The organism is Micromonospora sp. WMMA1923 (genome assembly GCF_049179195.1).
Classification (GTDB): domain Bacteria; phylum Actinomycetota; class Actinomycetes; order Mycobacteriales; family Micromonosporaceae; genus Micromonospora; species Micromonospora yangpuensis.
Window position 1 is genome coordinate 1,368,738 of record NZ_JBMHLZ010000001.1, and the last position, 57,501, is coordinate 1,426,238.

Genomic DNA, 57,501 nt, shown 5'->3' on the forward strand with positions numbered 1-57,501 from the left:
TTGCGCAGCGCCACCGGCCGCTCGCGGGTGGAGGCCGGGCGGGAGATCGACGAGATCGTCTCCAACGTGCCCGAGCTGCGTGCCGACCACCTGCCGCTGAACGAGGCGTACCGGGTGAGCGTGCACGACCTGGCCGCCCTCTACTACCAGGGGGTCAACTTCCGGGAGCGGCTGCCCGCCACCGGTCTGCCCTGGTCGATGACGCTGCTCGGCCGGGAGAGCCTGGTCAGCAGCTTCCAGGCGCTGCCCTTCCTGCCCGAGCGGGCGGTCAGCACGCTGCGGATCCTGGCGCTCTGTCAGGGCACCCGCGTCGACGAGTTCCGGGGTGAGCAGCCGGGCCGGATCGTGCAGGAGAGCCGGTACGGCGAGTCGGCGGCCTTCAACGACGCCCCGGACGCGGCCGACTTCTCCGCCGCCGACACCACCGCGCTCTTTCTCGTCCTGCTCGACGAGTACGAACGCTGGACCGGCGACCGGGACCTGGTCTGCCGGTACGAGATCGAGGCCCGCGCCGCGCTCACCTGGATGGACGAGTACGCCGACCCGGTCGGGGCCGGCTACGTCTGGTCCTCGCGCCGGCAGACCAGGACCGGCCCGATCAACGAGAGTTGGCGCGGCTCGCCGCAGGCGATCTGTTTCCACGACGGTCGACTGCCGACCTTCCCGCAGGCCATCTGCGAGATCCAGGGCTACACCTACGACGCCAAGCTGCGGGCCGCCCGACTGGCCCGGCGATGCTGGGGCGACCCGGCGTTGGCCGAACGGTTGGAACGGGAGGCCGCCGACCTGCGGGTCCGGTTCAACCGGGACTTCTGGCTGCCCGACCGGGGCTACTACGCGCTGGCGTTGCAGGCCGACGGGACGCCCGTCGACGCCCTCGCCTCGAACATCGGGCACCTGCTCTTCAGCGGCATCGTCGAGCCGGAGCGCGCCGGCAGCCTGGTCGACCACCTGCTCGGGCCGGCCCTCTTCTCCGGCTGGGGGGTGCGCACCCTGGCCAGCACGGAGGGGCGGTTCAGCCCGCTGGGCCACCACAACGGCGCGATCTGGCCGGCGGACAACTCCCTCATCGCCTGGGGACTGCGCCGCTACGGCTTCAAACGGGAGGCCGCCCGGATCGCCTGGGGTCTGCTGGAGGCGAGCCGGTACTTCGGCGGACGGCTGCCCGGCTTCTTCGCCGGCTACGACCGGGACCGGACCCGGGTACCGGTGCCGTACCGCTTCACCGACAGCCCGTACGCCCCCTCGGCCGGGGCGACGCTGCTGCTGCTGCGGGCCCTGCTCGGGCTGGAGCCGTACGGCAACCACCTGGCGGTCGACGCCGGGCTCCCCGAGGGAACCGGTGAGATCGAGTTGCTCGACCTCCGGGGCCCCTGGGGGTACGCCGACGCACTCGGCCGGGGCCGCCCCTTCCGCGACCGGCCGGTCGCCCGGTAGGCGCCCGGCCTGCTCAGCGCCGGAGGCGCTATACAACCTGCTCAGCGCCAAAGGCGCCACCAGGCCTGCTCAGCGCCGAGGGCGCTGCCGGGTCTTCGGGTGCGGTCGGCCGCGCCCGGCCGCGCCCGACCGCTTCGGACCGCCACCGGGGGCCGCCGTCCGGCGGGCCGCCGGGGCGGGACGGGCCGGGGTCGCGCCGGTACGACGCCGGGCGGCGACGACGACGATCGCCGCGACCACCGCGACCACGATCCCGGGCACGAGCCAGGGGCTGAGGCCACCCTCCGGTGTCTCGTTGCCGGCCGGCGCCGGCGGGTAGGCGGCCTGGGTCTGCGCGGGGTCGGGGTTGCTCCGGGACGGGTCGGAGTGCCCCTTCTCCAGCAGGGCGAGCAGGTCCGGTGCGGCCTGCGAGGTGGGGGCGACCCAACCGGCGGGCGCCGCGCCGGTGGGCCCCTGGTAGTCGAAGGTGAGCGAGCCGCGGACCTCGTCACCGTCGGAGGCGATGGAGAGGTAGCTGGCGGTGTAGCGGCCGGTGACGGGCCAGTGCGAGACGGCGAGCAGCGTGGGGAAGCCGGTGTGGTACAGCTTCGGCTCCAGTTTGCCCTCGACGAGGTAGTACTCCTGGACCGGCTTGTCGAGCCGGATCGGCTCGCCGCTGGAGCGGGCGCCCTCCACCCGCAGCCCGGAGGGCGCGGTGAGGGTGAAGTGGGCCTGCGGGTGGGGTTGCTCGGTGAAGACGAGGGTCAACTGGTCCAACGCCTTGGTGACCACGGTGTCGGCCAGCGGGGTGGAGGTGGCGAGCTGGCCGTGGGCGGCGGCCGGGGTGGCGGGCAACAGCGCCGTCGACACCGCGACGAGCGCCGCCGTCGCCAGTGTCGCCGCACGTCGCAGAGGGGTGAGGGCTGCTCGCATTTGTTCATGATGGCCATTCCCCTGGTACGAGACAAGACGTAAAGTTCACAGCCCTGACCTCGGCCCGACACAGCAAAGGCGAGCATGGGCACCTACCCGGAGCTGTTGGCGCACGGCGTCGGCGGGCGGCAGGATCTGCCGCTTCCGCTGCCCTACCTCGTCGTCGCCGTCGCGTTGACCCTGCTGGCCACCTTCGTCGCGCTCGGCGCGCTCTGGCGGGTACCCCGGCTGGACCGCACCGGGACGGCCGGGCAACCCGTACCGGGATGGCTGGGTGGCCTCGTCGACGCCCCCGCCTCCCGGTGGACGCTGCGGGGCGCGGGCCTGCTCGCCGGCGGGTACTTCTGCGTCGGTCTGCTCGCCGGGCCGGACAGTCCGGAGAACCCCACCGCCGGTGTGCTCTACGTGCTGCTCTGGGTCGGGCTGGTCCCGGTGTCACTGCTGTTCGGGCCGGTCTGGCGGGCGGTGAACCCGCTTCGTGGGCTCTACCTGCTGGTCGCGACGGCCGCCGGGCGGGACCCGGACCGGGGGCTGCGCCCGTTGCCGGGCGGCCTGGGGCTCTGGCCGGCCGCCGTGGGGCTGTTCGCGTTCGTCTGGTTGGAGCTGGTCGCACCGGGGCGGGCCACCCTTCCGGTGATCAACGCCTGGTTGGCCGGCTACGCCCTGGTCATGCTGGTCGGCGCGGTCCGTTACGGGGTCGGCTGGTTCGACCGGGCCGATCCGTTCGAGGTCTACAGCGCGCTGGTCGGCCGGCTCGCGGTCATCGGCCGGCGCGCCGACGGCGTCCTGGTCTGGCGCAACCCGATGGACGGCATCGCCGGGCTCCGGCCGGAGCCGGGACTGGTCGCGGTGGTCACCGTCCTGCTCGGCTCGACCATGTACGACAGCCTCTCCACCGCTCCCGCCTGGCTCCGGTTCGGCCAGGAGAGCGGCCTGCCCCCGGTGGTCACCGGCACCGTCGGGATCACCGGGGTGATCGCCCTGGTGGCGCTGGCCCTGCTCGCCGTCACCCGGGTCGCCGCCGTCGTCGGACGCCGGGCCGACGCCGCCGGTGGCGAGCCGGTCCCGGCCGGTCGGGTCGCCGGTGAACTGGCCCACTCGATCGTGCCCGTCGCGGTGGGCTACCTGCTGGCCCACTACTACGCGCTGCTGGTCCTGGAAGGGCAGCGCACCATCGCCCTGCTCGCCGACCCGCGTGGCACCGGGGCCGACTGGCTGGGCACCGCGGACTGGTCGATCAACACCGCCCTGATCACACCCGACCAGGTGGCGGCCCTGCAGGTCACCGTCATCGTCCTCGGTCACCTGCTCGGCACCCTGCTCGCCCACGACCGCGCGCTGTACCTGTTCCCCCGGGCCCGGGCGGTGACCGGTCAGCTGCCGATGCTGGTGCTGATGGTCGCCTACACCGTCGTCGGTCTGCTGCTGCTCTACGCCGGCTGATCCGCCCGGCTGCGGGTGCCCTTGCCCTTCATCACGTGGTGCAGCAACGCGATCAGCACCTCCTTGCTGGAGTCGCGCCGCCGGGCGTCACAGAGCACGACCGGCACCTCGGGATCGAGGTCCAGGGCCAGCCGTACGTCGTCGAGGTCGTAACGGCGGGCCCCGTCGAAGCAGTTCACCGCGACGATGAACGGCACCTGGTGGCGCTCGAAGTAGTCGATGGAGGGGAAGGAGTCGGCCAGCCGGCGGGTGTCGGCCAGCACGACCGCGCCGAGCGCGCCCAGGGCCAACTCGTCCCAGACGAACCAGAACCGGTCCTGCCCCGGGGTGCCGAACAGGTACAGCACCAGGTCGTCACCGAAGCTGATCCGGCCGAAGTCCATCGCGACGGTGGTGGTGGTCTTGGCCTCCACGCCGGAGAGGTCGTCGACCCCGACCCCACGTTCGGACAGGACCTCCTCGGTTCGCAACGGCTGGGTCTCGCTGACGGCGCTGACCAGCGTCGTCTTGCCCACGCCGAAACCACCAGCGACGAGGATCTTGATGGCGGTCGGGATGGTCACCCCGGGTACGCCGTCAGAGTTTCCGTAGTCCATTGATCAGCGCCTCGAATACCTGGTTGTCCGGCAGAGTGGCGGGCGGCCGGGGCTCGGAGACCCGGACGAGCCCGCGGGCGAGCAGATCGTCGAGGAGGACGCGCACGGTTCCCAGCGGGAGCCGGAGATGCGCGGCGACCTCGGCGAGGGCGAGTGGCCGTTGGCAGAGGTTGACGATGTGTTGGTGTTCCGGGCTCAGCCCGAGCTCCAACGGTGGTGCCTGCCCGGTGGCGAGGACCAGCGAGATGACGTTGAAGCCGTTCTTGGGACGGGCCCGCCCGCCGGTCATCGCGTACGGCCGGACCAGGGGCCCCGCCTCGTCGTCTATCCACATCGGCTCCGCACCGGGCATGTCAATAGACCTGCTTACCCGGCCGGGCCGGCGCCACCAGGAACCGGCCGGCACGTCCGACCACCATGGCCATCTCGTAGGCGATCAGACCGACGTCGGCGTCCTCGGCGGCGAGCACGGCCAGGCAGGCACCGTGCCCCGCCGCGGTGACGAACAGGAAGCGGGTCTCCATCTCGATGACCGTCTGTCGTACCGGGCCACCGTCGAAGCGCTTGCCGGCGCCCTTGGCGAGGCTCTGGATACCCGAGGCGACCGCCGCCAGGTGCTCGGCGTCCTCCCGGCTCATCCCCGTGGAGGCCGCCATCAGCAGGCCGTCGACGGAGAGCACGATGGCGTGTTCGGCCTGCTTGACGCGACCGACCAGATCGTCGAGCAACCAGGCCAGGTCACCTGCAGACTTCTGCTGCTGCACCACTCGTTCCTCTTTCTACCGATCGGTGTCGACGGCGGGCGGTTCCTCCGCGTCGGGGCGGGGGACGTCGCTGTCGGTGTCCTTGATCCGTTCGGCGTCGGCACGTCCACGCCGGGTGCCGTGCTGGTACGAACTCATCGTCCGGCGAACCTGGTCGGGTGACATCACGACAGCGGCGTCGTCGGTGATCTCGCCGGTGTCGGCGCTCTCCCGCAGCTGTGGGGCGATGCTGGCCTGACGGACCCGGACCGGTAGACCGGCCGGGGTGCGGGAACTATCCGCCGACGCCTCGTCGGCCGGTCCGGCCGGCCGGACCGGCGGCTCGGCACGCCGGGGCGGTGTGGACGGCTGGGCGGAACGCGCCGGCGTGATCATCGGCAGCTCCTGGGTGGCCGGGGCGGAGTCGGAGAGCGGGGACCGGCGCCCGGGACGTCCGGTCGCGGTCCGGGCGGTGTCGGCCGGCGGGGTCTCCCGGCCTCCGGTGGTGGGTCGTGCAGGTCGCTCGGCGAGCGCGACGCCACCGGTGGTCTCGGTGGTGGGCTCGGCGGTGGACAGCCGCGGCCGACCGCCCGGTGCGGGGCCGTCCGAGGTCGGTGCCGAGGTGCCCGCGTCGCGGCCGGTGGTCAGGGTCTCCGCCCCGGTCACCAGTTCCATCGGGATCAGCACGACGGCGGTGGTGCCGCCGTACGCGGAGGCCTTCAGCTGTACGCCGATGCCGTGCCGGGCGGCGAGCTGGCTCACCACGAACAGCCCCAGCTGGTTGGCGTTGGAGAGGGTGAAGTCGCGGGGGTTGCTGATCTGCTCGTTGGCGGCGGCGAGGTCCTCGACGCTCATGCCGAGCCCGCGGTCCTCGATCTCCACCGCGAAGCCCCTGGCCACCAGGTGCCCCTTGACCTCGACCTGGGTCTGCGGCGGCGAGAAGGTGAGGGCGTTCTCGATCAGCTCGGCGAGCAGGTGGATCACGTCGCTGACGGCCCGTCCGGCCAGCCCGACCGAACCGAGGGGGAGTACCTGTACCCGGGTGTAGTCCTCGACCTCCTGGGTCGCGGCGCGGGCCACGTCGAGCATCGGCACGTTGCGCCGCCAGGCCCGACCGGGGGCCGCGCCGGAGAGGACGATCAGGTTCTCCGCGTTGCGCCGCATCCGGGTGGCCAGGTGGTCGATCCGGAACAGGTCCTCCAGCTTGTCCGGGGACTCCTCCTGCCGTTCCATCGCGTCCAGCAGGGTGACCTGCCGGTGGACGAGACCCTGGGTACGCCGGGCGAGGCTGAGGAAGACGTCCCGGACGGCCCGGCGCAGCTCCGCCTGCTCGACCGCGGTACGCACGGCGGTCTCCTGCACCCGGTTGAAGGCCTGGCCGACCTGGCCGATCTCGTCGTCGCCGAAGTCCAGCGGTGGCGCCTCGGCGTCGACGTCGACCTTGTCGCCCCGGCCGAGGCGTTCCACCACCGTCGGCAGCTGCTCGTCGGCCAGGTGCCGGGCCGCCTCCCGCAGCCGCTTCAACTGCGCCATCAACGACCGGGCGGTGGTCACCGAGACGATCACCGAGGCGATGACGGCGATCAGACCCAGACCGGCGGCGAGCACCAGCCGGACGATGACCATGACGGCCACCGGCGCGGCCCGCTCGACCACCGCGTCACCGCTTTCGAGCACGGCCTCCTGCAGGCTGGACAGCGCGGCACCGGCGGCCGGATCCCAGTCCTCGGCGGTGATCGCCGGCCGGACCGTGTCCCGGTCGCTGAGCACGACCCGGTCCTCGAGACCGCGCAGCCGGTCGAAGTCGGCACCGGAGAGGATGCCGGTGATGTTCTCCCGGTCCTCCGGACGCAGCTGCGTGACGATCCGGTCGGTGAGGAACCGCTGCGCGGCGACGAGCTGGCTGAACCGGGTGTGCTCGTCGGGCGTGATCCGCCCGGCGGCGAGCACGCCGGCCAGCAGGCCGTCCTGCCGGGACAGCAGCTCCCGGATGCGGTACAGGTCGATCAGGTTGCGGGTGTCGGCCTGGATCTCGATGTCGTCGATGCCGCCGACGACGTCGTAGACCTGGAACAGGCTCTCGATGGCCCGGGTGTAGGCGGCCTCGGTGCTGCTGCGGTCGGCGCTGCGGTCGTCGGTGGCGGCCCGGACCGTGGCGAGCGCGTCGATCTCGGCGATCGCCGTCTCGGTCCGTTGCTGGGCCCGGTTGTTGCTGGCCAGCTTCGCCTGCCAGCTGCGGGCCGAGGTCTTGAATGTCGCGGCCAGGCCGTCGACCTTGCGGCGACTATCCTCCAGGGCCTCTCGGCCGCTCTGGTCACCGGCGCCGAGGTGGGCGACGGCGAGACGACGCTCGTCCTGCAGGGCGAGCAGCAGCGGCTCACTGGGGGCGACGACCTGACTGTCGATCGTCTGGACGCCGAGCAGCGAGACACCGTCACGCAGTGTCACCCAGGCCGCGAAGGACCAGAGGGCAACCAGCGACAGCAGGAGAGCAATGACCTTCGTACGCAGATTGGTGCTGCGATACCGCATCAAACCGTCCCAGGCGGACATCGGTAACCCGGCCGGCAGTCCCGGCCGGGCGAGCTATCGGAGTAGGCAGACCGGGAGACGCTAGCAGCTTGCGGACTCTCCACTCAAGAGCACCCAGATCGCACGACATCGACGGTCCGGTCCATACGCAGGGTAGTGCCGCCCGGTGCTGGTCGGGCGGGTGGGCAGGAGGCCCGCCGAACATTTCCACTTCGGACGGTGATCGAGGCATCACGGCAGGTCACCGACGGGAATGTCAATGCCTGTAAGGTGAAGCCGATCACGCCCCGCATCGGTGGTCGTACTCACAGGACATCGTTAACGTCTCCTCAGTGACCGAAACGTGACGGCTTCGGCATCCGACGCCAGTGAGGGAGTATCCGCTGTGGACAGTGCCGAGGCCACCCCGGCGGTCGCCGCGCGGGTCGTACCGGCCCGCCGGGTGGTGCCCGCGATGATCCGTGACGCCCACGCCGCGCTTGTCGACGCCGGCCGGTGGTCCGACGGTGAGGTGGTCCGGCTCGGGCTCGGCGTGGCCCGGCCCTACCTGGTCACCAACCCCACCCACGTGCAGCAGGTGCTGCAGGAACGGGCGGCCAACTACCCCCGGGGCGACGACACCGCGCTCTGGCGATCGGTGCGCCGGCTGGTCGGCGACGGCATCCTCGCCGAGGGCGACTCCTGGGCGGCCAGCCGCCGGGTGCTGGCACCGCTGTTCCGGCCGGCCCGGATCACCGCGATGGTCGCGCCGATGGCCGACGCCGTGGCCGAGGCGGTCGCCGAGCTCGACGGTCCCGCGGCCGCCGCCACCCCGGTCGACATCGGCGCCGAGCTGTCCCGCATCGTCTGCGCCGCCATCATGCGGGCCTTCTTCGCCGACCGGATCTCGGTGGCCGAGGCGATGCGGATCACCGACGCCCAGGAGACGATCGTCACCTCGATGGCCCCCCGCATCCTCGCGCCGTTCGTGCCGTGGTGGGTCCGGATGCCCGGGGACCGCCGCTTCCACGCCGCCGTGCGGTCCATCGACGACATCCTGCTGCCGGTGCTGCGCCGGGCCCGGCAGCACCCCTGCGACGGCGACGACGTGCTCTCCGTGCTGGTCCGGGCCCGCACCCCGGACGGCGCCCCGCTCAGCGACCAGCGGATGCGCGACGATCTGGTGTCCATGATGGCGGTCACCACCGAGACCAGTCAGACGGTGCTGACCTGGCTGTTTCCCGTGTTGGCCAACAATCCCGAGGTGGCCGCGCGGCTGCTCGACGAGATCGACCAGGTGGTCGGCACCGGTCCGGTCCGGGCCGAGCAGCTACCGGAGCTGCGCTACACCCGCATGGTGATGGACGAGCTGATCCGGCTCTACCCGGCGGGTTGGATCGTGCCCCGTCGGGCGGCGGCCGACGACGTGCTGGGTGGGGTACGCATCGAGCGGGGGGCGACCATGCTCGTCTCGCCGTACGCCACCGGGCGGATGCCGCTGTTCTGGGGGCCCCGGGCGGAGGTCTTCGACCCGGACCGGTTCGCTCCCGGCCGGGCCGCCGCCGAGGGGCGGCACCGCAACGCGCACTACCCGTTCGGGCTCGGCATGCACCGCTGCCTCGGTGAGCACCTGTTCCACCTGGAGGCCGCGCTGATCGTCGCGACCCTGTTGAGCCGGTTCAGCTTCACCCCGACCGACCCGACCATCCCCGGCACCCGGGTCGCCGCCTCACTGCGTCCCAGCCGACCCGTGCTGCTGCGGCTGAGCCGTCGGCAGCGTACCCAGGAGGTTGTCTGATGCCCGCGACCGTGGACGCCGAGCTCGACTCGGCCGCGGAGCACGGCCGGATCTGTGCCCTGGCCTCCCGTGGGCAGCGCGACCTGCAGCAGGTCGTCGCCGCCCACCCCGGCCTCTTCCCGGACCCGCCGGTCGACCCGGCGATGCTCGGCGCGTTGGCCATGTCGACGGCGTTCATCGCGCCCTGGTGCACCGCCGAGCAGCTCCGTACGGCCAACCACACCTCCCTGTGGGTGACCGCCGAGGACTGGCGGATCGACCGGCTGGCCAGCTCCGCCACCGAGGTCGCCGGGATCGTCGCCGACTGTGTGGCGGTCGCCGAGGGCGGTACGCCCCGCGCCGACGACCTGCTCGGCGGCTTCCTGGCCCGCATCCGCGACGACCTGGCCCGCACCGGCACCTTCGCCGAGCTGCGCCCACGCTGGCGCGACGAGGTGCACCGGATGCTCACCGCCGACGCCCGGGAGTGGCGGTGGCGGCTCGACCCGGACACCCCGCCGCCCACCGCCGAGGAGTACCTCGCCAACGCCGACAACTACGGCGCGACCTTCGTCAACGTGTCGCACTGGCTGGCCACCGGCGACGCCGACACGCTCGCCCACCTGGACGAGCTGACCGCCGCCAGCCGGCAGGTCCAGGAGATCATCCGGCTGGTCAACGACCTGGCCAGCTACGACCGGGACGTCAAGGCCGGCGACCTCAACATCCTCACGCTCGGTCTCGACCGCGACGAGGTACGCCGGTGGACCGGCGACCGGTTGGCGCGCTGCCGGAACACCCTGGCGGAGGTGGCGCGGAGCTGCCCGCAGCAGGCCGCCTACCTCTCCCGGGAGATCGGCTTCACCACGGGGTTCTACCGGATGACGGACTTCTGGGGTGACGTTGACCAGCACTGAGTACCCGAGCGCACTGGCCACCGCGACCGACCCCGGCACTGAGGCACTGGCCCACCCCGCGCGCGGTGGCTCCGTCGACGGGGCGTCCGAGCTGGTCGCGCAGCTGTTGGCGCGGCCGGCCGGCCAGGTCTCGGCGTCGACCTACGAGACCGCCCGGCTGGTCAGCCTGGCACCGTGGTTGGCCGGGCACGCCCAGCGGGTGCGCTGGCTGCTCGACTGCCAACACGCCGACGGCGGCTGGGGCCCCGGGGACGGGTACCAGCTGGTGCCCACCCTGAGTGCCACCGAGGCGCTGCTCGCGGTGCTGCGTACCCGGACGGTGTCCGGCCTGGACGAGGTGGCCCGCGCGGCCGGACGGGGCCTGACCGCCCTGTCCGGGTGGCTCGGCGCGGCCACCCCGCTGCCGGACACCCCGGCGTTGGACCTGATCGTGCCGGCGTTGGTCGAGGCGGTCAACGAGCACCTCGACCGGCACGGTCACCCACCGACCGGCCGGTCCGCCGGCCGGCTCGGGCTGCCGGTCGGCATGACCGGGGCGCGGCTGGCCGCCGTCCGGCACCAGGCGGTGGCGGGTCGGTCGCTGGACGTCAAGCTGCACCACGCCCTGGAGGTGCTGGGGCCGCTGGCCCGCGCCGCGCGGGGAGTCACACCGCAGCCCAACGGCGCGGTCGGCGCCTCCCCCGCGGCGACCGCCGCCTGGCTCGGCGGGCCCGACCGGCCCGACGGGCAGCCGGCTCCGGTGTCCTATCTGGAACGGGTGGTCGCCGGCGGTGACCGGCTGGCACCCTGCACCACCCCGATCACGGTCTTCGAGCGGTCCTGGGTGGTCAGCACGCTGGCCCGCGCGGGGATGCCGGTGGCGGCGTCGCCCGACCTGGTGGGCAGCCTCACCGCCGACCTGACCGAGGCCGGCACGGCGACCAGTCCGGGGCTGCCGCCCGACGCGGACACCACGTCGGTCACCCTCTACGCGCTGCTGCGGCTCGGCGTGCCGGTGGACCCGGACTGCCTGTGGCGGTACGACATCGGCACGGGCTTCTGCACCTGGCCGGGGGAGGACGGGATCTCCGTCACCACCAACGCGCACGTGCTCGACGTGTTGGGCGAGTACCTGGCCGGCGGCGCGGCCGTGCCCGGGCCGGCCGCCGACCGGTACCGGTCGGCGGTCCACCGGCTGGAGGGGCTCCTGCTCGACCAGCAGCACGACGACGGCACCTGGCACGACCGGTGGCACGCCTCGCCGTACTACGCGACGCTCTGCTGCGCGCTGGCGCTGGCCGGGTACGGCCGCACCCCGGCGGTGGCCCCGGCGCTCGCCCGGGCCGCCCGGTGGGTGCTGGCCACCCAGCGCCCGGACGGCTCCTGGGGCCGGTGGCACGGCACCCCGGAGGAGACCGCGTACGCGCTGCACCTGCTCGCCGTGGCCGGCGGAGAGCCGGCCCGGGCGGCGCTCGGCCGTGGCCGCGCCCACCTGCTGCGGGTGGCCGACCAGCCGGGCGACGCGCAGCTCTGGCACGACAAGGACCTCTACCAGCCGACCATGATCGTCCGTTCGGCCGTGCTGGCCGCCGACCACCTCACCGCCGGCGACACCGCCCTGACCCGCCGCTGACGGCCTACCGCCTGACCCGCCGCTGACGGACTCCGGCCCGTGACCGCGGGTGCGGTCACGGGCCGGAGGGTCAGGCGGATACCGCTAGAGGTTGGCGCACTGCTGTCGGGCCGGGCCCTGGACCGTGTTGGGCCGGCCCTCGTCGACCGGTGCCGGGTCGTTGCCCTGGCACCGCAGCGGGCCCTGGACGGTGCTGGCCGCGATGACCACCGGCTTGCCGCCGACGTTGTCGTACAGGTTGACCGGGGCGTCGACCGTGGCCCCGTCGACGCGTACCCCGGCGGTGTTGCGGGAGATGGAGACCGGGCCGGTCACCGTGGACCGCAGCACGCTCACCGCCCCGGTCGCGCCGAAGACCGTCAACGGGCCCTCCACCCTGGCCCCGGTCACGCTGAACGAGGCCGGGGAGTTGGCCACCAGCGCACCCTGCAGGGTGCCGCCCACGACGATCAGGGAGGCGCCCTTGCGGACCGTGGTGTCGCCGACGATGGTGGCGTCGTCCAGACAGGTCACCCGGCCGACCCGGACCACCAGCGGCTTGTCGTACCGACCGGTGATCGTCTCGTCGCAGGTCGGTCCGGCGGTGCCCACCGTCGAGCGGGGCGTGGTGTCCGGGGCGACCGGCGAGTTGGCCGCCAGGTACGCGGTCAGCATGGTCAGGTCGTTGTCACCGGTGGTCACCCGGTCGGTTCCCTGCCCGAGGGTGGTGAAGTTGTCCCCACCGGCGGCGAGGAACGAGTTCACCGTGACCCGGTACGTGCCGGACGGATCCAGCGCCGTGCCGTTCAGGCTGATCGACACGATCCGGGAGCCCTTCGGCGCCTGCGGGTCGTAGACGTAGCTGAACCCCTTGGAGACGCCCAGCCAGAGCACCGGCCGGGAGGCCCCCTCCGGCTGCCACTGCTCCTCCAGCACCTGCTTGATCTGGGCGCCGGTGTAGCTCTTGGTGACCACGTCGTTGGCGAACGGCTGCACGGCGAAGGCCCCCGCGTAGGTGACCGTGCCGTCGGTGCCGTAGCGCAGGTCGGCCCGGAGCCCGCCCGGGTTCATGAAGGCGATCTGCGCCCCGCCCCGACCGGGCTCCCGGGTGCCGGCGAGCTGGACGTCGGCGATCAGGTTGCCCAACGCCGACTCCTTGCCCCGGTCCTCGTTGCCACCGGTGTAGGCCCGGGTGATGTCCGCGGTGATCTTGCCCAGCGGCTCCTTGCCCAGCTCCTCGGCGCGGGCCTTCGCGGCGGCCACGATCTCGGCCACCGCCGGGTCCTGCGGCGCGCCGACCACGTCGACCAGGCTGGCGTCGGCGGCGGTCACCGACTTCGTCGCCGGGTCGAAGGTGAGCGTGACCTTGCCCAGCCGCTTGCCGTAGTCCTCGGCCTGCACCACCGGACGCAACTTGTCCGAGCCGGGGACCGGCACCTCGAAGGCGTACGGCTGGTGGGTGTGGCCGCTGAAGATGGCGTCGATGTTCGCGTCGACCCGGGTGAACTTCCCGAAGACCGGGTCGGCGGCGAGTTCCGCGGCGGAGTCGATGTTCTCCGTCGAGGCCCCCTCGTGTGCCAGCAGCACCACCACGTCGGCCTCGCCGTTGGCCGGGTCGCCGTCGGAGAGCTGGCCGGCGACCAGGTTGGCCTCGGCCACCGGGTCGCGGAAGGTCAACCCGGCGATGCCGTCCGGGCTGACCAGCGAGGCGGTCTGCTCGGTGACCACACCGACGAAGCCGACCCGGACCCCACCGACGACACTCACCGAGTACGCCGGCAGCACCCGCTCGGTGCCCCGGTACACGTTCGCCCCGAGGTACGGGAAGTCGGCCCGGTCGGTGACCCGGCCGGTCAGGTCGGCCAGGCCCTTGTCGAACTCGTGGTTGCCGACCGCCGAGGCGACCAGCCCGCTGCTGTTCAACGCGTCGATTGTCGGGTTGTCGTCGTCGATCGCCGAGATGAAGGTCGACGCGCCGATGTTGTCCCCGGCGGAGACGAACGCGGTGTTCGGGTTCTGCTGACGCAGCTGCTTCACCAGACCGGCCACCTGGGCGGCCCCGCCGACCGGCTGACCGTTGACGGTGGCCGGTGACTCCAGCCGGCCGTGGAAGTCGTTGACGCTGAGCAGTTGCAGCTCCACCGGTGCGGTGCCGGTGCTGATCCCGACCACCAGCGGGTTGTGGTCGCTGGCCCGGTACGCGTCCGGCGCGTAGAAGGCGGGCAGGCCGTCGTACTGGAAGGCGTACGACTCGACCGCGTTGATCTGCCAGACGTCGACGCCGGTGACCCGGGTGGCCAGCGACGGCGAGGCCAGGGCGTGGTCCAGCGAGCCGGACTCGCCGCCGAAGACGTAGCTGGTCTTCGACGTGTCGTTGAGGTTGCGGTACCGCTGGTCGTAGAGGACCCGCATCGGGTCCTCCTGGGTGTAGGCGTTGAAGTCGCCGAGCAGCAGCACGTCGTCGGTGCCGAGGGAGTCGACGAAGGCGGCCAGCGCCCGCGCCTGGCGGACCCGGTCGCCGTTGAAGGCACCCTGACCGTCACCGGCGTCGGCGTTGTCCCCGGTGCCGGTGCCGCTCTTGGACTTGAAGTGGTTGACCACCACGGTGAAGGTGACCGACCCGGCGGTGAAGGTCTGCGCGATCGGCTCCCGGGCGTTGAACCAGACCGTCTCGTCGTTCACCGACCGGGACGCGCCCTTCGGGGTGACCGCCGCCGGCTTGAAGATGATCGCCGTGGTGATGACGTCCTGCTGCGCCGGGGCCGGCAGGTCCGCCGGGGTACGCACGTAGTCCCAGGTGCCCGCCCCGTCGGCGGTGTTCAGCGCGCCGACCAGCCGCTTGAGCGCCTGCTGGGAGTCGGTGGAGAAGCGTACCGAGTTCTCGATCTCCTCCAGCGCCACCACGTCGGCGTCCAGCGCGCTGATCGCCGAGACGATCTTCGCCTCCTGCTTGGCCAGGGCCGCCTCGTCGGCCGCCCCGCGGGCCTCGCCACCGAAGTGGACGAAGTAGTTCAACACGTTGAAGCTGGCCACCCGGATGTCACCGCCGACGTCCACCGGGGCGGCGGTACGCGGGTTGGTGTCCTTGAAGGTGGTCCGGGCGGCGGCCGGGGTGTCGGCGTCGACCGGGGTGGTCGGCTGCAACCGCCACTCGGCGAACCCGTACGACAGCACCGTCGGGCCGAACGCGTCCACCTGGTCGCCCACGCGCAGCGGGTCGGCCTTCGACAGGTACGGCGGGGCCAGCCCGGCGGTGGCCAGGTTGGTGGTGCGACCGTCGTCGAGCAGCACCCGGGCCAGCCGGTTGGCGGTGGCGATCTGCGTCGCCTCGGCCGAGCCGGGCCGGGCCAGGTCGGTGGGGGTACGGGCCGGCTGCTCGCCGGCGGTGAGCACGACCTCGCCGTACCGGTTGGTGTTGTAGACCTCGGCGACGGCGTACCGGCCGACCGGGGCGACCAGCATGGACTCGACCGACTCGCGGGCGGCCTCGTCCAGCGGGAAGGTGACCGGCACCGGGGCCGGCAGCGGCACGCCCCGCTCGCAGACCTGCACGTCGCTGCGGGCGGTGATGCCGAGCTGGGTGAGCCCGTTGAACTCGGTGGCGGTGCCGCTGACCCGCACCCGGTCACCGACGGCCACCGCCGGGTGGTTGGCGGTGTTGGTGGTCAGGTAGACGAAGATGCCGTCGGAGGCGGTGCCGCCGGCGACCGGCCGCTCGCCGCCACTGCCGGCGGTCTGCAGGTACACCCCGTTGTAGCCGCCGGTGCGGTGGTCGGCGGTGACCACGCCCTCGACGGTGACCCGGGTGCCGGACAGCGGCGTCGCGTCCCCGGTGCCCTGCACCTCGGCGATGCTGCGGTCCACGGTGACGTCACAGCCGGTGCCCGGCTCGGGCTCCGGGTCCGGGTCACCGCCGCCGCCGTTGCGTACCCCGAAGGTGTGCGGCGCGGGCGCCCGCCAGCTGCCGTCGATCTTCTGCAGCGAGTGCCCGACCGGGGTGGAGCTGGTCTCCTGGACGCCGATGTCGGTGCTGGCCCGGCCGCCCGCCGGACCACCGACGGCGGTGAAGGTCCCCTCGTAGCTGAGGAACTCGGCCACCTCGCCGGTGGGGGAGACCAGCGCGACGCCGTCGGGGGAGCCGTTCTGGATGCCGTCGGTCGGCCAGGTCTGCACGACCACCCCGGCCGCCGGCACCGCACCGGTAAGCGTCCTGGTGTGGTACGGCGCGCCGCCGGTGCCGTTGTAGAGGACGATCTGCCATCCGGTGAGGTCGAACCCGGACGGGGCCTCGATCTCGATGGCCTCGCCGGTGTCGGTGCCGGCGTTGTCATAGTGGATCTCACTGACCGTGGGCGTCGTCGCCGTCGCCGCCGGTTGGGCGTGGGCGGAAATGCCGGTCGTTGCGATGAGCGCACCACTGGTGAGGAGTACGCCCAACACGTTGCGTGTCCGTCTACCGCTGTTCCGGTCCATAAACTCCGAGCCTCCGAGAGGGAACTGGCTGCTGGAGGATAGACGCAACGGGTTACCGAGAAGTAGACCCGCGGGGACCGATCTGGGTCACCGGCTAGGCGAGACGGATGGTGTCCCCGTCGACCGCGACGTTCGCCGCCGGCAGCGGGGCCCGCGCCGGACCGCCGCGCACCGAACCGTCGGCGATGTCGAAGACGCTGTTGTGGCAGGCGCAGACGATGGTGCCGTCGGTGACCTCGGTGACCGTGCAGCCCTGGTGGGTGCAGGTGGCCGAGAACGCCTTGACGGTCTCCGCCGTCGGCCGGGTCACCACCACCTTCTCGTCGGCGAAGATCTTCCCGCCGCCGACCGGGATGTCGGCGAGCGCGGCCAGGGCCGGCGCCGGCGCGCCGTCGGGCGCGGCGGTGCCGCCCGATCCGTCCGGAGCCGGGGCGGGCCCGCCGGGCGCGGCGACCGGTGCGGTGCCGTAGGTCTGGCAGCCGGCCAGCGCCGCGGTGACCCCCACCGCGCAGGCGCCGGCCAGCAGGGCCCGCCGGGGCGGGCAGGACCGCCCGGGTACGTCGTTCGACACGGTGCCTCTTCTCGTCTCTCCGCCGGGGCTCACAGGTGCACCCCGAACGTGGTGAAGTACCAGACCGACGAGGTCAACCAGACCCCGACGAGGGCGGTGAAGACCACCCCGCCGACCACCGGCAGCACCCAGCCGGCCAGGCCCTTCTTCGGCAGGGTGAGCATCTTGGTGGTGAAGACGCCGAAGAAGAAGCAACCCAGCACCGAGTGGACCAGCGACCGCAGGTCGTAGTCGGCGAAGCCGATCGCGTACAGGCAGTGCACGGCCACCGGGATGGCGGCCAGGAAGGCCAACCGGCCGCACCAGCGGTGCGCGGCGGCGGCCCAGGACGGCGAGAAGCCGCCGAGCCGGCCCCACATCGCCAGCGCGGAGAGCAGTTGCAGCACCGCGAAGCCGGCCGCCACGCTGCCCAGCCACACCTTCACCGTCTGCGGCCCGGAGAAACCGGCCACGTTGACCGCGATGCCGGTGGGCGTGTGCAACCGCCCGTAGACGCCCAGCGCCACCGCGACCGCCGCGCCGGCCAGCAGCGGGACGAACAACGAGGCCCGCCGGCCGGCCCCGGGGCCGGCCGGCGGATCCGGCGGCCCCGCGTCCGGGTCGGGCAGCACCCGCAGGTCGAGGTCACCGACGTCCGGGAAGTCCTCCGTGGAGAACCGGCGGCGGGCCTCCATCACGAACCGGCGCCGGCGCTCGGAATCACCGGTACGGCGGTGATGCTCACCCCGTTGACGATCGTGGTGCCGAAGGCGGGGTCCAGCGGCGGCGCCGGAACCGGGGAGCCGTTCCAGGTGACCACCCCGATCTGGCCGCCGGTGGGCAGCATGATCCAGCCACCGTCGATGCCGGCGTTGCGGACCTGCTCGCTGGCGCGGTACAGCACCGGGGTCTTCGACCCGTTCGCCTGGGCGGTGAACGTCGACGTCCGCCCCTCGGCCACCAGCTCCCCGGTGGCCTTACCGTCGGTGACGGTACCGGTGAGCCGGGCACCGTCCTTGCCGTCCAGCGCCAGCTGACCGTCCTTGTCGGCGGTGCCCTGGAGCCAGATCTCCAGGCTCTTGCCGTCGCAGACGTACGCGGTGGCGTTTCCGCCGGTGACCGTGATGGCGATGGTGGCCCCGGCGTTGCCGACCTGACCGGTGTAGGTGACGTCGACCTTGGCCGGTGAGTTCGCGGCCGGCGCTTCCGTGGCCGACGGGGTCGGCGCGGGCGTCGGCGAGGCCGGCGCGGGCTCCGGAGGTGGCGTGCCGGGACGCTGCACGGACGGCTCCGGGACGGCCGGTGGGGCCGAGGCGGCCACCGGTGGTGCCGAGGCGCCGGCAGGGGGTGGGGCCTCCGGTGCCGACCGCGCGGTCGGCGGTGCCGCCTGCGCACTCATCGTGAACAGCACAGCCGCCAGTCCGGTTCCGGTCAGCAGCGTGAGCAACGGCGTCAAGCGCTTCATGAGCAGCTCCCTTCTCCTGTTCGTACGGCAGGGACGCGCCGGACGTTCAACCGCAGGAGAAGAACCTGGCCGGGTCGGGCCGTGGACCCGAAGATCCGCGGCCCGACCCCGGCAGCTCAGGCGTTGGTGGTGGCCGGCTTCTCGGCCTGCTCGGCGGGCCGCTCGGCGTGCCGGGGGGCGGGACGTTCGGCACCCGGCCGGCCGACCATCGGGTACTCGGCGGTCTCGCCACCGCCGGCGGCGGCCGCCATGACGGCCGCGGCGGCCAGGTCGGCGACCCGCTTCGCCTCGCGCTGCACCCGGCTGCGGACCTCCTTGGCGTGCCGCTCGACGGACTCCGAGGCCTGCCGGGCCTTCTCCAGCCGCTCGACCTCGACGCCGATCTCCTGCCGGAGCTCACCGAGCCGCTGCTGCGACTGGGTGATCTCGCGTTCGGCGGTGGCCTGCTCAGCGCGGACCCGGGCGAGCTGCTGCTGGGCGGCGTCCAACTCGGTCTGCAACTGGGTGAGCGCCTGCCGACGCTCCCGGATGCCCTGCTGGACGAGGGTCAGTTGCTGCTGGCCGGTGGCGGCCTGCTCGTCGGCGTGCTGGCGGACCTTGGCCGCGTACTGCTGGGCCTCGGTGATCAGGGTGCCGATCTCCTGCTCGGCGGCGGCGCGCTGGGCCGCCACCTCCCGCTCGGCCGCCGCGTGCTGCTCGGTGATGTCCTGCTCGGCGGTGGCCCGCCGCTCGTTGGTCTCCCGTTCGACGCCGGCCTGCCACTGGGCCAGCTCCTGCTGGGCCTGGGTGCGGGCGGCCTGCATCTCCTGCTGGATCTGGTTGCGGGCCGCGGTGGTGAACGCCTCGGCCTCGGCCCGGACCTGCTCGACGTGCTGGGCGGTCTGCTCCTCGATCCGCTTCGCCTCCTGCTGGGCACGCTCGTGCGCGGCCTGGCTCTCCGAGAGTAACCGGTCGCCGGTCTTGCGGATCTCGGTCAGCTCGGCCTGCGCGGCCTTGCGGCGTTCCTCGTGGGCCCGGTCGTGCTCCTCGCGTCGCGCGGTGGCCTGCTCGGTCAGCTCCCGCAGGGTGGACTCGGCCCGCTCGCGGGCCTCGACCAGGGTCTTCTCCGCCTCGGTGCGCAGCTCGTCGGCGCGCCGGCTGGCGGTGTCGGTGATCGCCGCGGCCTGCTTCTCGGCCAGGGCCAGGATCTGGTCGACCATCGGACCCAGGTCACGGAAGGTCGCCCGGTCCACCTGGACCGGTCGTTGGTGCAGCTCGGTCAGCTGCGAGTGCACCTGGTTCAGCTCGACGGTCAGCTCGCGCAGCTTGCCGTGGGCCCGATCCCGGTCGGCGGTCAGGGTGGACAGTTGACTGGTGAGCTGTTCGACGTGGCGATCGACCTGTCGTTTGTCGTAGCCGCGCAGACCGGTGTCGAAGGTCGGCCGCGAGGTCGTGTCCGGGCGTGCTGCGAAGGTGTCTTCGCCGTGGGACATGCGTCATCCTCCGGGTACGTCACGAGCGCCACGAGGTGACGGACGACCGCCCCACGGCCGTGGCGTTGCGCCACGCTACCGCCCGTACCCGGGTCGGTCACAGCGGCACCCGTCGTTTCCCGCCGGCGGTGGCGCCCAGCAGCGGCTTGTCTGGGACTGTCAGACTCGCTGCCATGCAGCCTGGTGTTTCGTCGCTCGACCTGTCGGTCGGCTTCCAACGCAGCCGCACCGGACGGGTGATCTCCCTGACGGTGGCCGGCTTCCTGCTGGTGGTGCTCTGCGGCTGCCTCGGGGCCATTCTGGGGCAGTTCGTGACGATGGGCCGCAACGCACAGCTCTCGGCCGTCCTCGCCCTGGCCTCGGGCGCGCTGGCGGCGCTGGCCGACGCGCTCGGGTGGGCGCACTGTCCGGGTGCCCGGGAGGCGGCCGGCTGGTTGCGCGCGATGGCCGCCGACCCCCGCACCATGCTGCTCTGACAACGGGGCTGCTCCGACCATCGGGCTGCTCCGACCATCGGGCTGCTCCGACCATCGGGCTGCTCGGACCATCGGGCTGCTCCGACCATCGGGGTGCTGTGACGGGAGACCTGCGGCACTCTGATTCCCTGCGCCGATCCTTCTCACACCTGCCTGGCGATGGTGACCCTGCTCGCCGAACCGACCTTGGCGACCGGGGTTTTCCGGAGCCGCCTGGCGGGCATCGCTGCCTACCTCCGACGGTTCTCGGCCGCTGCCGAGGCACCGCACGGAGCTTCAGGTGCGGCGGAGGAGGCGGTGTGGGTGCGCGAGAATCCCGTGGACCGACAGCACCTCGACGGTGCCCCCGACGGCGTGGCGGAGCTGGACGCGGCGGTGCCGGCCGGCTGGTTCCGGGCGCTGTACGAGACCCCGCTGCTGCTCTGCGTCATCCTGGACCGGCAGGGGCGGGTGCTCGACGGCAACCACCCGGCCATCGAGGGGGCTGGCCTGGCCCGGGCCGACGTGCTCGGCCGGGAATTCGCCGACGGCGGCTGGTGGGCGCGTGACCCGCACGTCTGCGGCAACGTCCGGACCTGGTGCCGCACCGCGCTGCGCACCGGCACGCCGGTGCGCACCACCACCCGGTACTACCTGGGCGACGGCGAGCCCCGGATGGCCGACCTGGCCCTGCACCCGGTCCGCGACGACCACGGGTCGGTCAGCCACCTGGTGGTGACCGGACTGGACATCACCGCCGTGCTGACCGCCGAGCGGGAACGTGACGAGCGGGTGGGCGCGCAGGCCGCGGCGGTGCGCCAGGTCGCCGAGGCGCGGGAACGGGAGTTCGAGTCCGCGCGGCGGGCCGAACGCCGGGCCGACGAACGGCTCAACCGGCTGGCCGTGGTGGCGTTGGAGCTACTCAGCGCCGAAACCCTGGACGACCTGACCCGGATCGTGGTGGACAGCGCCATGCCGGTGCTCGGCGGTGACGGCGGCGCGCTGATCGTCGCCGACGGCGAGCGACTGCGGCTGGCGGTCAGCGAGCGGCTCGGCGAGCAGGTCGCGGTGACCTACGACGACCTGCCGTTCGACAGCCCGCTGCCCGGGGCGTACACCGCGCGCACCGGGTTGCCGCTGCTGCTGCCCGACCGCACCGCCGGGCTGGAGTTCACCCCGGCGATGGCCGAGGTGTACGACCTGACCGGGCGGGACGCCTGGGCGTTCCTGCCGTTGCGGGTCGGTACCCGGCTGCTCGGCGCGTTGGCGGTCTCCTGGCCGGACGAGCGGGTCTTCGCCCCGGACGAGATCACCATGCTGGAGGCGGTCGCCGCGCAGTGCGCCCAGGCACTGGACCGGATCCAGCACCTGCGTGCCCAGCGGGAGAGCGCGCTGGCCCGGCAACGGCTCTCCGAGGCGTTGCAACGCAGCCTGCTCACCCAACCGCCGACCAGCGGTCTGTTGGACATCGCGGTGCGCTACCAGCCCGCCGCCCACGAGGCCCACGTCGGCGGCGACTGGTACGACGCCTTCGAGACGGCCAACGGGGCCACCGTCCTGGTCGTCGGGGACGTCACCGGGCACGACCGGGTGGCCGTGGCCGCGATGGGGCAGTTGCGCAACCTGCTGCGCGGGCTCGCCCACGACAGCGACGACCACCCGGCGACCCTGCTCACCCGCCTCGATCGGGCGATGAAGGGGCTCCAGGTCGGAGCCCTGGCGACCGCGGTGCTGGTCCGGCTGGAAGCCGGCCGACCCGGTACCCCGACCCAGCTGCTGTACTGGTCCAACGCCGGGCACCCACCGCCGCTGCTGCGCCACCCCGACGGCACGGTGCAGGTGCTCCACTCGCATGACCTGCTGCTCGGGGTCAACCCGGCGGCTCCCCGGCACGACAGCAGCCTGGAGTTGCACGCCGGAAGCACGCTGGTGCTCTACAGCGACGGGTTGATCGAGCGGCGCACCGGGGTCCTCGACGAGGGCATCACCGAGTTGTCCGAGGTGCTCCGCCAGGTCGGGGACACCTCCGCCGAGAAGGTCTGCGACCTGCTGCTCGGCGTGGCCCCGGCCGACCACTCCGATGACATCGCCCTGCTGGTGATGCGTTGTGGCTGACCGGTCCGGCCGCCGGCTCAGGGCACGATGACCGCGCGGCCCTCCAGGGTGCCCTCGCTCAACTGCTGGTAGGCCCGCGGCGCGTCGGCCAGGTCGAACGTGGTGATCTTCGGCTTGACCAGGCCACGGGCCCCGAGGTCGAGCACCTCGATCAGCTCGGGCCGACTGCCCCAGTAGGTGGTCTGGATGCTCAGCTCGTAGGGGACGCCGAAGAACGACACCGGCAGGGTGCCACCGCCCAACCCGACGATGGTCAGGTCACCGACGGTGCGGGCCACCGCCGCGCCCAGCCGTACGGTCGGGTCCGCGCCGACGAAGTCCAGCACCACGTCGGCCCCGCGCCCACCGGTGATCCTGCGGATCTCGTCGGCGGTGCCGTCCGAGCTGACCATGACCTCGTCCGCGCCGTACTCCTGGGCCAGCCGCAGCGTGTCCGGGCGGGTGTCCACCGCGATCACCCGCGCCGCGGTGGTCGCCTTGAGGATCTGCACCCCCAAGTGCCCCAGGCCGCCCACTCCGATCACCACGGCGAAGCTGCCAGGTGGCAGCTTCGGCCAGGACCGACGGATCGCGTGGTACGGGGTGAGGCCGGCGTCGGTCAACGGCGCGGCGTGCACCGGGTCGAGCCCGTCCGGCAACGGCACCAGGTGCCGGGCGTCCGGCACCAGCTCGTACTCGGCCATGCCGCCGTCGAGGCCCAGCCCACCACCGCCACCGGGCACCGGCGCGCCGGCCGGGTTCTCGCAGTACGGGTCGATGCCGAGCCGGCACCGGGGGCAGGTGCCGCAACCCCACGGGCCGTAGACCGCGACCGGCTGCCCCACCTCCAGCCCGGTCACCCCGGCACCGAGGGTGTGCACCCAACCGGCGTTCTCGTGCCCGAGGGTGAACGGCGGGTTCCAGGGCACCGCGCCGGCGGTGAAGTCGTGCATCAGGTGCAGATCGGAGTGGCAAGCCCCGGCCGCACCCACCTTGACGACCACCTCGCCGGGGCCGGGACTCGGCTCGTCGACCTCGGTCAGCTCGGGCTCGGACTTCCAGTTCAGCAGCCGTAGTGCGCGCATCGCACCAATCTCCCGTCCTCGTCGGTCGCTGCTGGCTGCCCGGTTTGCCGCCCGACAAACCGGGCGCGGGTCTCGTCCGGGCGCGGGTCTTGTCGGCCGCAGCTCGCGTGACGCCCACCCACGCCACCGGGAAGCGCCGTCACAGATGTGGCGCAACAACCAGGATGTCGTCCTCGCCTGCCCCGCCCGGCTCTACTACAACCAGGATGTTGTGTCCCGCCTGTTCCGGTCGGGGCACTACGACCGGGATGTTGCCCGCCTGCCGGCTTTTCGTTGGCGGTGTCAAGGCCCGCGACTTCCACGCCACCTGACCCCCCGCCCGAGGGTGTGCTGGCGTTGATCGACTCGGTTGCGCTGAAATGGCGGGGTCCGGGGCCCTTCGACACAGCCATTTCGGCCCAACCGAGTCGATCATGCCCCGCCCCGCCCCGCCCCGCCCCGCCTCGCCTCGCCTTGCCTCGCCTCGCCGGTCAGGTCGACCGGAGCCAGCCCGGCTAGCCGTACCAGGGTGGGCGTCGGCGGGGGACGACGTTCAGGTGCGGGTCGTCGGTCAGGGCGGTGATGTCCGTCTGCCCACCAGGCGGGCGGGCAGGCATCGGGCTTGGTTTGCCGGGGCACTGGGAAGATCCACCGGGATTCCTATACTTGCCGCGCCGGGCCGCCCCGTGTCCCGGTGTGCCACGGGGAAGGCCGTCACCGTTGACCGTCGTCATCGCGCTGCTCGTCGCCGTCGTGCCGGGGGCGCTGCTCGGCTTCGTCCTGCCGCCCGGGCGGTACCGCTGGGTCGCCTGGGCGGCGGCGCCGACGCTCACCCTCGGTCTGATCGCGCTCGCCATGGCCTGGCTGCCGCTGCTGGGGCTGCCCGACAGCGCGGGCGCGGTCCTGATCGCCGAGCTGGTGCTGGCCGGCGCGGTGGTCGCAGCGGCCCGCTGGTTCGGCCGGGGCCGGCCGCTCGCCCCGGCCTGCTGGTTCGGCCGTGGTCGGCCGTTCGCCCCGGCCTGCTGGTTCGGCCGGGGCCGGCCGTCCGCCCTGGCGCGCTGGTTCGGCCGGGGTCGGCCGTCTGCTTCGGCGGAGGTCCCGGGCGGGCGGTCGCGCCGGTGGCTGCCGACGGTCCGGCCGTCGTGGGCGGACCTGCTCGGGGTGGCTGTGCCCGCGACGGTCGCGGTCGGCTACGGCTGGCTGATCCTCGGCCGGCTGGTCGCGCCGCCCGGGTGGGACCTGATGAACCACGGCTACCTGACCCGCCGGATCCTGGACAGCGGCAGCACCGTGATCGGCGAGGTCTGCAGCTCCGGCTCCACCGAGACGATCGCCTCCTGCGGGTTCTACCCGCTGGCCGGCAACGTCGCCTGGGCGCAGGCGACCCAGCTCTCCGGTGGCCGGCTGAGCACGGTCATGGCGACCTGGGCGATCGTCGTCGCGCCGGTGGCCCTGGTGGCGGGGATCTACGCCTGCGTCCGGGTGCTCGGCGGTCGGCCCGCGGTGGCGGCGGCCGCCGCCACCGCGCCGGTCTTCCTCGGCCCGCTGTGGACGTCGATGCTCACCGGACGGCTCAACGAGCAGGCCGCGCCCTGCCTGGCCGGCGGTGCCGCGCTGCTGATCGGTCTGGCCCTGCGGGGCCACCATCCGGTCCGGACCGGGCTGCTGGGGGGTCTCGCCGGGGCCGGCATCCTGCTGACCCACAGCTACGACGTGCTCTTCGTCGGGGTGCTCGCGCTCGGTGTCGCGTGGGCCCTGGGGCGGGACCGGTCCTGGCGGCGTACCGGCGTCGGTGTGGGGGCGCTGGTGGTGGGCGGGCTGGTGCCGATCGTGCCGCTGCTGGGCGCGATCTTCGGTGCCGGCGGTGAACGCCGCAGCGAACCCCCCAGCCTGCTCGGGCGGTGGGGTGAGGCGGTCGGGTTCTGGGTCACCGACCCGCAGCGTTACGTGCTGCTGGGCTACCCGGCGCCCGGCGGGGCGGACTTCCAGCTGGGGGTGCCGAGCATCCAGGTCGCGCTCGGAATCACCGTCGCCTGCCTGCTCGCCGCGCCGTTGGCGCTGGTGCTGCGGCCGCTGCGGTGGGCCCGGCCGTGGTTGCTGGCCGGGGTGGTGTTCACCCTGGTCGGCATCGCGACGGTGAGTTCCGACGCCGGCGTGGTGCAGGCCGTGGCCGGTCTCTGGTACGGCATCCGGGAACGCCCCCGGACCATGATCTTCCCGGTGTACGGCGTGGCCACCGTGGCCGGCGCGGTGGTACTCGGCACCGGTCTGCGCTGGCTGCTCGACCGCCTCGCCCGCCGGGCCACCCCGACCCGCGAGGGTGCCCGCGACGGTGGGCGGCCGGCGGCGTTCACGGCGGTGGCGGTGGTGGCCGGTCTGGCGGTGCTCGCCGCGCTGCCGGCCACCTGGCGACCGTTGCGCGCCGAGGTGGAACGGCAGGCGCCGGTCGGCCCCTCCTACCGGGCGGCGTTCGCCTGGGTGGCCGAGCGCGTACCGCCCGGCGGGGTGGTCGCCTACGAGCGGCACCTGCACTTCATGTCCTGGCTGCACGCCGACTACGGGGTGCCCACCCTGTTCGGCATCCCGCCGCTGTCGCCCAGCGATCCGACCGACTATCCGGCCCGCTTCGCGGCCTGGGACTGGTTGGCCGAGGTCCCCGACGCGGCCGCGGACGGGTGCACGGTCCGCCGGTTCGGCATCGAGTACGTCATGGTGGGCGACCGGCAGGTGCCCGGCTGGGCGGCCCGCTACCGACCGGAGCGACTGCCCGCCAGCGAGCGGGTACGGCTGGTCCACCAGGTCGGCGGGATCCAGGTCTACCAGGTGACCGAGGCGGGACGGGCCTGCCCGACCGGCTGACCGGCGGCTTCACCTTCGACGTCAAGGCGTGCAGCCTGTTCACCGGCCACCCGACGCCGGTCACGGCGCTGCCGAGGGACCTGCGACCGGCCGGGGACCGGCGCCGGGTGCACCGTCGGGACCTGCCAGTCGGGGCGTACGACGAGGTGTGGAGCCGGTTCCGCGCCGCCGCCGGATCGGGCCGGAGCCGTCGGTCCGACCGGAACCGGCCGGACCGGTGGACTCCTGGCTGACGGTGCCGGTCAGCGCAGCGACATCGCCGACCGGCGCCTGGCGGCGGCACCCCGCGCGGCGAGCATGCTGACGCCGGTGGCGCCCCGCGCCAGTCCGCCGGCACCGGTCATCATGCCGCCGGCGCGCCCCAGCATCCCCCGCAGCACCTGGCCGGGCTTCTGCTGCTCACCCATGTACGCGGTGACCACGATCAGCGCCCCGGTGAGCGCCGGGATCGCCCACTGCAGCATCTTCATCTGTCGTTGGCAGGCGGCCACCTGCTGGGGTGTGTCGGGGTTGGGTTCGGTGGTGCCCCCCACCGAGGGTGCGCCGGCCCGTTCCAGCCGCATCCCGAGCAGCCGGCTGTAGCCGGTCACGGCGAGCGCGCTGACGGTGAGGGCGGTCTTCACCGCACTCATCCGCCCGACCCCGGACTGGGCGACCATCCGGGGGCTCTCGGTGACCAGTTCGCCTGCCGCGCCGGCCAGGTGCGCGCCGATCGCCGCCGCGTTGACCGGGGTCCACCGGGCCCAGCCGGCCGCGGCCACCGGTAGCCGTTGGGTCGAGTCGTTGATCTGGGTCGCCGCCCCGTTGACCCCGAGCGCTCCCATCAGGGAGCCGCCGAACCAGGCCGCCAGGCCCAGGTCGTGCATCGAGCGCAGGGTGGTGTGAGTGTCGGACATCTGATCCCCTTCCGCCGTATCGGGCGGTGCGGCATACCCCGCACCCGCCGGACCATTCACCCGTACGGGGATCTCGCTCGCTATGGGCCAGGGGATGGACAGGTCGGAGAAACCCGAAGATCATCTGTGGCATGTGTCACCGGAGCGGCCGGCCGGCTCGCCCCGGCTAACATCTATGCAACAAGCGGCACTCGCTGTGTCTGGATGCTGGCGTAAGGTAGTTTTTCGTGAACGATTGCCGAAAGACAAACTCCTGTTTTCTGGATTTGAAAGGGAATTCTGCGTTCATGTTTGGCTGATTAGGCTCCGACGTCCTGTTCTTACCGGAACGTAATAGTCTGGTTTTGCGGCCCGTTGTCCAGGTCAAGGGGCTGCTGATTCAACGGTGCGTCAGTGTGCAAACACTACTTACTTGGTTACAGTTGCGCTGTGAAGGTAAACCGGGCGACAGATATGGCGTTGCGAATTGCCATGATGACGGCGACATTGCAGTCCCGGGCCACGGTGGACGAGTTGGCGATGGCGCTGGTGCTGCCCCGCAGCCACGTTGCCAAGGTGGTGCAGCGGCTCAGTAGACTCGGCGTCCTGGTCACCATCCGGGGGCGCTCCGGTGGAGTGGTGATCGCCGAGGGGGCCGGCGAGATGACCGTCGGTGAGATCGTCCGGGCCTTCGAGGGTGACGACGAGGTGGTGGAGTGTCATCGGCCACCGTGCCCGCTGCTCTCCAGTTGTCAGCTCCGGGTCGAGTTGCGCCGGGCCCACGAGGCCTTCATCGACGTGCTGGACGGCGTACGGATCAGCGACCTGATCACCGGGGCACCCGGTGCCCTGCTGCGCACCCTGGCCGCGACGCCGGCGATGGGCCCGGTGCTGGTCGGTCAGCCGACGGTCGGCCCGCCCGGCCCGGTGGGCCGGCCGGGCCTGCCGCAGGCGGCGGACCTGCCCGTGGTCGGCTGATCAGCCGAGGGTGACCGTACCGTCGGGGGAGCGGACGCAGGTCACCGCACGGTCGGTGGCGGTGGCCGCACCGGTCAGACACTGCCCGAGCACCCGGTGTCCGGCCGCGTTCGGGTGCCAGGACTCCTGGCAGGTCTGGAAGTAGGAGACACAGGTGTTGGCGATCCGCTGGATGGCGATCTTGTCCTTGCCGGCGAGGCTGGTCACCACGGTGCCGTCCGGGCCGTCCTGCAACCGGATCGGGGTGGCCAGCGTCCCGTCCGGGCTGCCCGCCGACTCGCAGAGCCGGGCCGCGTCGAAGGCCTGCTGCACGTTGAGGTACACCAGATCGGCGGCGGGGAACTCGGCGGCCAGGGTGCTGCGCACCGCCCCCACCATCGTGCCCAGCCCCTGGGAGAAGCGGTGACCGGGCAGCAGGCTGGCCCGGTGGATCGGGCAGCCGGCGGCGTACCGCTCGGCGCCGAGGTCGCGGAACTTGTCCCGGGTGTCGTCCCGGCTGTCCTCGGAGTGGTAGGTCGGTGCGAGGTCGAACGGCAGCGGGTTGGTGTAGTCCTGCAGCACCACCCGGTGCTGCCCGTCGGTGTCGATCTCGGCCAGGGTGGTGAGGATCTGCCGTACCGCGTCGGTCGTCTCGGTCGTCGCGGCGTTGAGCTGGGCCGCGGTGGCCAGGTCGGCGTCGGCGCAGGGCTTCTGCTCCACCGGCCCGCCCAGGTACGCCCAGAACTCCCACCAGCCGGTCCAGGCGTCGGCGATGAACCGGTTGGCGCACTTCTCCGCGACGTTGCCGAAGGTGAAGGAGCTGTTGTTGGAGCCCAGCCCGACCAGGACCAGGTCGATGTCGTGACTCGCCCCGACCGCCCGCAGCTGGTCGAGCTGCGCGGCCACCTGGCGGCCCTTGGCCCGATTGGCGCTGGGGTTGGCGATGTCCTGCGGCTGGCCACCGGAGCAGGCCAGGTTGAACCGCGCGCTGATGCCCGGCAGGCTGGCCTGGTGCAGCGAGGCGTTGGCCGAGCGGTGACAGAAGAAGGCGTTGCTGTTCGGCGCGGTCCAGCCGGGGAAGGGTTGGGCCACCCCGGTCACGTCGACCACCGGGGTGTACGCCCCGGCGCCCTCGCCGCTGACGAAGCTGTCGCCCAGGGCCACCGCGGCGGTGGGTGGGGCCGCCGCCGCCGGGCGCGGCCGGGCGAGGTCCGTCGACAGAACGACGGCGGTCGACAGTGCCACCGTGGCGACGCTGAGGGCCGCCACGAGGGCGGTACGCCGGATCCGGGCCATGGCCACCCCATCCATCCATGGAAATGTGAAAGTTTCTACGGATGGCCGATCACATCACGGCAGTGTGACGTACGTCAACGTCCGGACGCCTGGGGCCGTGCGCATTCGCGCGGGGCATCGTCAGCATGTCGGGGTGTCGGGCTAGGCTCGCTGCGGCGCGCCGCAAAGGATCTTGCCGGAAGTCGGCCGCCCGCGCCGCCGAGACCGGGAGTACGACCAGTTGACCGCAGAGCCTGAGACCCTGTACGGGGCAGACGACCTGACCCACCTGGAGGGCCTGGACGCCGTCCGCAAGCGCCCCGGGATGTACATCGGCTCGACCGACAGTCGTGGCGTGGGTCACCTCGTCAACGAGATCCTGGACAACTCCACCGACGAGGGGGTGGCCGGGCACGCCAGGACGGTCGAGGTGATCCTGCACGCCGACGGTTCGGTGCAGGTCGACGACGACGGCCGGGGCATCCCGACCGACGTGCACGCCCGCTCCGGCATCTCCGGCGTGGAGCTGGTGCTGACCCGGCTGCACGCCGGTGGCAAGTTCGGCGGCGCCGGCTACAAGACCTCCGGCGGGCTGCACGGGGTGGGCGCCTCGGCGGTCAACGCGCTGGCCCGACGGTTCGACGTCACCGTCCGCCGAGGCGGCAAGATCCACACGATGTCGTTCCGGCACGGCGTACCCGGGGTCTTCGACGGCGACGGCCCGGACGCGCCCTTCACCCCCGGGCCCGGCCTGCAGGTGGCCGGCGCGATGAAGCGGGGCCAGTCCACCGGCACCTCGATCCGGTACTGGCACGACGCCCGCTACTTCGAGACCGGCGCCACCCTGGACGTGGCCGCGGTCCGGATGAAACTGCGCAACACCGCCTTCCTGGTGCCCGGGGTCGACTACCGGCTGCGCGACCACACCGGCGAGGAGCCCACCGAGGAGCGCTTCCACTACCCCAATGGGCTCACCGACATGGTCGAGTTCCTCGCCCCGGCCGGCGACCGGCCGGTCTCCGGCATCCTGCTGGTCACCGGCGAGGGCGGCTACCGGGAGAACGCCGCCGACGCCAACGGCGTGATGCAGTCAAACGTGCAGCGACGCGCCGAGGTCGAGGTGGCCCTGCGCTGGGGCACCGGCTACGACCGCACCGTGGAGTGCTTCACCAACACCATCCGCAACGCTCACGGCGGCACCCACCGCAAGGGCTTCGAGCGGGCCCTGGTGCGCACCCTCGGCGACGCCGTGCGCAACACCCGTGGTCTGCTGCGGGCCAAGGAGGAGCCACCCACCCTGGACGACGTCCTGGAGGGGATGACCGCGGTGGTGCACGTGCGGCTGCCCGAGCCGCAGTTCACCTCGCAGACCAAGGACGAGCTCTCCACCGCCGGCATCACCAAGGTCATCCAGACGCTTGTAGACCAGCACCTGCGGGCCTGGCTGGAGGACAAGCGCAGCAAGGCCGAGGCGCGAACCGTCCTGCAGAAGATCGTCGACGCGGCCCGGGTCCGGCTGACCCAGAAGCAGCAGAAGGACGCCGCCCGGCGCAAGACCGCCCTGGAGGGCGCGTCCATGCCGCCGAAGCTGGTCGACTGCCGCTCCACCGGCGTCGAGCGCAGCGAGCTGTTCATCGTCGAGGGTGACAGCGCCCTGGGTTCCAGCCGGATGGCCCGGGTCGCCGAATACCAGGCCCTGCTGCCGATCCGAGGCAAGATCCTCAATGTCCAGAAGGCCAACCTCCAGCAGGTGCTGGACAACGCCGAGTGCGCCGCGATCGTGCAGGTGCTGGGGGCGGGCTCGGGGCGTACCTTCGACCTCTCGGCGATGCGCTACGGCCGAGTGCTGATCATGGCGGACGCCGACGTGGACGGCGCGCACATCCGGACCCTGCTGATCACCCTCTTCGCCAGGTACATGCGACCGCTGGTCGAGGCGGGCCGGCTCTACGCCGCGATGCCGCCGCTGCACAAGATCACCACGAAGGGGCGCAGCCCGCAGACCGTCTACACCTACACCCAGGCCGAGATGGAGGCGACGATCCGCAAGCTGGAGAAGGCCGGCAAACAGATCGTCACCCCGGTGCCCCGGTTCAAGGGCCTCGGCGAGATGGACGCCGACGAGCTGTGGGAGACCACGATGAACCCGGCGACCAGGGCGGTCCGCCGGATCACCCTGGACGACGTCGAGGCCGCCGAGCGGATCCTCGAACTGCTGATGGGGGAGAAGGTCGAGCCGCGCCGCAACTGGCTGATCGACTCCGCCGACCGCGTCGACCGCGAGGCGATCGACGCGTGAGCGCCCTGGACGCCACCCCCGCCCGCCGAGAAGAGAGCTGACCGATGGCACGCCGCAAGGACACCAGCGCGAAGGCGGACCTCGCCGCGTTCGACCAGGCCGGCGCGCGGGTCTTCGACAACCCGCTGGTCACCGAGGTCTCCGACTCCTACCTGGAGTACGCCTTCTCGGTGATCCACTCCCGGGCGCTGCCCGACGCCCGCGACGGGCTCAAGCCGGTGCACCGGCGCATCCTCTACTCGATGCACGAGTCCGGGTTCCGCCCGGACCGCCCGTACGTCAAGTCCGCCCGGGTGGTCGGCGACGTGATGGGCCGCTACCACCCGCACGGCGACACGGCCATCTACGACGCCATGGTCCGGCTGGCCCAGGACTTCTCCCTGAACACCCCACTCATCGACGGGCATGGAAATTTTGGGAGCCCAGACGATGGACCGGCAGCTGCCCGTTACACAGAGTCACGGATGTCGCGGGAGGCGATGCTGCTCGTCGGCGAGCTGGGGGAGGAGACCGTCGACGTCGAGCCGAACTACGACGGCTCACTGACCCAGCCGACCGTGCTGCCGGCCGCCTTCCCCAACCTGCTGGTCAACGGGGCGTCCGGGATCGCGGTCGGGATGGCCACCAACATGATCCCGCACAACCTCGGCGAGGTGGTGGCCGCCGCGCGGTGGCTGATCCGGCACCCGGATGCCACCCTGGACAAGCTGATGGAGTTCGTGCCCGGCCCGGACCTGCCCACCGGAGGCACCCTGCTCGGCCTTGACGAGGTGCGCCGGGCCTACGAGACCGGCCGGGGCGTGGTCCGGATGCGGGGCAAGGTGCGCATCGGGCCGGTCGAGGGCAGCCGGGGCCGGCAGGCGATCACCGTGGTGGAGTTGCCCTACGGCGTCGGCGCGGAGAAGGTCATCACCGCGATCACCAACGAGGTCAACAAGACCAAGCGGCTGACCGGCATCGCCGACGTCAAGGACCTCACCGACCGGGAGAACGGCACCCGGCTGGTCGTCGAGTGCAAGGTCGGGGTCAACCCGCAGGCGCTGCTGGCCGACCTCTACCGGCTCACCCCGCTGGAGCAGTCCTTCGGCGTCAACAACCTCGTCCTGGTCGACGGGCAGCCGCGTACCCTCGGGTTGAAGTCGCTGCTGGAGGTCTTCCTGGCCCACCGCTACGAGGTGGTCACCCGGCGCACCGCGCACCGCCGCCGCAAGCGCGAGGAGCGGCTGCACCTGGTCGACGGGCTGCTGATCGCCCTGCTCGACATCGACAAGGTGGTCAAGCTGATCCGGGCCGCCGACGACGCGCAGGCGGCCAAGGACGGATTGATGCAGAAGTTCCGGCTCTCCGACATCCAGGCCAGCTACATCCTGGACACCCCGCTGCGCCGGCTCACCAAGTTCGACCGGCTGGAGCTGGAGGCCGAGCAGGAGAAGCTGCGCCGCGAGATCGCCGAGCTCTCCGCGATCCTCGACGACGAGAAGGTGCTGCGCAAGCTGGTCTCCGACGAGCTGGCGGCGGTGGCCAAGCAGTTCGCCGCGCCCCGGCGGACCACCCTTGTCGACGGTGACCTCAAGGAGGTGCTCGCCGCCTCGGCCCCCGCCGGCCCGCTGGAGGTGGCCGACGACCCGTGCCAGGTGATCCTCTCCGCCACCGGCCTGGTCGCCCGGACCGCCGCCGAGTCGGAGGAGGCCGTCGAGGGTCGCCGCAGCAGCGGCCGGGACAAGCACGACACGGTACGCGCCGTGGTGCACTCCACCGCCCGGGGTCGGGTCCTGCTGGTCACCAGCGCCGGCCGGGCCTTCAAGGTCGACGTGCTGCCGCTGCCGGTGCTGCCGCAGCAGGCCGGCACGGTGTCGCTGCGCGGTGGGATGGCCGCCGCCGAGCTGGTGCCGCTGGCGGCCGGGGAGACCGTGGTCGGGCTGGCACCGGTCGGGCCGTCGGCCGATGGCTCACCGGGCCTGGCCCTGGGCACCCGGCAGGGCGTGGTGAAGGTCTGCGCCCCCGACTGGCCGGTCCGCTCCGACGAGTTCGAGGTGATCGGGCTGCGCGACGGCGACGAGGTGGTCGGGGCGACCTGGCTCACCGACGGCTCGGAGAGCCTCACCTTCGTCACCAGCGAGGCGTCCCTGCTGCGGTTCGCCGCCACCCTGGTCCGGCCGCAGGGGCTCAAGGGTGGCGGCATGGCCGGGGTGAACCTGCCCGGTGACGCCCGGGTGGTCTTCTTCGGCGCGGTCCGCACCGACGACCCCAGCCACGGCGAGCCGATGGTGGTCACCTCCACCGGCGCCACGGTCAAGGTCACCCCGTTCGCGGCGTACCCGGCCAAGGGGCGGGCGACCGGCGGGGTGCGCGCCCAGCGGCTGCTCAAGGGCGAGGTGGACCTGACCGCCGCCTGGGTCGGCCCCCGCCCGGCTGGCGCCACCGCGATCGGCGACCCGGTGGAGCTGCCGCCGGCCGACCCGCGCCGCGACGGCTCCGGCTTCGCCGTCATGCTCGGCCCCACCCTGATCGGCCACCACCTGGAACGCCCGTAACCGGCCGGGTGGTCGGGTCAGGCGGTGGGGGGTGAGGTGGTGCCGCGCAGCCGGGCCACCAGGCGCATGCCGTGGTAGATCAGCAGGGCGGCGGCGGTGCCGAGGGCGATGCCGTTGAAGGAGAGGTCACCGGCGGTCAGCGTGTAGTTGGCCGCGCCGACGATCACCGCCACGGCGGCGGTCATCAGGTTCACCGGATCGTGGAAGTCGACCCGGCTCTCGATCCAGATCCGGGCACCGAGGATGGCGATCAACCCGTACAGGGCGGTGGTCGCCCCGCCCAGCACCCCGGCCGGCACGGTGAGGATCAGCGCGCCGAACTTCGGGCTCAACCCGAGCAGCACGGCGGTCAACCCGGCCACCCAGTACGCGGCGGTGGAGTAGACCCGGGTCGCCGCCATCACCCCGATGTTCTCCGCGTACGTGGTGGTGCCGGAGCCGCCCCCGGAGCCGGCGAGCACGGTGGCCAGCCCGTCGCCGAGGAAGGCCCGCCCCAGCTGTTTGTCCAGGCTGCGCCCGGTCATCGCGGCGACCGCCTTGACGTGGCCGGCGTTCTCCGCGATCAACACCAGGATCACCGGGATCACCAGTACCGTCGCGCGCAAGCTGAAACTGGGGGCGTGGAACTCCGGCAGCCCCACCCAGGCGGCGTCGCGCAGCCCGGTCAACGCGGCGTCGTCGAGCCCGCCGACGGCGGCGGCGAAGAGCCAGCCGACCACCACCCCCAGCAGAATGCTGAGCCGGGCGGCGAAGCCCCGGAAGGCGACCGTGGCGAGCAGGATCGCGGCCAGCGTGACCACCGCGATCAGCGGCTGGGCCTTGACCCCGGTGCCGCTGCCGTCACCGTCCCAGGCCACCGGGGCCAGGTTCAGCCCGATCAGCGCGACGATCGCCCCGGTGACCACCGGCGGCATCAACACCTCGATCCACCGGGTGCCGACCACCTGCACCAGCACCCCGACCAGGGCCAGCGCCGCCCCGGCCACCACGATCCCACCGAGCGCCGGCCCGATGTCGCCGCCGGCCTTCGCCGCCAGCACCGGAGCGATGAAGGCGAAGGACGAGCCCAGGTACGACGGCAGCCGGTTCCCGGTGATCAGCAGGAACAGCAGGGTGCCCAGCCCGGAGAAGAAGAGCGTGGTGGCCGGCGGGAATCCGGTGATCAGCGGCACCGTGAAGGTCGCCCCGAACATCGCCACCACGTGCTGCACGCCGATGCCGACCGTACGCGGCCAGGAGAGCCGTTCGCCGGGGTGCACCACGTCGCCGGGGCGTACGGTCCGGCCGTCGCCGTGCACGGTCCACGCGGCCCAGCGGGAGCGCGGCTCGGTGGGGGTGTCGGTCATGGGCCGTCCTTCGCCTCGCAGGTGACGGGGCGTGATCGACCCCGGACGTTTCTAGCAGAACCCCGATTCGTCGATGTTTCGGCCGGACTCGTCGGCCATGATCCGGGCGGTCGCTACAGTGACCGCTATGGAGACCGTTCCCATCACGGACGCCAAGGCTCGGATCGCCGAACTCGACAGTCAAACCCTCGCCGACCTGCGGCAGTCGCAGGAGGAGTTCGCGGCCGGTGACACGTTCTCGGCCGACGAGGTCCGCGCCGAACTGGAACGGCGTCGCAGCCGGGTCGCTTGACGCCTGCGGAGGGCAGGTGGCCCGAGGAAGGTGCCAACGAGCCCTCACGTGGTGCTCTTCTCCCGCTAGGCAAGGGCGGTTGGCGGCGTGCCGGGACGGGGGCACCAACAAGGCCTGCCTGCCCATGGTCAGCTCGGCTGGGAGAGCGACTCGTACTCGTACAGCGCTGTCACTCCGTTCCCTCGATCGAGGGTGGAGAGGGTCAGGCGCGCGACGGGAACGATGACGCGCTGTCCTGTTGAACCGCTACCGGCATCGAACCACACCTCTACGGTGTCTGCCTTCGGTAGCTCTCGAGGGCCGACCACGAGGATCGTCGAGAGGCGCATCTTCGGGTAGGGCTGGGGTGTGTCGGGGATACCTTTCATCGTTTTCGGGCCTCCGTGTCCGATTAAGGCCCGGCTCGGCGTGTCCGCGCCGACCGGAGCCGCCTTCTCTGAGGACTAGTCGAACTGTACCGCCTCTCGCCTAGGTTGCCTAGGGTGCCCTAGGTGCCGTTATTGCCGTGGGTGCTCGTACTCGCCCTGATGATGAAGGAATGACCGCAGAGATCGATCCGATGTCCCCGGTACCGCGATACCGGCAACTCGCGGCGATCCTCCGTGAGGCAGTCGAGGCGGGTCAGTACCCGCCCGGAAGTCGCCTCCCGTCCGAGAAGACCCTGACCCAGACTCACGGCGTGGCACGAGAGACCGCCTCGAAGGCGATGGACGCACTGGCCGCCGAAGGGCTGGCCGTGATGGTGCCCGGCGTGGGCTGGCACGTCCCGTCGGAGGGCGCCACGAGCCCTGAGACGGTGTAACGATCATGAGCATCCCGCGCCCGGTGCGGCGGATCAGGCGACCCCGGTCGGGCGGAACTGGACGCTGACCCGGGGGCCGACCGGGCGGGTGGTCTTCGGGACGGCGTGCTCCCAGGTGCGTTGGCAGGAGCCGCCCATCACCACCAGGTCACCGTGGCCGAGGGGGAAGCGCAGGGTGTCCCCGCCGCCGGCGCGGGGCCGCAGCAGCAGCGGCCGGGGTGAGCCGAAGGAGACGATGGCGACCATGGTGTCGACGTGCGCGGAGCGGCCCAGGGTGTCGCCGTGCCAGGCGACGCTGTCCCGCCCGTCCCGGTAGAGGCACAACCCGGCGGTGACGAACGGCTCGCCCAGCTCCGGCGCGTAGTGCGCGCTCAGCGCCTGCCGGGCGGCGGTCAGCGTCGGGTGCGGCAGCGGCCGGCCGGCGGCGTACCAGCAGAGCAGGCGCGGCACGTCGACCTCGGTGTCGTACATGGTGCGGCGTTCGGCCCGCCAGGGCACCCGGTCGAGCAGGGTGCCGAACACCTCGTCGGAGCCGTGCACCCAGCCGGGCAGGTGGTCGACCCAGGCGCCCCGGCTCAGCGGGTGTCGACGCAGCCCGGTCAGCGGGCCCAGCGACGGCCCGTCGGTGGCGAGGTCGAGCATCGACGGCTGGTAGGCGGCCCCGGACATGCACCCACCCTACCTGCCTATTCGTACGCCTGTGCTATCTCCCGGTGTGGTCGGTGAGCGGGCCGGGCAGCCGCGTTGTGTCCCGCCACCAGGGCCGGGAGTTCGTCCAGCGAGTCGATGCGGAACAGGCACTCCCCGGACACCGCCGGAAGGTCGAGGATGTGACCCCACGGACCACGCCTGATCAGGCACGTCTTCATGCCGGCGGCGCTGGCTGGGCGGGCATCATTGTCGGGCCGGTCGCCGACGTACAGGATCGAGGACGCCTCGCCGCCGCCGGCCCGGACGACCCGTTCGAAGAAGGCCGGTGCCGGCTTCGCCACGCCCCAACCGTGCGACGTGCCGATGACGTCCACGGGCAGGTCGAGGGCGCGGAGGCTCGCCTCGGCATGGGCTGGCTGGTTGCCGGCCAGACCCACCCGCAGGCCCTGGTCCCGCAGGGCGGTCAGGCACGCCCGCGCGTCCGGGTACAGATCCTCCTCGCCGAACGTCTCCGGCTTGCCGGCGGCTGCTCGGCGCTCGTTCTCGACCGCGAGATCGAAGCCGGGCCGGAAGACCCGGAACACCTCCTGGTAGTCCAACCCCCGGGCGATCACCGCACCGAAGACCGCGGAGAAGGTGTGCCGGGGCACGCCGAGCCAGTCCGCCCAGTCCGCGAACTCGCGGGACTCGTCGAGGATGGTGCCGCCCACATCAAAGAAGACCGCGTCGATCACGTGTCTGCCTCCGTCCCGTTCGTACCCGGGGACGACGCTAGACCGTTGGCGGTCAGCCGTGGGGGCGGTGACCTGACACGATCGGCCGGTGACCGATCCCGTGCTCGTCCCCCTGCACAGCCCGCTCGTCGGACCACTCACCTGGCAGCCCGTCGCCGCCTGCCTGCGGCGCGCCGGGCACACCGTGCTGACCCCGGACCTGACCCCGGCGGCGACCGGTACGCCCCCGCACCAGCCGGCCGTCGCCGAGGCGGTGGCCGGGAGTCTGGTCGACCTGGGTGGTGACGCCCCGGTCGTACTCGTGGGGCACAGCGGGGCCGGACCGCTGCTGCCCGGCGTGGCCCAGGCCGTGCCGCGAGAGGCGCATGCCCTGCTCTACGTGGATTCGGCGTTGCCCTGTCCGGGTCAGAGCTGGTGGGAGAACGCGCCACCGCCGCTCGTCGAGCAGCTCCGGGGGCTGGTCACCGACGGTAAGCTGCCGCCCTGGCACGAGTGGTTCCCGCCGGAGGCCGTCACCGAGCTGCTGCCCGACCCGCGACTACGGGCGGACTTCGTCCGGGAGCTTCCGCGCCTGCCCTACACCTACCTCACCGAACGGACCGTGCCCCAGGAGTGGACCGGGCGGGCCGGCTACCTGCTGCTCAGCGAGGGCTACCGGCCGGACGCCCGGGCGGCGCTGCGTGCGGGCCTGCCGGTGGTGGAACGCAGCGCGCACCACCTGGCCATGCTCACCGCGCCGCAGCTGGTCAGCGACGCCCTGGCAGACCTGCTCACCGAGACGCGCTGAGGCCGGGACGTACGGTGTCCGGCCCGGTGGTGACCAGGGCGAGCACCGCGTCGGCGACCCGGGCCCGGCCCTGTCCGTCCACGGTCGACCAGGCGCGGGCGGCCAGCTCGGCGCGCCGCTGCGGGGAGGTGAGCAGGGCGCGCAGGGTGCCGACCGCGTCGGCCCGCGCGGCCCCGCCGGCCGGACCGGCGGCGGCCAACGCCGGTAGCTCACCCAGGCCGGCCACGATGCCCTCGGCGACCACCCGGTGGTACGACTCGCGCTGGTTGTCCACCACGCAGACCAGTCCGGCGGGCGTACCCAGGCAGCACAGCTCCCAGGTGGCGGTGCCGGCGGCGCTGACCACCAGGTCAGCGGCGGTGATCATGGTCGGTAGCTCGTCGGTGGGGCCGACCGCTCGCAGCGTCTGGCCCGGACCGGGGGCCAGTGCGGCCAGTTCCCCGGCGACGTCGGGCCGGCCGACGACCACGGTCAGCTCCATCGGGCACCCGGTGGCCAGCAGCAGCCGGGTCAGCACCGGCGCGGCCCCGAAGGCGTCGGTGCCACCGAAGAAGGCGAGCACCCGCGGCCGGTCGGCGGGCACCGCCGCTCGCGGTGCCGCCGGGCGGGCGGCCCGCACCGTGTCACGCAGCAGCGGGTACGCCGTGCCGGCGAGCAGCCGGCCGGGCAGCGGCGGGTCGTACGCCGCGCCGAGGTTCTGGTCCAGGTAGAGGTCGGCGTCCTGGCCCCGGGTGTCCCCGTCCACGATGGCCAGGGTCACCACGCCGGCCGCCCGTAGCGCCCCCGAGGAGGCCGGGTCCAGCTCGTACGAGTCGAGCACCATGACGTCCAGCCGGTGCCGGGCGGCCACCGCCACCAGTTCGGCGGGGTGCTGCGGGCCGGGATGCCGCGCGATGCCCCGGTCGGCGAGCTGGCGGGCCGCCCAGTCGAGGCCCTCGACGGTGCCGAAGAACTCCACCGTGTGGCCTCGGGCCAGGAACTCCTCGGCCAGGGCGAGACACCGGACCAGGTGCCCGACCCCGCGTACCGGGCCGGCGTCGCAGCGCATGCCGACCCGGACGGGCCGGACCACCGGCGGGTCGGCGGGGAGCTGCCCGCGTACCGTGTTCAGGACTCCTCCAACCGCTTCTGCCGGACATCCGCGTTGAGCGATCGTAGCGCCGGCTGCCCGGTGAGCCAGTCGGCGAGCTTGGCCAACGGGACGCTGACGTCGCCGAAGTGGTCGACCACCGCCCGGACCAGCGCCCAGTCCTGCTCGGTGTCGAGGGTCAGCCGCAGGTCGGAGCGGTCCGGGGTGAGCGTCAGGCCGAGCACCCGGAACAGCTCCGGATGGGTGTACGCGTACGAGGTGACGTGCACCCGGTGGTGGTCGGTGGCGAGCCGGTCCAGGGTGCGCAGCACGTCCGCACGGATGATCTCCACGTCCAGCCCCCGGGGCAGGGTACGGGCGATCGAGGTGCTGACGTAGTCCAGGCCCGGCACCGCCTGGTAGACCCGGGCGACCAGGGTGACGATCTCCGGGTCGAGCAGCGGGCAGTCGGCGGTGAAGCGCATCACCGCGTCACCGGGGTACCGGTCCACCGCGCCCACGAACCGACCGAGCACGTCGTCGACGGACCCCCGGTGACACGGTACGGCCAGCCGCCGGCACTCCTCGACGACCGCGTCGTCGACCCCGTCGGTGCTGGTGGCGACGACCAGTTCGGCAAGCACGCCGCTGTCCCGGGCGGCCCGGACCACCCGGCCCAGCACGCTGCGGCCGGCCAGCGGACGCAGCACCTTGCCCGGCAACCGGGACGAACCCATCCGGGCCTGCACCACGCCGACGATCCGGTTCACTGTTGCTCCCCACCGTGCTGTTGGCGGCGTACCGCCGTGCGGACCTGTCGTTTCGCCGCCCCGGCCCCCCGGCGGGCCAGCCGCAGCGGGGTGATCGCGAGCTTGCCCATCCGGTAGCCGAGGGTGCCGCTGAGCAGGTCGAGCTTGGTCTCGGCCCGGCGCAGCGCCCGTTCCCGGTGGGTGAGCAGCTGCTCGGTCCACGCCAGCCGGGCGGTCAGCCGGGTCAACTCGGCACGCTGACGCAGCCACGCCTCGCGCAGCTGCTGGACGCTCTCCCGGCCGGTCGGCGGGGCCGTCGGTGTCACCGCCCGCAGGGCCGCCGCGAGGTCGGCGCGGGCGGCGTCGTCGAGCCCACGGCGGGCCGCGACGACTGCCGCCTCCACCTCGACGGCGATGGCCACGGTGGCCCGGTCCAGGTCCCGGCCGGCCAGCCCACCGAGGACCACGGTCAACCCGGCGACGTCCAGGGTGGACGGCCACGGGTGGGCGTACCCGCCGGTGAGCAGGTCGGCGGCGAACCGCCACAGGGCCCGGGCCAGCACCACCTCGGTCGCCAGCGGGTCGATCGCCTGCCAGCCCGGGTCGAGTACCGCGTGGTCGCCGGCGGCACCGACCACCACGTTGTCCAGGCCGGACACCGCCACCGCCCCGGTCAACCGGTCGTCGACGCCCTGCCCGGCCAGCCACCGCGCATAGGCCGTGAGCAGTCGCCGCAGGGCGCCCAGGTCCCGGCGCAGTACGGCGTCGAGCAGCACGGTGCGCAGCAACCGCCCCTCGGCAACCCGGCCGGTCGACGCCCCCGGGTCCCGGTACGCCACCTCCCGGCTGGCGAACGGCGGTGCCGGTTCGGCGGCCGGGGTCGGCGTCGGTGCGGCGAGCGCCCGCCAGCGCCAGCCGTCTGCGCCGTCGTACACCTCGGTCACCCCGCTACCTGGCGGCCCGGCGCACAACAGGGCGACCGGCAGGGTGATCCGGTCCGGCGCGGCGGCGACCACCGCTCCGGCCGCACCGGTGACGGGCCGGTGGGCGAGGACCAGCCAGCCGGGGGCGAGTGCGGCGGCGAGGCCGGTGTGCAGCGCGTCCACCGCCAACCGTGCCGGATCCTGCAACACCGGCCGCTCCCCAACGGTGCAGGCGTCGTGCAGGACCGCGTCGAACAGGCCGGAGCCGCGCTGCTCGGCCAGCGGGCCGGTGGCCAGCAACGCCGTCGCCGACCGCCACCGGGGGTAGGCGGCGAAGCTGCCCCACGGGTGCAGCCCGGCGGCGGTGAGCCGGTCGGTCAGCTGGTCCAGGTCGGCCGGCCGGTCGGGGGCCAGGATGCCGTCCACCGCCCAGTCGGCGTCGTCCCGGCCGGCGTACCAGGGGACCGGGTCGACCAGCCGGCCCAGGCCGAACGGGTTCTCCGCGCCCAGCAGCAGGAGACCACCGGGGCGCAGCGCCGTCACCAGGCGCTCCAGCAGCGCGGTCCAGCCCAGCGGTCGGTCCTGGGCCGACTCGATCGCGGCCAGCCCGGCGGCGGCCACCACCACGTCGTACGCGCCGTCGATCCCGGTCGCGCCACCGACGAGCGTGCGGGCCGCGCGGGCGGCGACCGCGGTCCCGTCGGGTTCGCCGCGCAGCAGGCAGGTGACCTCGGCGTGGGCCAGCCGGTCCAGCAGCGCCGGATCGTGCGGGCCGGCCAGCAGCACCCGGGCCCCGACCGGCACCAGCCGGGCGAGCAGCGCGAGCAGCGGCTCACCCCCGGCGGCCCGGCCGGTGGCCAGGTCCGACCAGGCAGGCATCTCACCCCCGGGCAGCTCGACCGCGGGTACGGTCTCAGCGCTCACCGGTCACCTCCCGGCCACGCGACCAGCCGAGCAGTTCGCGCAGTTCGGCGGGGGAACACCGGTGGTCGGTGCCCAGTTCCTCGCGGGCGATCCCGGCGGCCAGCCCCGGATCGATCCTGGCGCCGTGCAGCTGCGGCCACTGCCGGCGGATCCGTGCGGTGCCACCGAAGGTGGGATCGTCGTCGGCCAGGGTCATCGGGTCGCCGTAGACCGCCGGCTCGCAGCCGGCCGCGATGCCGTAGAAGATCGCGCTGGTCAGCCGGTTGGAGGCGACCCGCCGGTGCCGCCGCAGCTCGGTGAGCTGCCGGTCCAGGAAGTCCGGGTCGGTGTCGCGCCACCAGTGCCCCCGGTAGCCGTGGCAGACCACCCGGAAACCGGCCTCCTCGTAGTGCCGCCGGATGCGGGTCGTGCGGTACTCCTGCCAGTACAGGCAGACGGTCACCGGGCCCGGTTCAGTGGCCCGGATCTCGGCGATCAGCCGCCGGTGGTCGCCGTGCACCCGCTGGCCCTCCCAACCGTGGAACGGGTACCAGATGGTGCCCTCGCGCCGCTCGGCCGGCGGGTCGTCGGGGCGCATCGCCAACAGGTAGGCGAAGGGCGCGCCGATCACCACCACGTTGCGTCGCCCCAGCGACCAGGCCCGCCGCCGGGTCGGCTCGGACCAGAGCAGGCTCGGCGTGCCGGCGACGTACGGGTGGCCGGGGGCGAGCCCGTCGCCGACGTTCCAGCCGTGCTGGACGTACCCGTCGATCCTGGGCGGGTGGCCCGCGCCCAGCCCGCAGTAGCGGGCCAGCACGTGGGCGTGGCCGTAGAAGTGGTTGGCGTGGTGCATCGCTCTCCGTCTCAGGCGAGGACGGTCCGGGCCCGGGGCCGGCCGACGTCCAGCGCCGCGCCGAGGGCGTCGACGACGCGGTCCTGGTCGGCGTCGGTCAGACCGGGGTACAGCGGCAGGGAGAGCTGCTCGGTGTAGAACGACTCGGCCACCGGGCAGGATCCGCGCCGGTACCCGAGGTCGGCGAAGACCGGGTGCCAGTGCGCCGGCAGGTAGTTCACCTGCACCCCGATTCCGGCGGCGCGCATCCGGTCGTACACCTGGCGACGGCGACCGTCGAGGACCCGGATCGGGTAGAGGTGCCAGGCCGGTTCCGCCCAGGCCCGGCGACCGGGGGTCCGGACCCCGGGCAGGTCGGCCAGGGCCTCGTCGTAGCGGGCGACCAGCCGGGCCCGGGCGGCGAGGAAGTCGCCGAGGCGGCGCAGCTGGCTGCGGCCCAGCGCGCAGAGCACGTCCGGCAGCCGGTAGTTCAGCCCGAACTCGGGCACCTCCTGGTGCCAGCCGCCCTCGTCGGGCCAGCGCAGCTCGTCGGGGTCGCGGACCAGGCCGTGGCTGCGGAACCGGCGGGCCCGCTCCAGCAACGCCGGGTCGGTCGCGGCGACCGCGCCGCCCTCGGCGGTGGTCAGGTTCTTGGTCGGGAAGAACGAGAAGGTGGTCAGGTCGGCGAGCGACCCGACCGGCCGGCCCCGGTAGGTCGCGCCGATCGAGTGCGCCGCGTCGGCCAGCAGCAGGGTGCCGGTGCCGGCCAGGGTGGCGCGCAGCGCGTCGTAGTCGGCCGGGTGACCGGCGTAGTCCACCGCCGACACCACCCGGGTCCGGCCGGTCACCGCCGCCGACACCGCCGCCGGGTCCAGGGTGTACGTCTCGGGTTCGACGTCGGCGAAGACGACAGTCGCGCCGAGGGCGACCGCGGTGCTGGCGGTGGCCACGAAGGTCATCGGCGCGACGACCACCTCGTCACCGGGGCCGATGCCGGCCGCCGCGTAGGCGGTGTGCAGGGCGGCGGTGCCGTTGGAGACCACCGCGCAGCCGGCCCCGCCGGTCCAGCCGGCCAGGTCGGTCTCGAAGGCGACCACCTGCGGGCCGGTGGTCAGCCAGTCGCTGCGCACGGCCGCGGCCACCGCCGCCACGTCGTCCTCGGTCACCGACTGCCGGCCGTACGGCAGCAGCCCGGTCATCCGGTCACGCCGAGCATGTCGCGCAGCTGCTCGACGCTGAGCCACTGGTCGTTGCTGTCGGACTGGTACGCGAAGCCGTCGCCCACCTGCTGGCAGTCCTGCGGCGGCTGGTAGCCCCAGGTGGCGATGGTGGGCTGGACGATGAACCGGTCGGAAGCGCGCAGTGTCCGACGGCTGTCGTCCGGGGCGATCATCTCCTCGTGCAGCTTCTCGCCGGGCCGGATGCCGATCTCGTGGGTGGTGGCGTCCGGGGCGACCGCCTCGACCAGGTCCAGGATCCGCATGCTGGGGATGCGGGGCACGAACAGCTCGCCGCCCTGCATCTGGTCGAAGGAGTCGAACACGAACCGCACCGCCTGGTCGAGGGTGATCCAGAAGCGGGTCATCCGCTTGTCGGTGATCGGCAGCGGTTTGCCCTCGGCGGCGAGCCGGCGGAACAGCGGCACCACCGAGCCCCGGCTGCCGACCACGTTGCCGTAGCGGACCACGGCGAACCGGGTCGGGTGCTGGGCGGCGTAGTGGTTGGCCGAGACGAAGAGCTTGTCGCCGACCAGCTTGGTCGCGCCGTACAGGTTGATCGGGCTGGACGCCTTGTCGGTGGAGAGCGCGATGACCTTCCGCACGCCGGCCTCGATCGCCGCGTCGACCACGTGCTGCGAGCCGGTGATGTTGGTGGCGATGAACTCCGAGGGGTTGTACTCGGCGGTGTCCACCTGCTTGAGCGCGGCGGCGTGCACCACGTGGTCCACTCCGTGCATCGCCCGGGCCAGCCGGTACCGGTCCCGGACGTCGCCGATGAACCAGCGCAGCCGGGGGTCGTCGCCGAGCTGCTGACGCAGCTCGTACTGCTTGAGTTCGTCCCGGGAGAAGACCACCACCCGGGCCGGGTCGCACTCGGCCAGCAGATGCCGCAGGAAGGTCTTCCCGAACGACCCCGTACCCCCGGTGACCAGGATCGACGACCCATTCAACTCACTCAACTCCGCTCCCCAAGGTCGTTACTGTCGGCGGGCCGTGCGGCCCGCGCAAGGACTCGGCGGGCCGCCAGGCCCGCGCAGGTAATCGGGCGGGCCGCCAGGCCCGCGCAGGTGGTCGGGCGGGCGGCGCGGCCCGCGCGGTGACGGCTCAGATCAGGTCCCAGCTCAGCGGGGTGCCGCGGGCGGCGTCCCGGGTGAAGACGCGGCCCAGCACCCGGTCCAGCTCGACCGGGGGCAGGCCGCCGGCCGGCCGGATCGACCGGACGTTGTCCCGGGTCACCGGCGTACCGGTGGCGACGTCGGCCACGACGTAGAGCGAGCGGCGGAACCGCAGCCCCTCCCGCTCGGTGGGGGTGGGGCCGACGACGGTGTCACCGAGCGCCGCCCAGGCCCGCTCGGACTCCACCCGCAGTGCGGCCAGCTCGGCCGGCTCCAGCGAGAAGTCGGCGTCCACCCCGCCGTCGCCGCGGCGCAGCGTCACGTGCTTCTCGATCAGGCAGGCGCCCAACGCCACCGCCGCCACCGGCACGCCGATGCCGGGCGTGTGGTCGGACAACCCGACAGGTACGCCGAACGCGTCGGCCAGCACCGGCAGCCGCCGCAGGTTGCTGTCGCGCGGCGGGGCCGGGTACGCGGCGGTGCAGGCCAGCAGCACGATGCCGGCGGCCCCGCCGTCCCGGGCGGTACGCACCGCGGCGTCGATCTCGGCCAGGGTGGCCATCCCGGTGGAGATGACCATCGGCTTGCCGGTGCTGGCGACCAGCCGGATCAGCGGCAGGTCGACCAGCTCCGACGAAGCGATCTTGTATGCCGGGGTGTCCAGTCGCTCCAGCAGCGCCACCGCCGTCGCGTCGAACGGCGAGGAGAAGACCGTCAGGCCGTGCCGGCGGGCCCGTTCGAAGATCGGCTCGTGCCACTCGTACGGGGTGTGGGCCCGCTCGAAGAGCCGGTAGAGGTGCTCACCACCCCACAGGTCGTGGCCGCGGGAGATCCGGAACCCGGGCGCGTCGACGTCGATGGTGAGGGTGTCCGGCCGGTACGTCTGGAGTTTCAACGCGTGCGCCCCGGTGGCGGCCACCGCGTCCACGATCTCCAGGGCCCGGTCCAGGCTGCCGTTGTGGTTGCCGGACATCTCCGCGACCACCAACGGGCGCTCCCCGGCGCCGACCACGTGCGGACCGATCTTGACTGTCATGGCTCTCTGCTCAATTCCGTCCACACCACCTGGTGCGGCACTCCGTCGACGTCCCGCTGGTAGCGGCGGACACTGTGGAACCCGAAGCGCCGGTGCAGGGCCAGCACCGGCTTGTTGTCGGCGAGCGTCTCGCCGCCCAGGCTCCGGGCGCCGAGTTCTCCGAAGGCGTACGCGATCGCCGCCTCCTGCATCGACATCCAGGCCCGTAGCAGCTCCCGCCGCGCGTCCAGGCCGTCGATGTCCAGGTAGAAGCCCCAGACCAGGGCGCGGTGCGCCGAGGTCAGCCCGCTGAAGGTCACCACCGCGCTGTCGGCCTCCCGGTGCCGGTGGACCAGCACCCGCCGGTCCGGGTCGGTGCGGGTCCGCGCCCACCAGGCGGCGTGTTCGGCGGGGGTGATCTCGTGCCGGGTCAGGCTGACCGCGCGGACCTGCGGATGGTTGCGCCAGCGCAGGATCCGCGCCAGGTCGTCGTCGGTGGCCGGGCGCAGCGAACCGGTCATCGCCGCCTCGCCAGCACCTTCGACCCGTCGGCCGCCACCGCACCCTGGCTCGCCGCACCCTGGGCCGTGCCGCCCGGGGCCGTGCCGCCCGGGGCCGTGCCGCCCTGGGCCGTGCCGTCCTGGGTGGTGCCGTCCGGGGCCGTGCCGCCCTGGGTGGTGCCGTCGGCGGTCGGCCCGTCCGGGTCCGTGTCACCCGGGGTCGTGCCGCTCGGGGTGGGCCCGTCGGCGGTGGCCTCGGCGGGGCGGGTGGCGCGCAGCCGGCCGGCCATCCGGTGGGCCCGCCGCAGCGCCACGTACGCCAGGTAGCTGTCCCGGCCGACCAGGCGGTGCTTGAGCCCTGGCACCCCCTCCGGCTGCGGGTAGCCCTCGGCGGGCAGGTACCGGCGGTAGTGCTCGGCGACCCGGCGGAAGAAGTCCCGGCGCAGGTGCGGGTGGAGCCGGTCGTCGTTGCCCACCACCACCAGGTAGTGGCTGATCATCAGGGCGAACAGGTCGGCGCGCAGCCGGGGGTCGACGCCGTGCCGGTCCACCCAGTCGAAGAGCCGTTCGTACTGCGCGAAGGCGTCGAAGTGCCGGTCGCTGCGGGTGGAGGTGATCGCACCGAGGCGGCCCTGCCGGTACCGGTAGCAGACCTGGTCCAGCACCGAGATCCGGCGTGCGCCGATCAGCAGCGGGTGACTGAACGGGATGTCCTCGTACCAGCCGGGGTGGAAGCGCAGCCCCAGCTCGTCCAGGAAACCCCGCCGGACGACCTTGTTCCACGCGGTGTGCTGCAACCGCAGCAGCTCGGGACGCTCGGTCAGGGTCACCGGGCCGGGCACCCCACGCAGCAGGTGACTGCTGGCGTCGACCTCCAGCCGGCCGTTGTCGTGCACCCGCAGGTGGTCCAGGAGCAGCACGTCGGGCCGGTCGCGGCGCAGCCGCCGCAGCACCGTGGCGACGGTGCCGGGTGGCAGCCAGTCGTCGCTGTCGACGAACCAGACGTACTCGCCGGTGGCCTGGTCCAGGCCGGCGTTGCGGGCCGGGCCGAGCCCGACGTTGCGGGCCAGCCGGACCACCCGCACCTGCGGGCGGCCGGCGGCGTACGAGTGGAGCATCTCGCCGCACCGGTCCGGGGAGGCGTCGTCGACGGCGACCACCTCGACCGCCGCGGACTCCTCGGCGGTCAGCCCGCCGAGGATCGACTCCAGGCACTGGTACAGGTACGCCTCGACGCCGTACACGGGCACGACGAAGCTCAACAGGGGGGTTCGCGTCGGATCGGTGACCACGCCCGCCACCTTCGACGGCGTGGGTGGCCGGCCCCGGAACCCCGCGTGTACGGGTGACGGGCGGTTACTTAACAGCCCGTCACCCTCCGGTGAACTATCGGTTGAGGATCTGCTTCACCCGGCCGCCGACGGCCTGCCGGACCCGGGTCCGCAGCCGCTGCCCCTGCAACTCCTCCAGGCTCGCGCGCAGCTCGGCGTTCTGCTCCCGCAGCCAGTCCACCCGGGTGATCCACTGCTCGGCCGGGGTGGACACCTGCGGCTGCACCGGCGGCGGGAAGACGGTCTGGCGGACCTGCTCGTCGAAGCGGGCCGCGCTGTCGCCGTCGGCGAAGGAGTTGCCCAGGTCGTGCTTGTTGAGGAAGGACAGCATCGTGGCGTACCGGGCCTTGTGCCCGTTGTTCAGCGCCGTGTAGTCCGCCTCGTCGTAGAGCTGCGCGGCGTCGACGTCACCGGAGACGTCGGTCATCTCCCGGTACGGGATGTCGAAGTAGCGGGCCAGCTCCAGGGTGCGCGAGTCGTGCGCGAAGAGGTAGCCGGGGGTGCCGGCGATCAGCGCGGTGATGGTGCCGTGGATCCGGGTGCCGAAGTTGAAGTCGAAGTCGGACAGGTGGTCCATCCACGTCCACGGGTCGACGAACATCCGGATCTTGTCCTCGGTGAACAGCGGGTGCGAGGTGTGGATCGGGATGTTGCTCTTCTTGCCCCGGTCCTCCGGCGCGTCGCCGAAGAGCAGCACGCCGAGGGTCTTGACGTCCTGCGGGATGTAGCAGAGGTTCGGGTACTTCTTGTGGTGCGCGCTGATCACCTTGGCCATCGACTTGACGTACGGCGAGACGGTCAGCGCGATCTTGTCGTTCGGGCCCAGGTACGGCTTCTTCTTCTCCACCCGCAGGTTGTCGCCGTGCAGGAACATCGACGGGCAGCCGATCACCTCGACCGCCGAGAAGCCAAGCGTCCGCAGGTAGCTCTCGGTGATCTCACCGCGTACCCCGATGGTGTGCGACCGGTCGAGCACGGCGGAGACGAAGTCCTTGACCGTGTCGTCGATCGGGCGCAGGTACTCCCGGTCGCCCTTGAGGTTGGTCTGCGCGCCGACCCCGAGCACCACCACCGGGATCTTCAGCTTGCGGATCAACCGGGTCATCCCGGCCAGCCGGTGGGCGAAGCTGCGGCGGAAGGCGTTGGCCAGCGGCACCACGAAGACGTCGTACGACTCGTTGATGATGTCGGCCTCGCGGGCGTCGGCCCGGAAACCGGTGGAGGTGATCTCCGCCGTCGCGGTCCGCAGCAGCTTGTGTGCCGAGTGGCTGAAGACCAGGTTGCCGGTGTTGTCGCCGATCCAGTTCCGTTCGAAGGTCTCCTCCGGGGAGTAGATGTCGAACGGCCCCTTCTTGGCTCGGAGCAGAATCCGCTGGTGCATCGCTGGTCCCTCTCGTCGTTCCCGCGCCTGCGGTCATCCGGCAGACGCCGCAGGCGAAGCGGTGCGGCCCCGTCGTACTTCCGCCCCTTCGGCGAACCGAATCGTCAACTCTCTGGAGACCGGAATTTTAGGGCATCGGTCCGCTGCGGACCCAGGTGCCCACCGTGATCATGATCGTCGGATGTGCCGGAACCGGGCATCCCGGGCCCGGGTAAGGTGCCCCGCGGCGGTCGATGCCCGGCCGCCGGAAGAGGAGACGTGGTGCTGGTGGTCCCGAGCATGCCCGGCGTAGCGGCATGACCAGCGTCGCGGCGACCGGTACGCCGTCGGCCCTGTCCCGCCTGCCCTCGCTGACCGGCCTGCGCTGGATCGCGGCCCTGCTGGTCTTCGGATTCCACGCGGCCACCATGCGGGTCGTCGCCGAGCCGGGACACCAGGCCGTGCTGGAGCGGATCTTCACGCTCGGCCTCTCCGGCGTGCAGTTCTTCTTCATCCTCAGCGGTTTCGTGCTGGTCTGGTCGGCCCGGCCGGAGGACACCCGGCGGGCGTTCTGGCGTCGCCGGGCGGCGAAGATCTATCCCAACCACATCCTGATGTGGGCGGTGGCCCTGCTGGTCGGCCTCTGGTTCGCCGACCCGGTCAGCCTCCGGGCCGCGCTGAGCAACCTGGTGCTGATCCAGGCCTGGGACCCGACCCCCGGCATCTTCTACAGCATCAACACGGTCAGCTGGTCGCTCGCCTGCGAGATGTTCTTCTACCTCTGCCTGCCCTTCGCGCTGCCGTGGATCCGGCGGGCCCGCCCCGGGGCGCTCTGGGCAGTGGTGGTCGCCGTGCCGCTGCTGATCGTGGCGCTCTGGCCGGCCCAGCTGCTGGTCGCCGAGGAGAACCGCTGGTGGTTCACCCAGGTCTTCCCGATCACCCGGTCGCTGGAGTTCTGGATGGGCGTCGCCGCGGCCGAGCTGATGCGGCGGGGCAGCTGGCGTGGTCCCCGGCTCACCGTGGCCACGATCGTCTTCGTCGCGACCTGGGTGGTCGCCGGCCAGTGGATCCGGGCCGAGCTCTGGGCCGGGCTGCTGTCGGTGGCGTACATCCTGGTGATCACCGCCGCCGCAGACGCCGACGTGCACCGGCGGCCCTCGCCGTGGCGGTCCCGGCCGCTGGTCTGGCTCGGCGAGGTCTCGTTCGCCTTCTACCTGGTGCACGTCCTGGTGATGGTCACCGTGCTGCGGCTCACCGGCCACTACGGTGTCGGGCTGCCCGGCTGGTGGGGGCCGTTCGCGGTGGTCGCCTTCCTGCTGGTCAACCTGGGGCTGGCCGCGATGCTGCACCGCTGGGTGGAGAACCCGATGATGCGGCTGTTCGGCCCACCCCGCCGGGCCGCGTCCGCCGGTGACCGCGGGCTGGGGCCGGTGCCCGCCGGTGCCCGCCGGTCGGAGTCGGTGCCCGCCGGTGACGGTCGGCCCGGATCGGCACCCGCCGGCACCGGTCGGACCGACTGACGCCAAAATTCCCGTGACCCCGGTCACAGGGGTCTCGGATTCGGGCACCCGACACATCCGGGCCGAATGCTGCCGGGTTTTTCCCGACGATGCTCACCGGTCGTCCGGTTGTCGACCACCGGTGCCGTCACAAACGCTCGTCCCATTGAGTCACGTCAGCGGGTTAATGGGTTGTCGGGTACTTCGCTGATCAAGGTTTCCGCAGGTGAAGTGGGGTTGGCAGGAGAAATGTCGGCCAGTAGTGTCGCTGCGGTCCGGCGCGGTTCCCGTTCGCACAAGCGCGACCGCCGCGTCGACCCGCTCAATCGTCGTACGACGAACCGGGGACCCGCAGCACCACTGGGGTGAATCCGCGCAGCCACGGCTCGCGGTAGGGCGAATTCTTCCCGCCCGAATCCGTCAGCTAACCCGGTAGGCGGCACCGGAAGGAGTTCCATTCCCCGTGCCTCACCCCCTCAAACGGCAGTTCCGTCGACTCGCTGTGGACCGTTCGTACCAGGTCGTCGCCGCCTCGGCCGCGACCCTCGTGGTGGCCTCGGGCACCGGTCTGCTGATCGCCACCGGTGACCGGCCGGAGCCCGACCGGCAGCAGCCCAGCGCGGTGGCCGAGGTGGCGCCGCAGGCCGGCGAGATCGCCGCCCGCAGTGAACTGCGGGTGCCGGCGAGCGTGGCCCCCTCGCTGACCACCGCCGCCCCGTCGCCGACCGCCACCGCGTCCCCGTCGGCCGCGTCCCCGTCGGCCGCATCGCCCTCGGCCGCATCGCCCTCGGCCGCGCCGTCGCGGGCCGCCAAGCCGGTCGCCGCCGCCAGCTCCGCCGCGCCGGACCCCGACCTGACCCGCCCGGCCGCGCCCAAGCCGCCGGCGTCGAAGGTCCTCGACCACGTCTACCAGGCGCAGACCACGTACTTCTACTGCGGCCCGGCCGCGGTGCGCAACGCGCTCAACGCCGCCGGGATCGAGCGCAGCCAGGACACCCTGGCCGGGATGCTCGGCACCACCGAGTTCGGCACCAACTCCGCCGCCGACACCACCCGGGTGCTCAACCAACTGGTCGACGGGGCGCCGTACCGGACCCGGATGATCCCCGGCGGTGCCGCCACCGCGGCCCAGACCGACCGGCTCGTCGACGACGTGGTCACCGCGATCGCCGCCGGCCGCAGCCCGGTGGTGAACGTCGCCGGCACCGCCACCGACGTCGCCGGTGGCTGGCACTCCTTCCCCGGCGGGCACTACGTCGCGGTGGTCGGCTACCGCGACAACGGCCGGACGGTCCGGATCTCCGACTCGGCGGACCCGGGCAACGCGCTCTACTGGATGTCCACCTCCGCGCTCGCCGACTGGATCGCCACCCGCGGCTACTCCGCCTGACCAGGCTGCCCGCTCCTCGCCCGGCCCGGCCCCGCACACCGGGGCCGGCCCGGAGACCAACGACGCCGGTCCCCCCGTCACGGGGGGACCGGCGTCGGTCGTCGTACCGGGCGGGGTGGGTCTCCGCCGGTAGGGGGCCTCAGCCGGTGGGGGAGAGGCGTACGCCCCCGCCGGCCTGCGACGGCGTGGCCCGGGGCTCCGGCGGGCTCCAGCCCGGCTCCAGGTGCCGCCGGGCGGCGGCCAGGAACACCTCGGCGTACGTCTCGGCCGGGAAGTCACCGAGGTAGTGCGCCCGGGTGGCCCACCGGGCCGACGCCGCCGGATCGGTCTCCAGCAACCGGGTGAGCACCTCCTCGACGTCGGCCAGGTCCCGCCGCAGCAGGTAGCCGGAGGCGGCCAGCGGGAACCGCTCGACGAACCGGTCGTCGCCCAGCATGTCGGTGACCGCGTACGGCTTGCCCGAGTAGAGGTAGTCGGAGATGACCCCGGAGACGTCGGAGATCAACGCGTCGGAACGGTTGACGCACTCGGTCAGGGTCAGCTCCCGGCTGGCCGCGCCGAAGACGTGCTGCCGGCCGGTGCGGGACCGGTCCGCAGCGAGCAGCTCGGTCACCCGGGCCAACTGCCGGGCCGAGGTCGGGTTCTGCGTGGTGTACGGGTGCGCCCGCAGGATCACGGTGGCACCCCGGGCCAGCAGGGCCCGGATCAGCCCCTCGGCCACCGGCAGCGAGCAGTAGTTGGCGTCGGCGTGGTGCCCCGTCCAGGTGGGGGTGTAGAGGACGGTCGGGTTGGCCGATGCGGTGACCGGCTCCCGCCGGACCTGGATCGCCTCCACCTGCGGGCGGCCGACCACCTCGAACTTCTCGGCCGGGATGGCCACCCCGGCGCGGGCGTACCGCTCGATGGCCGCCGGCCCGGCGACGAAGATCCGGTCGAAGATCCCCGACACCGGGTTGGCACTCGGCGCCTTGTCGCTGTCGCCGTGGTGCAGCTGGATGTGGGTCAGCTGGGTGAACCGTACGCAGTGGCTGTTCTTCGCGCCGTGGTTGACGTAGAAGGCCACCCGCAGGCTCGGCACCAGCACCTCGTCCAGCGCCTTGAGCGTCGGGCAGAACACCACCGGGGCGCTGGTGGCCGCCGACACCGGACCGAGGAACTCCGGCTCCCGCAGCACCACCAGGAACGGGCGGCCGAGTCGTTCCAGGTACGGCAGCCACATGGTGACCTGGTACTCCGAGCCGGGCGGGGCGGAGAAGTAGAGCAGGAACTCCGGCTGGTGCCGGCGCAGCGCCCGCCCCACCGGGGTGCCCGCCTGTGGACGCAGCCGGCCCCGGGCCAGGCCCAGGGCCACCGTACCGGCGGCGGCACCGACGACGAGGGTGGCCAGCAGGGCCACCACCGCCGGCAGCACCAGCAGGGCGGCCAGGGCCACCACCGCGAGCAGCGCCAGCACGGCGTTGCCCAGCTGGGCGGCGATGGTCGCCGACCACTGCCGGACCGGCAGGTTGGCCGCCCGCAGCTCCAGCAGGCCGGCCTCGCGCAGCGGCCCGGCGAACAGGATCAGCCCCAGCACCGCCAGCGCGGTGACCGCCAGCACCGGATCGAAGCCGGCGTCGAGCCGGCGGGCGTAGCCGACCAGGACGCCCGCCGCCACCAGGGTCGTCTCGGGCAGCACGTCGGCGGCGGGCCGGACCCGGCGCTCCCAGGCGGCGGCGGCCAGCGTCGCCACGGCCAGCGCCAGCCCCCAGCCGGTGGCCCCGGTCAGGGCGACGACGCCGAAGGCGAGCAGGGCCAGGCCGGTGGTCAGGCACCTGGCGATCAGCTTCCTGACCAGGTCACCACGCATGTCACTCCGCTTTCCGGTCGCGCTCGGGGGGTGGGCGCCGGCTCAGCCGGTCACCACGGCGGAGGGCCGGGTGGCCTGACTCGGCACGGTCGCCGCCGCCGGGGCCTCGCCGGGTGCCCGCCGGACGTCGATGACCTGCCCGGTCAGCTCGGAGATCAGCACGTCCAGCGAGGCCTGCGCGACGGTCTCGGCGGCCAGCAGGGTGTGCTCCGGCTCCTCGCCGAAGGCCCGGGTCCGCATCGGGGTGGCGGTGCGCTCCGGGTTGATGCAGTTGACCCGGACGCCCAGCTCGGCCCACTCGTCGGCGAGCGCCTGGGTCAGGTTGACCAGGGCGGCCTTGGTGGAGGAGTAGAGCGCGTACTGGGAGCGGCCCCGGGTGTAGGAGCTGGACGTGTAGAGCAGCAGCTGACCCTTGGTCTGCTGCAGGTAGGGCAGCGACTGCCGGGCGATGGTGACCGGCCCGACGAAGTTGACCTGCAGGACCCGGTCCATGGTCGCCTCGTCCATGTCGACCAGGGCGCCCTTCTCCAGGATGCCCGCGGTGACCACGACGTGGTCGATGCGCCCGGTGGCCTCGAACGCGGTCTTCAACGCCGCCTCGACGTCGGTGGCCTGCTCCACGTGGGTGCCGGTGCCGGAGCGGCTGAACGGGAACACCTGGGCGCCGTAGCGGCGGGCCAGCTCGGTCAGCTCGTGGCCGATGCCGTAGCTGCCGCCGAAGACCACGATCGTCCGCCCGGCCAGCTCCTCGGAGTAACTGCGCGGGTCGGTCAGCCGGGGCACCTGGGCGGCGGCGAGCTGGAACAGCTTGTCCGCCAGGTGCACGTCCACCGGGTGGGTGACCTTGATGTTCTCGTCCGAGCCGTCGATCACCTTGATCGGGGTGCCGGGCAGGTAGCGCAGTACCACGCCGCAGTCGTCGGTGGCGGCGAAGTGCGGGTCGTCGGCGGCCAGCCGGTACGCCTCGCGGATGGTCTGCGAGCGGAACGCCTGCGGGGTCTGCCCCCGGCGCAGCCGGGAGCGCACCGGGATGTCGGTGATGCACTCGTTCTCGTCGACCTGGATGATCGTGTCGGCCGAGGGGATCGCCACGTCGACCGCGGCGTAGGTCCAGAGCGCGTTGACGCACTCCCGGACGATCCGGCCGCTGACCAGGGGGCGTACCGCGTCGTGGAAGAGGATGTTGACGTCACCCTCGCCGACCGCGTCCAGCGCGATGCGGGTGGTGTCGTTGCGGGTCTCGCCACCCTCGATCACCTTGCTGACCTTGCGCAGGCCGGCCTTGTCGACGATCGCCTGGGCCTGCGGGACGTGCCCGCTGGCCATCAGCACGATCACCTCGTCGATCTCCGGCGCGCCCTCGAAGACGGCCAGGGTGTGCTCGATGATCGGTTTGCCGGCGATCTTCAGCAGCTGCTTGGGGATGCCCAGGCCGAGCCGGGTCCCGGTGCCACCGGCCAGGACCACCGCCACTGTCCGCGTGGGGCGCCATCCGGTGGCGGCCTCCGGTGCGGCGTCCGGGCCAGTGGTGTGGTCCTGCGTCATTGCAAATCCTCACTTCCAGGGGAGAACAGTGGGGGCACCGCAGGCGGCGACCCGATGAACCTTAACGCGGCCACCGCGTCGCCGGCTCCGGCGACGCGGTGGGACGACATCGCCCGAACACCGCACGGACGACGGAACTCTACTTGCCGTTCACGTACGCCTCATAGGCCTTGATGACCTCGTCGGTCGGGCCGTCCATCTGCAGCACGCCCGATTCCAGCCAGATGGTGCGCTCGCAGGTGTCGCGGACCGAGGAGAGCTGGTGGCTGACCAGGAAGACCGTGCCGGCCCCCTCGCGCAGCTCCCGGACCCGCTGCTCGCTGCGCTTGCGGAACCCCTTGTCCCCGGTGGCCAGGGCCTCGTCGATCAGCAGCACGTCGTGCTTCTTGGCCGCCGCGATGGAGAACTTCAGCCGGGCGGCCATGCCCGAGGAGTACGTCCGCATCGGCAGCGAGGCGAAGTCGCCGCGCTGGTTGATCCCGGAGAACTCGATGATCTCCGGGGTGAGGCGCTCGACGTCGGCCGGGGACATCCCCATCGCCAGGCAGCCCAGCACCACGTTGCGCTCGCCGGGCAGGTCGTTCATCAGGGCCGCGTTGACCCCGAGCAGCGAGGGCTGCCCCTGGGTGTAGATCGCACCCCGGTCGACCGGCAGCAGCCCGGCGATCGCCCGCAGCAGCGTCGACTTGCCGGAGCCGTTGCTGCCGATCAGGCCGATCGCCTCGCCCTGGTACGCGGTGAAGGTGACCCCCTTGACCGCGTGCACCTCGCGGACCTGCGGCGCGGAGGTGCGCGACACGATCCGCTTCAGCGCGGCGACCGGGCTGCTGCCCCCACCGGCGCCCTTGTGGATGCGGTAGATGACGTGCGCCTCGTCCACCACCACGGTCGGAACCCGGTCCTGGATCCGGGGCAGGGTGACGGTCACGTCGTTGGACGTCTCGATCTGATCAACCACGGCCGTACTCCTGTTCGCCGCGCCAGAAGTAGATGAAGCCACCGATGCCCATCAGCACCGCCCAGCCCACCGCGACCAACCAGAGCTGGGTCGGCGAGGAGTTGAGCAGGGGCGCCGACTCCAGCAGGGACATCCGGGCCAACTCGATGTAGACAAGCGCCGGGTTCAGCTCGACCAGCCGGGCCGCCCAGCCGGGCAGGCTCTGCTCGAAGAGGGTGACGCTGTAGAGCACCCCGGAGCCGTACATCCAGGTGCGCAGCACGAAGGGCATGACCTGCTTGAGGTCGGCGACCTTCGCCCCGGCGCGGGCCACCGCCATGGTCAGGCCGGCGTTG

General features: G+C 72.7%; 47 protein-coding genes, 1 pseudogene and 1 riboswitch (2 of these 49 running past the window's edge). Of the genes and pseudogenes, 17 read left to right on the plus strand and 31 right to left on the minus strand.

The features are described 5' to 3' along the window. On the plus strand, positions 1-1,437 hold the 3' portion of the coding sequence (locus tag ACN28G_RS06235) for a glycogen debranching N-terminal domain-containing protein (protein ID WP_421478667.1). 1,005 nt of this gene lie to the left of the window's left edge; 1,437 of the gene's 2,442 nt are visible here — the last part of the coding sequence; its start codon lies off the left edge, out of view; its stop codon occupies positions 1,435-1,437. Positions 1,438-1,506: 69 nt separating this feature from the next. Here ACN28G_RS06235 and ACN28G_RS06240 read toward each other — a convergent pair whose 3' ends face one another. Then, on the minus strand, positions 1,507-2,349 hold the full coding sequence (locus ACN28G_RS06240; RefSeq protein ID WP_421478668.1) for a copper resistance protein CopC: 843 nt from the start codon (positions 2,347-2,349) through the stop codon (positions 1,507-1,509). A gap of 84 nt (positions 2,350-2,433) precedes the next feature. On the opposite strand from ACN28G_RS06240, the gene ACN28G_RS06245 reads away from it, so the two are divergent. Next, positions 2,434-3,792, plus strand: a complete 1,359-nt coding sequence (locus ACN28G_RS06245; protein WP_421478669.1) for a hypothetical protein — start codon at positions 2,434-2,436, stop codon at positions 3,790-3,792. On the opposite strand, the gene ACN28G_RS06250 is transcribed toward ACN28G_RS06245, so the two are convergent. The 4 genes from ACN28G_RS06250 to ACN28G_RS06265 are packed head-to-tail and all read right to left on the minus strand — an operon-like array spanning position 3,780 to position 7,663. Beyond that, positions 3,780-4,388, minus strand: coding sequence for a GTP-binding protein (locus tag ACN28G_RS06250; protein ID WP_091436080.1), 609 nt, complete (start codon positions 4,386-4,388; stop codon positions 3,780-3,782). The two genes, ACN28G_RS06245 and ACN28G_RS06250, sit on opposite strands and share 13 nt — an antisense overlap. Then, entirely contained in the window at positions 4,369-4,740 is a 372-nt protein-coding gene (locus tag ACN28G_RS06255; RefSeq protein WP_091436082.1) for a DUF742 domain-containing protein, read from the minus strand. Before ACN28G_RS06255 ends, ACN28G_RS06250 begins: the two co-directional genes overlap by 20 nt. A 1-nt stretch (position 4,741) precedes the next feature. Continuing rightward, entirely contained in the window at positions 4,742-5,152 is a 411-nt protein-coding gene (locus tag ACN28G_RS06260) for a roadblock/LC7 domain-containing protein (RefSeq protein ID WP_175440492.1), read from the minus strand. Positions 5,153-5,167: 15 nt separating this feature from the next. Beyond that, complete coding sequence (locus ACN28G_RS06265; RefSeq protein ID WP_421478670.1) at positions 5,168-7,663, minus strand: nitrate- and nitrite sensing domain-containing protein; 2,496 nt, start codon at positions 7,661-7,663, stop codon at positions 5,168-5,170. 454 nt (positions 7,664-8,117) lie between these two features. Here ACN28G_RS06265 and ACN28G_RS06270 point away from each other — a divergent pair, with 454 nt between their 5' ends. Genes ACN28G_RS06270 through ACN28G_RS06280 form a run of 3 tightly spaced genes read left to right on the plus strand, consistent with a single transcriptional unit; the run spans position 8,118 to position 11,948 of the window. Beyond that, the gene (locus tag ACN28G_RS06270) at positions 8,118-9,440 is read left to right on the plus strand and encodes a cytochrome P450 (RefSeq protein WP_091446222.1); all 1,323 of its coding nucleotides are present in this window, start codon (positions 8,118-8,120) and stop codon (positions 9,438-9,440) included. Further along, a complete protein-coding gene (locus ACN28G_RS06275; RefSeq protein WP_091436089.1) occupies positions 9,440-10,336 on the plus strand; it encodes a terpene synthase family protein in 897 nt (298 codons plus the stop codon). The genes ACN28G_RS06270 and ACN28G_RS06275 overlap by 1 nt, the downstream gene beginning before the upstream one ends. Then, the gene (locus tag ACN28G_RS06280; protein ID WP_421478671.1) at positions 10,323-11,948 is read left to right on the plus strand and encodes a prenyltransferase; all 1,626 of its coding nucleotides are present in this window, start codon (positions 10,323-10,325) and stop codon (positions 11,946-11,948) included. Before ACN28G_RS06275 ends, ACN28G_RS06280 begins: the two co-directional genes overlap by 14 nt. A gap of 84 nt (positions 11,949-12,032) precedes the next feature. Here ACN28G_RS06280 and ACN28G_RS06285 read toward each other — a convergent pair whose 3' ends face one another. The 5 genes from ACN28G_RS06285 to ACN28G_RS06305 form a co-directional block, all read right to left on the minus strand. After that, on the minus strand, positions 12,033-16,367 hold the full coding sequence (locus ACN28G_RS06285; protein ID WP_421478672.1) for an ExeM/NucH family extracellular endonuclease: 4,335 nt from the start codon (positions 16,365-16,367) through the stop codon (positions 12,033-12,035). A gap of 127 nt (positions 16,368-16,494) precedes the next feature. After that, positions 16,495-16,971: a Rieske (2Fe-2S) protein gene (locus ACN28G_RS06290; RefSeq protein ID WP_091436092.1), complete on the minus strand. Its 477-nt coding sequence runs from the start codon at positions 16,969-16,971 to the stop codon at positions 16,495-16,497. A 29-nt stretch (positions 16,972-17,000) separates the two neighbouring features. Continuing rightward, positions 17,001-17,645, minus strand: coding sequence for a DUF6529 family protein (locus tag ACN28G_RS06295; RefSeq protein WP_308472679.1), 645 nt, complete (start codon positions 17,643-17,645; stop codon positions 17,001-17,003). After that, positions 17,645-18,415 carry a hypothetical protein gene (locus ACN28G_RS06300; protein ID WP_091436094.1) on the minus strand — a complete coding sequence of 257 codons (771 nt, stop codon included), beginning with the start codon at positions 18,413-18,415 and terminating at the stop codon, positions 17,645-17,647. The genes ACN28G_RS06295 and ACN28G_RS06300 overlap by 1 nt, the downstream gene beginning before the upstream one ends. A gap of 116 nt (positions 18,416-18,531) precedes the next feature. Further along, entirely contained in the window at positions 18,532-19,887 is a 1,356-nt protein-coding gene (locus ACN28G_RS06305; RefSeq protein WP_421478673.1) for a hypothetical protein, read from the minus strand. Positions 19,888-20,060: 173 nt separating this feature from the next. Between ACN28G_RS06305 and ACN28G_RS06310 the strand changes: the two genes are divergently transcribed. Both ACN28G_RS06310 and ACN28G_RS06315 read left to right on the plus strand, forming a co-directional pair. Continuing rightward, positions 20,061-20,363, plus strand: coding sequence for a hypothetical protein (locus ACN28G_RS06310; RefSeq protein ID WP_421478674.1), 303 nt, complete (start codon positions 20,061-20,063; stop codon positions 20,361-20,363). A gap of 303 nt (positions 20,364-20,666) precedes the next feature. Then, complete coding sequence (locus tag ACN28G_RS06315) at positions 20,667-22,457, plus strand: SpoIIE family protein phosphatase (protein WP_175440493.1); 1,791 nt, start codon at positions 20,667-20,669, stop codon at positions 22,455-22,457. Between the two features lie 17 nt (positions 22,458-22,474). Here ACN28G_RS06315 and ACN28G_RS06320 read toward each other — a convergent pair whose 3' ends face one another. Beyond that, positions 22,475-23,521, minus strand: coding sequence for an NAD(P)-dependent alcohol dehydrogenase (locus tag ACN28G_RS06320; protein ID WP_421478675.1), 1,047 nt, complete (start codon positions 23,519-23,521; stop codon positions 22,475-22,477). A 699-nt stretch (positions 23,522-24,220) separates the two neighbouring features. Between ACN28G_RS06320 and ACN28G_RS06325 the strand changes: the two genes are divergently transcribed. Next, complete coding sequence (locus tag ACN28G_RS06325) at positions 24,221-26,359, plus strand: DUF6541 family protein (RefSeq protein WP_091436107.1); 2,139 nt, start codon at positions 24,221-24,223, stop codon at positions 26,357-26,359. 5 nt (positions 26,360-26,364) lie between these two features. Further along, positions 26,365-26,529 (plus strand): annotated as a pseudogene (locus ACN28G_RS06330) (DUF72 domain-containing protein); the annotation flags it as partial. A gap of 72 nt (positions 26,530-26,601) precedes the next feature. Here the strand turns inward: ACN28G_RS06330 and ACN28G_RS06335 are convergent. After that, positions 26,602-27,255 carry a hypothetical protein gene (locus ACN28G_RS06335; protein WP_229688315.1) on the minus strand — a complete coding sequence of 218 codons (654 nt, stop codon included), beginning with the start codon at positions 27,253-27,255 and terminating at the stop codon, positions 26,602-26,604. 429 nt (positions 27,256-27,684) lie between these two features. On the opposite strand from ACN28G_RS06335, the gene ACN28G_RS06340 reads away from it, so the two are divergent. Continuing rightward, complete coding sequence (locus tag ACN28G_RS06340) at positions 27,685-28,212, plus strand: RrF2 family transcriptional regulator (protein ID WP_091436110.1); 528 nt, start codon at positions 27,685-27,687, stop codon at positions 28,210-28,212. On the opposite strand, the gene ACN28G_RS06345 is transcribed toward ACN28G_RS06340, so the two are convergent. Next, on the minus strand, positions 28,213-29,487 hold the full coding sequence (locus tag ACN28G_RS06345) for a hypothetical protein (RefSeq protein WP_421480866.1): 1,275 nt from the start codon (positions 29,485-29,487) through the stop codon (positions 28,213-28,215). Positions 29,488-29,707: 220 nt separating this feature from the next. Here ACN28G_RS06345 and ACN28G_RS06350 point away from each other — a divergent pair, with 220 nt between their 5' ends. Together ACN28G_RS06350 and ACN28G_RS06355 are read left to right on the plus strand one after the other, a co-directional pair. Further along, on the plus strand, positions 29,708-31,765 hold the full coding sequence (locus ACN28G_RS06350) for a DNA gyrase/topoisomerase IV subunit B (RefSeq protein ID WP_421478676.1): 2,058 nt from the start codon (positions 29,708-29,710) through the stop codon (positions 31,763-31,765). 44 nt (positions 31,766-31,809) lie between these two features. Continuing rightward, positions 31,810-34,299 carry a DNA gyrase/topoisomerase IV subunit A gene (locus ACN28G_RS06355; protein ID WP_421478677.1) on the plus strand — a complete coding sequence of 830 codons (2,490 nt, stop codon included), beginning with the start codon at positions 31,810-31,812 and terminating at the stop codon, positions 34,297-34,299. 17 nt (positions 34,300-34,316) lie between these two features. On the opposite strand, the gene ACN28G_RS06360 is transcribed toward ACN28G_RS06355, so the two are convergent. Then, complete coding sequence (locus ACN28G_RS06360; RefSeq protein ID WP_421478678.1) at positions 34,317-35,645, minus strand: uracil-xanthine permease family protein; 1,329 nt, start codon at positions 35,643-35,645, stop codon at positions 34,317-34,319. Between the two features lie 127 nt (positions 35,646-35,772). Between ACN28G_RS06360 and ACN28G_RS06365 the strand changes: the two genes are divergently transcribed. Next, positions 35,773-35,937: a hypothetical protein gene (locus tag ACN28G_RS06365; protein ID WP_421478679.1), complete on the plus strand. Its 165-nt coding sequence runs from the start codon at positions 35,773-35,775 to the stop codon at positions 35,935-35,937. 128 nt (positions 35,938-36,065) lie between these two features. On the opposite strand, the gene ACN28G_RS06370 is transcribed toward ACN28G_RS06365, so the two are convergent. Beyond that, a complete protein-coding gene (locus ACN28G_RS06370) occupies positions 36,066-36,305 on the minus strand; it encodes a hypothetical protein (RefSeq protein WP_421478680.1) in 240 nt (79 codons plus the stop codon). Between the two features lie 191 nt (positions 36,306-36,496). On the opposite strand from ACN28G_RS06370, the gene ACN28G_RS06375 reads away from it, so the two are divergent. After that, on the plus strand, positions 36,497-36,739 hold the full coding sequence (locus ACN28G_RS06375) for a GntR family transcriptional regulator (RefSeq protein WP_421480867.1): 243 nt from the start codon (positions 36,497-36,499) through the stop codon (positions 36,737-36,739). 33 nt (positions 36,740-36,772) lie between these two features. Here the strand turns inward: ACN28G_RS06375 and ACN28G_RS06380 are convergent, their stop codons facing one another. Together ACN28G_RS06380 and ACN28G_RS06385 are read right to left on the minus strand one after the other, a co-directional pair. Next, a complete protein-coding gene (locus tag ACN28G_RS06380) occupies positions 36,773-37,408 on the minus strand; it encodes an alpha-ketoglutarate-dependent dioxygenase AlkB (protein ID WP_091436127.1) in 636 nt (211 codons plus the stop codon). Positions 37,409-37,425: 17 nt separating this feature from the next. After that, positions 37,426-38,124, minus strand: coding sequence for an HAD family hydrolase (locus ACN28G_RS06385; RefSeq protein WP_421478681.1), 699 nt, complete (start codon positions 38,122-38,124; stop codon positions 37,426-37,428). Positions 38,125-38,212: 88 nt separating this feature from the next. Between ACN28G_RS06385 and ACN28G_RS06390 the strand changes: the two genes are divergently transcribed. After that, the gene (locus ACN28G_RS06390) at positions 38,213-38,911 is read left to right on the plus strand and encodes an alpha/beta fold hydrolase (RefSeq protein ID WP_421478682.1); all 699 of its coding nucleotides are present in this window, start codon (positions 38,213-38,215) and stop codon (positions 38,909-38,911) included. Here ACN28G_RS06390 and ACN28G_RS06395 read toward each other — a convergent pair. The 10 genes from ACN28G_RS06395 to ACN28G_RS06440 form a co-directional block, all read right to left on the minus strand. Then, complete coding sequence (locus ACN28G_RS06395) at positions 38,895-39,959, minus strand: PseG/SpsG family protein (protein ID WP_421480868.1); 1,065 nt, start codon at positions 39,957-39,959, stop codon at positions 38,895-38,897. The two genes, ACN28G_RS06390 and ACN28G_RS06395, sit on opposite strands and share 17 nt — an antisense overlap. Positions 39,960-40,018: 59 nt before the next feature. Further along, positions 40,019-40,750, minus strand: coding sequence for a cytidylyltransferase domain-containing protein (locus tag ACN28G_RS06400; RefSeq protein ID WP_091436133.1), 732 nt, complete (start codon positions 40,748-40,750; stop codon positions 40,019-40,021). Next, positions 40,747-42,531, minus strand: a complete 1,785-nt coding sequence (locus tag ACN28G_RS06405) for a class I SAM-dependent methyltransferase (RefSeq protein WP_421480869.1) — start codon at positions 42,529-42,531, stop codon at positions 40,747-40,749. The genes ACN28G_RS06400 and ACN28G_RS06405 overlap by 4 nt, the downstream gene beginning before the upstream one ends. Positions 42,532-42,565: 34 nt before the next feature. After that, on the minus strand, positions 42,566-43,408 hold the full coding sequence (locus tag ACN28G_RS06410; protein WP_091436138.1) for a hypothetical protein: 843 nt from the start codon (positions 43,406-43,408) through the stop codon (positions 42,566-42,568). A gap of 11 nt (positions 43,409-43,419) precedes the next feature. Beyond that, positions 43,420-44,586, minus strand: a complete 1,167-nt coding sequence (locus ACN28G_RS06415; RefSeq protein WP_091436141.1) for a DegT/DnrJ/EryC1/StrS family aminotransferase — start codon at positions 44,584-44,586, stop codon at positions 43,420-43,422. Further along, on the minus strand, positions 44,583-45,566 hold the full coding sequence (gene pseB, locus ACN28G_RS06420; protein ID WP_091436144.1) for a UDP-N-acetylglucosamine 4,6-dehydratase (inverting): 984 nt from the start codon (positions 45,564-45,566) through the stop codon (positions 44,583-44,585). The genes ACN28G_RS06415 and pseB overlap by 4 nt, the downstream gene beginning before the upstream one ends. A gap of 145 nt (positions 45,567-45,711) precedes the next feature. After that, positions 45,712-46,758: a pseudaminic acid synthase gene (pseI, locus tag ACN28G_RS06425; protein ID WP_091436146.1), complete on the minus strand. Its 1,047-nt coding sequence runs from the start codon at positions 46,756-46,758 to the stop codon at positions 45,712-45,714. Further along, positions 46,755-47,258, minus strand: coding sequence for a GNAT family N-acetyltransferase (locus ACN28G_RS06430; protein ID WP_091436149.1), 504 nt, complete (start codon positions 47,256-47,258; stop codon positions 46,755-46,757). The genes pseI and ACN28G_RS06430 overlap by 4 nt, the downstream gene beginning before the upstream one ends. Further along, positions 47,255-48,529, minus strand: coding sequence for a glycosyltransferase (locus ACN28G_RS06435; protein WP_421478683.1), 1,275 nt, complete (start codon positions 48,527-48,529; stop codon positions 47,255-47,257). The genes ACN28G_RS06430 and ACN28G_RS06435 overlap by 4 nt, the downstream gene beginning before the upstream one ends. Before the next feature lie 94 nt (positions 48,530-48,623). Next, positions 48,624-49,949 (minus strand): polysaccharide pyruvyl transferase family protein, encoded by a 1,326-nt coding sequence (locus ACN28G_RS06440; protein WP_091436152.1) that lies wholly within the window; start codon positions 49,947-49,949, stop codon positions 48,624-48,626. A 296-nt stretch (positions 49,950-50,245) separates the two neighbouring features. On the opposite strand from ACN28G_RS06440, the gene ACN28G_RS06445 reads away from it, so the two are divergent. Continuing rightward, positions 50,246-51,448, plus strand: coding sequence for an acyltransferase family protein (locus ACN28G_RS06445; RefSeq protein WP_091436154.1), 1,203 nt, complete (start codon positions 50,246-50,248; stop codon positions 51,446-51,448). Positions 51,449-51,736: 288 nt separating this feature from the next. Beyond that, positions 51,737-51,881: riboswitch (cyclic di-AMP (ydaO/yuaA leader) on the plus strand. A gap of 9 nt (positions 51,882-51,890) precedes the next feature. Beyond that, entirely contained in the window at positions 51,891-52,817 is a 927-nt protein-coding gene (locus tag ACN28G_RS06450; protein ID WP_421478684.1) for a C39 family peptidase, read from the plus strand. A 139-nt stretch (positions 52,818-52,956) separates the two neighbouring features. Here ACN28G_RS06450 and ACN28G_RS06455 read toward each other — a convergent pair whose 3' ends face one another. From ACN28G_RS06455 to ACN28G_RS06470, 4 genes are all read right to left on the minus strand, one after another. Then, positions 52,957-54,663, minus strand: coding sequence for a CDP-glycerol glycerophosphotransferase family protein (locus ACN28G_RS06455; RefSeq protein ID WP_421478685.1), 1,707 nt, complete (start codon positions 54,661-54,663; stop codon positions 52,957-52,959). Positions 54,664-54,705: 42 nt separating this feature from the next. Continuing rightward, positions 54,706-56,208, minus strand: coding sequence for a bifunctional cytidylyltransferase/SDR family oxidoreductase (locus ACN28G_RS06460; protein WP_091436160.1), 1,503 nt, complete (start codon positions 56,206-56,208; stop codon positions 54,706-54,708). A 139-nt stretch (positions 56,209-56,347) separates the two neighbouring features. Further along, on the minus strand, positions 56,348-57,166 hold the full coding sequence (locus ACN28G_RS06465; RefSeq protein WP_421478686.1) for an ABC transporter ATP-binding protein: 819 nt from the start codon (positions 57,164-57,166) through the stop codon (positions 56,348-56,350). After that, positions 57,159-57,501, minus strand: partial view of an ABC transporter permease gene (locus ACN28G_RS06470; RefSeq protein WP_091436164.1) — the 3' portion only. 554 nt of this gene lie beyond the right edge of the window; only the last 343 of its 897 coding nucleotides appear in the window; its start codon lies beyond the right edge, outside the window; the stop codon is at positions 57,159-57,161. Before ACN28G_RS06470 ends, ACN28G_RS06465 begins: the two co-directional genes overlap by 8 nt.

Excerpts from the sequence above, each read along its gene's own strand:
- ACN28G_RS06460 (WP_091436160.1), bottom strand. The coding sequence starts at position 56,208 with ATGACGCAGGACCACACCACTGGCCCGGACGCCGCACCGGAGGCCGCC.
- ACN28G_RS06250 (WP_091436080.1), bottom strand. The coding sequence starts at position 4,388 with ATGGACTACGGAAACTCTGACGGCGTACCCGGGGTGACCATCCCGACC.
- pseI (WP_091436146.1), bottom strand. The coding sequence starts at position 46,758 with ATGACAGTCAAGATCGGTCCGCACGTGGTCGGCGCCGGGGAGCGCCCG.
- ACN28G_RS06410 (WP_091436138.1), bottom strand. The coding sequence starts at position 43,408 with ATGCACCACGCCAACCACTTCTACGGCCACGCCCACGTGCTGGCCCGC.
- ACN28G_RS06270 (WP_091446222.1), top strand. The coding sequence starts at position 8,118 with ATGATCCGTGACGCCCACGCCGCGCTTGTCGACGCCGGCCGGTGGTCC.
- ACN28G_RS06365 (WP_421478679.1), top strand. The coding sequence starts at position 35,773 with ATGGAGACCGTTCCCATCACGGACGCCAAGGCTCGGATCGCCGAACTC.
- ACN28G_RS06295 (WP_308472679.1), bottom strand. The coding sequence starts at position 17,645 with ATGGAGGCCCGCCGCCGGTTCTCCACGGAGGACTTCCCGGACGTCGGT.
- ACN28G_RS06395 (WP_421480868.1), bottom strand. The coding sequence starts at position 39,959 with ATGCGCTGCGACGCCGGCCCGGTACGCGGGGTCGGGCACCTGGTCCGG.
- ACN28G_RS06455 (WP_421478685.1), bottom strand. The coding sequence starts at position 54,663 with ATGCGTGGTGACCTGGTCAGGAAGCTGATCGCCAGGTGCCTGACCACC.
- ACN28G_RS06440 (WP_091436152.1), bottom strand. The coding sequence starts at position 49,949 with ATGCACCAGCGGATTCTGCTCCGAGCCAAGAAGGGGCCGTTCGACATC.
- ACN28G_RS06255 (WP_091436082.1), bottom strand. The coding sequence starts at position 4,740 with ATGCCCGGTGCGGAGCCGATGTGGATAGACGACGAGGCGGGGCCCCTG.
- ACN28G_RS06380 (WP_091436127.1), bottom strand. The coding sequence starts at position 37,408 with ATGTCCGGGGCCGCCTACCAGCCGTCGATGCTCGACCTCGCCACCGAC.
- ACN28G_RS06245 (WP_421478669.1), top strand. The coding sequence starts at position 2,434 with ATGGGCACCTACCCGGAGCTGTTGGCGCACGGCGTCGGCGGGCGGCAG.
- ACN28G_RS06430 (WP_091436149.1), bottom strand. The coding sequence starts at position 47,258 with ATGACCGGTTCGCTGCGCCCGGCCACCGACGACGACCTGGCGCGGATC.
- ACN28G_RS06375 (WP_421480867.1), top strand. The coding sequence starts at position 36,497 with ATGTCCCCGGTACCGCGATACCGGCAACTCGCGGCGATCCTCCGTGAG.
- ACN28G_RS06320 (WP_421478675.1), bottom strand. The coding sequence starts at position 23,521 with ATGCGCGCACTACGGCTGCTGAACTGGAAGTCCGAGCCCGAGCTGACC.
- ACN28G_RS06415 (WP_091436141.1), bottom strand. The coding sequence starts at position 44,586 with ATGACCGGGCTGCTGCCGTACGGCCGGCAGTCGGTGACCGAGGACGAC.
- ACN28G_RS06360 (WP_421478678.1), bottom strand. The coding sequence starts at position 35,645 with ATGACCGACACCCCCACCGAGCCGCGCTCCCGCTGGGCCGCGTGGACC.
- ACN28G_RS06355 (WP_421478677.1), top strand. The coding sequence starts at position 31,810 with ATGGCACGCCGCAAGGACACCAGCGCGAAGGCGGACCTCGCCGCGTTC.
- ACN28G_RS06265 (WP_421478670.1), bottom strand. The coding sequence starts at position 7,663 with ATGCGGTATCGCAGCACCAATCTGCGTACGAAGGTCATTGCTCTCCTG.
- ACN28G_RS06405 (WP_421480869.1), bottom strand. The coding sequence starts at position 42,531 with ATGCCTGCCTGGTCGGACCTGGCCACCGGCCGGGCCGCCGGGGGTGAG.
- ACN28G_RS06445 (WP_091436154.1), top strand. The coding sequence starts at position 50,246 with ATGACCAGCGTCGCGGCGACCGGTACGCCGTCGGCCCTGTCCCGCCTG.
- ACN28G_RS06310 (WP_421478674.1), top strand. The coding sequence starts at position 20,061 with ATGCAGCCTGGTGTTTCGTCGCTCGACCTGTCGGTCGGCTTCCAACGC.
- ACN28G_RS06345 (WP_421480866.1), bottom strand. The coding sequence starts at position 29,487 with ATGGCCCGGATCCGGCGTACCGCCCTCGTGGCGGCCCTCAGCGTCGCC.
- ACN28G_RS06335 (WP_229688315.1), bottom strand. The coding sequence starts at position 27,255 with ATGTCCGACACTCACACCACCCTGCGCTCGATGCACGACCTGGGCCTG.
- ACN28G_RS06370 (WP_421478680.1), bottom strand. The coding sequence starts at position 36,305 with ATGAAAGGTATCCCCGACACACCCCAGCCCTACCCGAAGATGCGCCTC.
- ACN28G_RS06305 (WP_421478673.1), bottom strand. The coding sequence starts at position 19,887 with ATGTCCCACGGCGAAGACACCTTCGCAGCACGCCCGGACACGACCTCG.
- ACN28G_RS06240 (WP_421478668.1), bottom strand. The coding sequence starts at position 2,349 with ATGCGAGCAGCCCTCACCCCTCTGCGACGTGCGGCGACACTGGCGACG.
- ACN28G_RS06300 (WP_091436094.1), bottom strand. The coding sequence starts at position 18,415 with ATGAAGCGCTTGACGCCGTTGCTCACGCTGCTGACCGGAACCGGACTG.
- ACN28G_RS06275 (WP_091436089.1), top strand. The coding sequence starts at position 9,440 with ATGCCCGCGACCGTGGACGCCGAGCTCGACTCGGCCGCGGAGCACGGC.